This is a genomic window from Bifidobacterium oedipodis (assembly GCF_012932425.1).
GTDB classification, from domain to species: domain Bacteria; phylum Actinomycetota; class Actinomycetes; order Actinomycetales; family Bifidobacteriaceae; genus Bifidobacterium; species Bifidobacterium oedipodis.
In genome coordinates this window covers 288357-346027 of the sequence record NZ_JAAIII010000001.1, presented here as the reverse complement: position 1 = coordinate 346027, position 57671 = coordinate 288357, and the positions used below count along the sequence as shown (strand labels likewise).

Below are 57671 nucleotides of genomic sequence, written 5' to 3'. Positions count from 1 at the left end.
GATGTGATGCGTGCATTGGCCGGGCAGGATCAGCTTGACTATCTCGGTTTTTCCTACGGCACCCTTATCGGATCGACCTATGCGGCATTGTTCCCCCAACAGGTTGGACGAATGGTGTTGGACGGCGTAATCGACCCCATGCAAAGTGCTGCGGATGCAGTAATCAGTCAAGCTGAAGGTTTCGAGCAGTCGCTGCACGCTTATCTGACCGATTGCATTGATAATGACGACGCCTGCCCGTTCACCGGCAGTGTTGACGAGGCAACAGCCGAAATCCAAGGTTGGCTCGCGAAAGCAGATTCCCAGCCGTTGCCGACCGACGGGCGTGACGATGTCAACGGCATCATGATGATGTATGGCATTATCACACCGTTGTACTCGTCAGACAATTGGGCGTATCTGACGAAGGCCTTCGCTGAGATCAAGGATTCAGGCACCGCAAACGTCATGCTGCTGCTGGCGAATTCCTATCTGGAGCGTAACGACGACGGCGAATACGAAAGCAACTCCATGGAGGTAAACGTCGCCGTCAACTGTTTGGACGACCCGCAGCCCTCTGACATGGGCGAGCAGGAAAAGATCGCTCGTGAACTCAATGAGAAGTCGCCGACGTTCGGACGTTATATGGCCTACGGCAATGTGACCTGCGAAGCGTTAGCACAGGATCGCTCCGGAATCGAGCAATTGGATTATTCCGCACCCAGCGCAGCCCCGATTCTGGTGGTTGGCACCACCGGTGACCCGGCTACCCCGTATCAGAACGCCGTGAATCTGGCCGACCTGCTGGAATCAGGCATGCTGCTCACCGATGAAGGCGAGACCCACACCGCTTACACCTACACCAATTCCTGTGTGGCATCGATTGTGGACGACTATCTGATCTACGGCACCCCAATCGAAGACGGTGTGAGCTGCCAATAACATGCCACTGTTGAGCTTTAGCCATACATAACAAGCCAATGTGAGGACAACTCCTGATATTACACGATGAGACATGCGCATCTTTTGTCATATATGCCCATAAATGATCATCAAAGACAATATATGACAAAAGATGCACGTTTTTGTCTAAATATGCACATATGATGTCACATGTTTTCATCAGCGCCATGCCGGCACTGCGATGAATACTGCAATTCTTTGCTCAACTGAGGAGACATCATGCAACAACGCACGCCGCGCAAAGCGACATGGACCACCATCGTCGGCTATGGTGCAGGAGATTTGTTCATGAATGGTGCCATGGCGGTCGTCGCCACTTGGATGCTGTTCTTCTACGTCAACGTCGGAGGCTTGTCCGCAGTGGCGGCAGGTTCGATTCTTGCTATTGCCCGTGTCGCCGACTCCTTCATCAGCCCGCTGATGGGATACATCACCGACCACTTCGGGCAGACTCGTCTTGGCCGCCGCTTTGGTCGCCGCCGGTTCTTCATCCTCATCGGTATTCCGCTGATGGTGCTGTATGTCAGCCTATGGGTTGGCCATATGAACTACTGGTACTACCTATTGACCTACCTGTTGATTGAAGCGATCACAGCACTCATCGGCGTACCCTATGAAACACTTGCCGCTGAAATGAGCGACGACTATGAAATCAAATCGCGCTTGTCTAGCTCGCGCATGCTGTGGGCTGCTGTCGCCACCTTTCTCTCTTCGTGGCTGCCCGGCCGTGTGTTCGCCGCGATGGGCGAGGACAATCCGAACGCGTTCCTGACCATGGGCGTGCTGCTGGCGGTAATCTTCGCCGTGGCCATCGCCATCACCTACTTCACCACGTTCGAACGTCAGCCCGCGCAATCCGACGAACCTCAGTCGAGGGCAACAAAATCGCAGGATGCATCTGAATCCCGCAAGGCGAATAATCCGTTGCTTTCCACGTGGTATGTGATCAAAGAGATGGGTTCCGTATTCCGTATCAAGGCATACGCCCTGCATCTGGCCATTTATTTGACCTCCTTCACCGCCCGCGACATCATCGGCGCCACTTACGTATTCTTTGTGGTGTACGCGATGGAGCTTGACAAGGTCACCGCTTCGAACCTGCTAACGTTCGGTTCGATTATCGGCATTCCGATGAATCTGCTGTGGCCGCGCGTAATGGCCAAACTGGGGCCGAGCCGTTTGCTACAAATCATGTACGGTACGATGCTGTTCACCGTGGCCGTGTATGCGATCCTCTACGCTTCGCCGCTGATCGGCACCGGTCTCGCCCTGACCACGCTGTATGCGCTGCAGGTCACCTGGGGCATCTCCAACTCGGGCACCGGCTACGTCCCGTGGACCGTATACACATTCATTCCCGATGTGGATGAACTGATCACCAAGCAGCGCCGCGAAGGTTTGTTCGCCGGCATCATGACCTTCTGCCGCAAAACCACCTCTGCGCTTGCCCCATTCCTCACCGGCATTGTGCTAGAGGCTGTGGGCTTCGATGAGACGGCCAAATCGCAGACCGTCTCCGCGAATAACGGTCTGGTGATGTGGATGCTCATCGGGTCGGGAGTGCTGTTGGTGTGCGCGTTCACCTCGACGCTGTTCTTCCACCTCAACAAGCGCAATCACGCCATCATCCGTAGGGAAATCGACCGCCTGCACGCTGGCGGCGCATTGGCAGACGTTGATCCCGAAACCAAACGTGTTGCTGAGGATATCACCGGACTGCGTTATGAACAGCTGTGGGGCAATAACACCATCGGACGATAGAGCATTACGTGCGGGAAGAGACTCATAAATTCGATGTTCATTCCCGCATAATGCAATATTGCACATTGAGCGCATATGGGTGAGGGCGTACATGTCTGCTGCATGTACGCCCTCACCCATATGCCCATATATCTCATGGACGGTTGCGATAATCGGTGATAGCCGTTCGATCAGGTGTCGATTTTGGAGCGGTCGAAATCGTCGGCGTTGTCGACGATGAACTGTTTGCGCGGCGGCACATCGTCGCCCATCAGCAGACTGAAAATCTCACTGGCCTGGGCGGCATCCTCCATGCGGATGCGGCGCAGCATGCGCGTGCGCGGATCCATCGTGGTGTCGGCCAGCTGGTCGGCATCCATTTCGCCCAGACCCTTGTAGCGCTGAATATCATCGGCATAGCCAATATGCTGACGGTCGAGTTCGGCCAGCTTGCCAGCCAATTCATCATCGGAATACGTGTAGATGTATTCGCCCTTGCGCGAGCCAGTCAGGGCGATGCGGTGCAGGGGCGGCACAGCAGCATACACGTAGCCGTGTTCGATCAGCGGGCGCATGTAGCGGTAGAAGAGGGTGAGCAGCAGGATACGGATATGCGCACCATCCACATCAGCATCGGTCATCATAATGACCTTGTGGTAGCGCGACTGCTCGATGTCAAAGCTTTGACCGGAGCCTGCACCCACCACCTGGATGATGGCCGCACACTCCTTGTTGGAGAGCATCTGCGTGATCGAGGCCTTCTGCACGTTGAGGATTTTGCCTCGAATCGGCAGCAACGCCTGGAACCCGGCGTTGCGGGCGGCTTTAGCGGTGCCGAGTGCGGAATCACCTTCAACGATGAACAATTCGGCCACATCGTCATTGCCAGGCTGGCAGTCAGAAAGTTTGGCCGGCATTGAGGCAGATTCGAGCGCGTTCTTGCGCCGGGTCACTTCCTTGGCCTTGCGCGACTGAATGCGGGCGTGCATTTCACCGACGATTTTTTCGAGCACACGGGCGGACTGATCCTTGAAACCGCGCTTGGAACCGGTAATCATCTCACCGAATTGCTTATCGGTGATGCGCGTGACGATCGGCTTGACCTGCGCGGTGCCGAGCACGTCCTTGGTCTGGCCTTGGAACTGCGGTTCTGCCACGCGAGCGGTGACCACAGCCACAAGACCCGCCTGAATATCGTCGCGCTCCACCCTCATGGCATTGTCTTTGAGATTCACCTTGAGCTTGCGTGCATTGTCCTCGACGGCTTTGCGAATCTGCTTGGTGATCGAATTCATGAAGCCATCGACGTGGGTACCACCACCGGGGGTTTCCACGATGTTCACGAAACTCATAATCGTGGTGTCGTAGCCGTTGACCCAGCGAAGCGCGATGTCGATGCCGCAGGTGCGTTCGATCTCCTGAGCGTGCAGCTCACCGCCAGCGCCTACAGCTTGGGTTTCTTCCTTGTAGGTGCCTTCGCCTTGGATGCGCCAGATGTCAGAGATAGGTTCGCCTTTGGAGAGGAAGTCGACGAAGTCCTTTACGCCGCCGGTGTGGCGGAATTCGGCAACACGCGGATGGTTCGGCTGCTTGCCAAAAGCGCCGTCGTCGATAGTGACGGAGGTGTTGGAGATGGAGGCCGCTTCGGTTGAAGTCTCCGAGGAGGCTTGAGATTCCTCGACTTCGCTCGGAATGACGGTGGAAAAACCGTCCATAACGGTAGTTAAGTCATCCGAAGCGGTGGCGGGAGCAACCGGCACAGTGGCAGAAGACTCTTCGGGGACGTTTTCGTCGACGATGGTAATTTTCAGGCCGGGCACCAGGAAGCTGGTTTGGCGCACACGATCGACAAGTTGTTCGTAGGAAAACTTCGCGGTTTTGTTAAAGATTTCAGGGTCAGCCCAGTATCGGATGCGCGTGCCGGTGGTTTTTGGCGACACCTTGCCGATAATCTCCAGCTCGGTCGGGCGGTTCTTGCGCGTGCGCTTGAACGGCGCATCGGGCGACGGATTGGCCGGATCAGCGTCCGAATATACGCCGGGATGCCCCTGATGGAAAGCCATGTGATGTGTCTGTCCATCACGATCCACTTCGACGTCGAGTCGGGAGCTCAAAGCATTGACCACGGAGGAGCCGACACCATGCAGACCGCCAACTGCATTGTAGGAAGAATTGCCAAACTTGGCGCCGGCGTGCAGTTTGGTAAGTACGACCTCCACGCCGGACAGACCGGTTTTAGGCTCCTTGTCCACCGGGATGCCACGGCCATTATCAGCTACTTCCACCGAGCCGTCGGTGTGCAAGGTCACCACAATGTCATCGCAGAAGCCGGCCAAGGCCTCATCAACCGAATTGTCGATAATCTCCCACAGGCAATGCATCAGGCCTTGCGAATCGGTGGTGCCGATGTACATGCCCGGACGTTTGCGAACCGCGTCCAAACCTTCGAGGACGGCAAGATCCTTTGCGCCGTATTCTTCAGTTGCCATAGCTCTCTATCTTGTGGGATGGGGTTGTAGGTGATGCCACGAAGCTTATCCCGTAGGCTTGCGGACGCTCACGGCCGAACGAATCATGCTGCGGCTCAAAAACCAGCAGTCGGCAGAGCCGACATAGCAAGAAATCGAGGATTCGTGACGGATAAAGATTCCGTTTAGTGGGACTTGTCTTTTGTTATAAGGATGGCTCCGCCGGGAGGAAAGCCCACTGGGCTTTCCTCTTTTCCGGCTCGCGCGAAAGCCGCTTGTGTTTTCCGAAGGAAAACGGCGGCTTTCGCAGCGGCTTTCACTGATCAAGGAAGTCGCGCAGCGTCTGAGAACGAGACGGGTGGCGCAACTTGGACATGGTCTTCGACTCGATCTGACGGATGCGTTCACGGGTCACGCCATACACGCGGCCAATGTCGTCCAAGGTCTTCGGCTGACCGTCTTCAAGACCGTAGCGCATCTTGATCACGCCAGCCTCACGAGGCGACAGTGTTTCCAGCACCTGCTTGAACTGCTCCTGCAGCAGCGAGAACGCAACCGCATCAGAAGGTGCGATAGCATCGGTGTCTTCGATCAGATCGCCGAACTCGGAATCGCCATCCTCACCCAGCGGGGTGTGCAGCGAAATCGGCTCGCGACCGTACTTCTGCACTTCCTGCACCTTCTCGACGGGCATGTCAAGCTCGCGTGCCAGCTCGTCAGGCGTAGGTTCACGGCCAAGATCCTGCAACATCTGACGCTGCACACGAGAAAGCTTGTTGATCACTTCGACCATATGCACGGGCACACGGATGGTACGCGCCTGATCAGCCATGGCTCGGGTGATGGCCTGACGAATCCACCACGTGGCGTAGGTGGAGAACTTGAAGCCCTTCTTCCAGTCGAACTTCTCCACGGCACGAATCAGGCCCAGATTGCCTTCCTGAATCAAATCAAGGAACAGCATGCCTCGACCGGTGTAGCGCTTGGCCAGCGACACCACGAGTCGCAGGTTGGCTTCCAGCAGATGATCCTTGGCCTTCTTACCGTCGGCCGCGGCCCACTTGAGTTCACGCTTGCGCTTGAACTCCATGCCTTCAGATTCGGTATCGAGCAGATGTTGGGCGTACAGGCCAGCCTCAATGCGCTCGGAGAGGTCAACCTCCTGCTCGGCGTTCAGCAGGCTCACGCGACCAATCTGCTTCAAGTAATCCTTAACCGGATCAGCAGTAGCACCGGCGGCGATGACGCGACGCTTCGGATTGCCCGAGGGGATGATGTTCTCTTCCTCATCATCCCTGTCAGACACCACATATGCGCCCTTTTCCTTGGGCTGCTCGGGAGCCTTGGACTTATCGTCCTCATCCTCGTCGTCTACATCCTCATCGGCATCAACGTCGTCGTCGAGGTCATCCTCATCGTCCTCGTCATCGACGTCATCAATGTCTTCGTCCAGATCGTCGACGTCAAGATCCTCGTCATCGACGGGAGCGTCATCGTCAAGCTCGTCGTCCTGATCAAGTTCGTCTTTGGCGAACTCCTCGTCCTTGGTTGGACGCTCGTTCTTCTTGGCAGCCGATCCGCGCGAGGTCTTCGCACCGGTTTTCTTGGCGGTGGACTTGGTGCTGGTCTTCTTCTTGGTATCGATCTGCTCGTCGGACTCGCTCGCCCGCTTGGTTGCCGTCGTTTCCTTGGTGGCCAAAACTGCTCCTTCTATCTCTCGCCGCGAAGCGTCTATACCACATGGGCCCACTTCTGGCAAGGGCAAATCGTCAACTATGTGAGTAAACCACTGTGTGCGGACGATTATTCCCATCGTGTTGCCTGAAAGCACACGGCATGACGGGCCTGCCACCGCCTTTAGCTAGCCGTCATACCGTGCGTTTTCGCGTATTCATTCGCTTTGCTCAATACACCATGCCGGAGCAAGCTGATGCTCACAGGCGCTGAAGATCATCGCTGCCAGCGAACATTCCCCATCCAGCACCAGACATTGCGCGGCGAACGCCTCCGATCTGGCATCGCCCATCCACCACAACGCATAGGCGATAATCGCCAACGGCTGCACACAATAGGGAACGGGAACCGCTTCGGCCAGATCGATCAAAATGTCGATGCCGGTCATGCAGCGTTCTCTGTCTGGGGCAAGGCCTTCGTCCCAGAAGGCCGCTGTCAGCAATTCGCCCATCCGCTGTTTGGCATGCACCAGATGAGGCCTCGCCGCAAACTCGATCAACTGACTTTTTGGGCAGCGTCTCTCATCGATGATCAGGGAAAGAATCAGGGCGTCGCGTATCGACAATGTTTCGGCCATGCCTACCGCGAAGGCCGCCATGTCTTCACCCTCAAGGTGCGATTCACCTGTATCGAGACAGGCCAACCACGAGTCCAAGGGGCCATCAACCCAATCGGCGTCGGCCAATGGGGCACCGCGCTCACGCCGATCCTGACGGAACGCACGGGCAAGCATTTCCAGATGTTCACGTTCGAAATAGCTCTCCTGATAGTTCTTCTGATGCTCATCCCGAGAATCCTTCTGATTGCATCGCCGTGGTCGTTCACGTCCAGATGGTTGGGCTCGCCCAGTTGGCATGCTATCCGCAACCTTGCGTTCGTGCCGCGCACGGGCATTTTCGGGATTACTCTTGCGCTCCCTGTTTTCAGGGCCTGCAGCCGCGCACGTTTTCTTTCGCTGTTCACCTGCCCGCGTCTTGCGCGTATTGTGCTGTTGTCCCATGGTGTCCTCCTTGACTTGAGTGTGCTGTTTGCAGTTGCCGCCAATGCCAACGTTGCCTTGCCTATGTGCGAAGCTCAGGCGATGCAAAAGCCTCCCACATGGGCATATGTTCACTATGCATGAAAGCCTTGTGATGCGAGGCCTGGAGCGACCTATGTGGAGAGAGCTTCACATCCCACTATTTCCAATGGTCTTGCGGTCATCACAACCTGTGGATAAGTTATAAGGCATGTGGATAACCTCGAATGACCGCGAAGCCATCGAACCGCGCATCCTGGAACTGGTGCGCGAACTGGCCTCCGCCCCTGACACCGACCCTGTATCGCAAGCGCTGCAACCTGTGCTTAATCAGGTCGTCGATCAAGCCGTCCAGTCCAGTCAGGGAGGTAAGCGTCTGCGCGCGTTGCTCGCGCTTGCTGCATTCGATGCGTTGCATGCCGGCAACCATGTTGAGCACGCCAATGAATACACCGATGTCGACGAGCGCAGCGCTATGGTCGATCTTGCCTGTGCCATCGAGGTATTCCAGACCGCGGCATTGGTACATGACGACATCATTGATGAATCGGATTTGCGCCGTGGCAAACCATCAGCCCACTGTGCCTTGGAAACGGCAGTGCACAGCCAGTCCATCGGTCGTGGTCTCGGCTTGATGCTTGGCGACGTTTTAGCTACGGCCAGTATCGAGATAGCTAGGCGTGCCGCCCACAACCTGACCAACTCGGATGCCATCGACGAGGCATTCCTGACCATGCAGCGTGAAGTTGAAATCGGTCAGGTGTTGGATTTGGCCGTGGAAATGACCTCGCTGGACGACTCACAAGCTTTGGTTGATGCGTCACTTAATGTGTTTCGTTGGAAAACCGCCAGTTACACCACCATTGCTCCGCTGCTGTTCGCCCTTCTTGCCTCAGGAATACCCGCAGCGCAAGCCAAGGCCCATGCGCTGGCCATCGGCAGGCCGCTCGGTCTTGCGTTCCAGTTGGCGGATGATCTGCTGGACGTCACCGGTTCGAGCCAAAACACCGGAAAACCCATCGGAGGAGATATCCGTGAGGGCAAACGCACCGTGCTGCTAGCCGACGCACTCGAATATGCCAATGCGCCCGAACGCCGCGAATTGGCCGGCATGTTCGAACAAGACGAGCGCAACGGCCAGAAGGTGGCACGCGCCATCGAATTGTTCTCGTCCACTGGTGCCATCGAACGCTCCCGCGAACGCATCCGCACACTATGGGCCGAATCGAATGCCGCCATCAGCCAATTAGGGCTCGAAGCCGACGCCGAACAGCATCTGCGTGAAGCTTGCGCCCGTTTTATCCCGGAAGCATTACGCTAGCGTTTGTTCGAGAAAAATGCTCCAACGATTGCGGCGGCCATCATCAATCGGCGGGCGCGCCGACGTGAAAACCTTGCGCCTTGCCGCAGCAAGAAACGAATGCCGTAGCCGGCGACATGTACACTTAGGCGTTGTTCAGCAGTGATTCCAAGGAACCGTATACACAGTCATGAGTGAGACCTCGAATGAGCCCCAGACCCACGCCCCGCAGATGATCGAGGGGCGGTATCGCATTGTGCGCAATATCGCCGAAGGCGGCATGGCCACCGTCTATGAGGCGGTGGACGAGCGGCTTGGCCGCACCGTGGCGATTAAGGTGATGCACACACAGCTGGCAAAAGGCCCTCACCGTGACCAGTTCGTCGAGCGATTCCGTCGCGAAGCCAATTCTGCAGCCGCTATCGCCAACCCTCATATCGTGCAGGTGTATGACACCGGCGAATATAACGGCCTTGACTTTCTGGTGATGGAATATGTGCATGGCGTCAATCTGCGCCATGAAATGAACGTGCAGGGCACTTTTTCCGTGCGCGAAACCCTGCGTGTGATTGCCGAAACGTTGGATGGCCTCTCCTCCGCGCATCGGGCCGGCGTGGTGCATCGCGACATCAAGCCGGAAAACATTCTGATCAACGACCGCGGCCATGTGCAGATCACCGACTTCGGCCTTGCCAAAGCCGCCAGCCAAGCCACGCTCAGCTCCACCGGTATGCTGCTAGGCACCGCCGCCTATCTGGCACCGGAAATGATCGAACACAATCAGGCCACCGCCCAGGGTGACCTGTATTCCGTCGGCATCATGGCGTGGGAAATGCTGGCTGGCAAGGTGCCGTTTGATTCGGATAATCCGGTTACTCTGGTGTTCAAGCATGTGCATGAGGACGTACCCTCACTGCAAACTGTCTGCCCCGGCATTGATCCGGTTGTTGCCGGATTCATCGCACATCTTACGGCACGTGCCGTCGACGCCCGACCTGCCGATGGCGCAGAAGCGGCCGACGAGTTACGTCGAGTCGCTGCGAAATTGTCTCAGGAAGCTTGGCAGTATCGCAAGCTCGAGATTGCCGAATCCTCCAAACCCGACGATCTGACCGTTCCGGCGTTGGTCGGCGTTATCGGAGCATCCAACGCGCCGCGAGTCGTTGGAGAACACCAGCCATCTGCGGAGCCGTCGCACTCAGATACCTCTTCGCAGCAGCCCACGCAGCCGCCTGTGCCACCAGTGGCACCCACTGCAGTGTTTGATGCCTCCAAGCTATCCAACGCGAATGGTGCGAACGCTGACTCAGACTTTACGCAAATGCTGCCGAACGTTCCCAACGACGCACAAACTCAGGCGCTGAATCAGAACCAGGATGCATTCACCCAAGCGTTGACACTCGACGGATCCCCCATCGAACCGGAAATTGTCGATGCCGGCAATGGCCCGAAGTCCAAGCGCCGCAAAAAGGTAACCATCATAGTGATCACTATTGTGATTACCGCGCTCATCGCCACCATCGGCGGCACCGGCTGGTGGTGGTATTACCGGGGTCCCGGCAGCTATTGGAACGTGCCCCAGCCTCAGGATATAACCTGCACGGAAGGTACCAACTGTTCTCTTGCCGGCGCGGATTGGGCAACCTATGAAAGCACGTTGAAAGTGGCAGGCATCCCCTACACGACGGTCGAAGACAATAGCGACATCATTGATGAGGGCAAGGTCATCTCCGCAACGGTTGATGACAAGGCCGTGTATGTGGACAGCCGCATCGGCAAGCGCAGCGGCCAACAGTTGACCATCACCATATCCAAGGGTGTGAAGTCTGCCACCATTCCCAGCAATATCCTTGACTCCGCCACTCCGCTGGACGATTTGAAGAACGCCGGCTTCGACAATATCAAGCACGACGACTCCACGGATCAGTATTCGATGGACAAGGCCGAGGGCACGCTGCTGAGCATCTCCCCCGACCCCGGCACCACACTCAAGCACAACGACGAGGTAACCGTGTCGCTGTCCAAAGGTCTGATGCCGGTGACCATGCCGAATATTGTGGGCAAAACGCAAGATGAGATGCAGGCATCGTTCGATGAGCTGAAGCTCACCGCCAACGTCACCGAGCAGTTCGACGATAAAATTCCCGCAGGTGAGGTTATTTCCGCATCCCAAGATGCCGGAGCGCAGCTCAAGTGGGGCGACAGCGTGGATGTAGTGGTCTCCAAGGGCCCTGAAACCACGGTGATGCCCAACGTGGTGGGCAAGCAATATGACGAGGCCGCCAAGCAGTTGGAGGCGCTCGGGTTCACAGTTAAGAAGTCCGCGCCGCTGGGCGATCTCACTCATCAGGTGCGCATCCAAAGCCCCAAGGCCGGCGAGACGGTGCGCCTGCGCGACGAAAACGGCACCCCCACCGTTATCACCCTCACCGTGGTGTGAGGCACAAGCACCTACGGAAGCTGAAATAGTAGCTATATCGCCTTCCGTAGGTGCTTGTCCTGTAATTGCGCGTCATCACCCAACATCTGATTTTCACATATTTGCTACATCATGTGGATAACTGACGAAGTACTCTCCACATTCCTTGTTCCACTTGACTCTATCGATAGTGATTCTCTAGCGTTGATTCATCTCACAGAACGCTGAGCAACGCAGCTCACCCTATAGAAAGCGAGAGCAAGTATGCTATCATCTGATGCAATACCGAAAGCGAGGTTCACATGGATAAAGCGCGCGGATGGATCAAGCGAATTCATGGACTTTCTGGAATCCATCGACGTAAAAGCACGAGCAAAGCTGCTCGCACGCATCGAGGCAATTGAAATCCACGGCATCGAAATCGCCACTCGCATGCAGTGGGTCAAAAAACTGGAGTACAACCTCTTCGAAATACGTGTGCAGCTGTCCGGCAACCAGTATCGTTCGCTGTATTTTCAATCCACCGGAAATCAGTACGTTATCACCCACGGTTTTTCTAAGAAAACTCAGAAAACACCCAAGCAAGAAATAATTCATGCGCGTCATATGCGTGACACATGGCAAGGAAACCCACAATGACAGAAATAGAACAACTCATCACACATTATTCCCACAGCAACCCCACATTCAAGCAGGAGTATGCACAAGAGAAGGAACGTCTTGCAGCAGCTGTCGCGCTTATGGAGCTACGAGAACAGGAGGGACTTTCCCAACGAGATTTGGCCGAGAAAGTCCATAAGCCACAATCAACCATCGCCCGCATCGAGTCGGGAAAGATGAATGCCACGATAGGATTACTGGAACAGATTGCCGCAGCACTCAACAAAAAACTGCGTATCAGTTTCGTCGATGCGTAATATTCTGCGGCAACAACTGGTCGATATGCATTTCAAACTGAAACATCAACCATGAGCTTAATGCAGAGACGCTCAACACCACAGACAACACCCAAATCACCAATACCTACGATATGGGGTGGGGCGAGACCTCATAATGGCCTCGCCCCACCCCACATCAATTTGAACCTATTGAAGCAGTGACGCTCTACGCTACTTATGCTTCCGACGCGGCTTCTTGCTGGGCTTTGATCTCGGCTTTGATCTTCTGCGCGTATTCGGGCACGTATTCCTGGCCGCTCATCTGCTGGATGGCAGCGGTCACGCGATCGGTGAGCTCGCGAAGATCATCATGGGTGATGTCTTCGGCGGCCTTCTTCGACACTTCGATTGGCTTACCGTACAGCACCTTCGTTTTGCCCTTCTTCGGGATGGAGGTGCCGATCGGCTGCAGCAGGTCGGAGCCAATCAACGCGGTGGGCACAATCGCGCAGCCAGTTTCAAGCGCCAGTCGCGCGGCACCGGTATGGCCCTTGTACAGGCGACCATCGGGGCTGCGAGTGCCTTCGATATGAATGCCGAACAGGTGGCCGTCCTCAATGATTTCGCGAGCGTGTTCAAGCGCCCCCAGCGACTTGTTGCCGCCGGAACGGTCCACGGGGAATACGCCCACAGAGGTGAACCACCATTTCTTGAACTTGCCTTTGAGCCCCTTGCCCTCAAAGTATTCGGCCTTGCCCATGAAATGCACCATGCGCGGGCAGGTGATCGGAATAAGCGCGTCGTCGATGACGGCCAAATGATTCGCGGCGATAATGGCACCGCCCTCACGCGGGATATTGTTCAGCCCAGTGACCGAGGGTCCAAGCCGATGACGGGCGATGGGGCCGAACACCTTCACGAAGAACCAGTAGAGCACCTTGCTCCCTCCCCTCAGGCGTGGCGTCGCCGGTTGGGCTGCCGCCTGATTACAGTTGAGTATTATGACCGAGAACCACAATAGCAACGCGAACGACGAGCAGCCAACCCCCACGCCGGATGACGGGCAGTCTCACGCTTCTGATTCCGCGACGCCATCCTCCCCCGCGCAGTCAATGCATGGTGATGTAAACGACCTTGATAAGGCCTGGGCTGCGTTCGAAGAGGCGCACAGGGATGATTTGAAGGATGTGGCTTCATCCAAACAGGCCCGAAAGTTCGAGAAGCAAGCGCAGCGCCGAGAAAAAGAGGCGCTGTTGCACGTCGAGGATCTTGATCTTGGCACGTTCACCGATGATGCGGTGCCCCTGCGCGAACGTATTCGCCGTCGCGGCAAGGCATCTTCCACCTCCAACTCTTCCAACGCCGGCACATCCCAAGCCAGCAGCGCAAGCGCGAACCAGTCCGGCCCCCGCGATTTCACCGGTTCCAGCTGGCTTGATGCCGACGATGTTATGGACCGCTACGGCGATGATTTCGTACCGCCGAATCCTCAAATCGGCCCGGTGAACACATCCAAGCTGGTGTTCTGGATTCTATTGCTTGTTGGTGTATTCGGATTGATCGCCTCGGTTTTTGTGCCGCCGTTGGCCGCTCTGCTCGGCACTATATTCGGCCTGTGCACCCTGCTGGGCGCCGCTGGCCTGATCATTCGGCATAAGGGACACAGCCAAACGCGACGCGACGAATTCGACGACGGTGCTCGCGTATAGTTGCTTCTCTTAAGCTATGGCCGTCTGTAGCAAATAACTACTAACACGGTGAGGCCCCGGAATTATGCATGGCAATTGCACTGCATAACTCCGGGGCCTCACTGTTACTGCACGTGGAAATGTGGATGGGAAACTCGATTTATTCGCCGAGATTGCCCTTCTCCCAACGACCTTCGTCCAGATCCTTGGCGATTTCACGGAATTTGTTGTCCGAGATGCCGTACAGCAGGAACAGGATCAGCATCGCCATGAAGAGCGCGACTGCCGGATACAAGGTCATTGCGCCCTTGATGCCCGCCAGCGTTGCTTCGGACTGTTCCTGATTGGCGACGTAGCCGGTGACCGCAAGGATGCCACCGGTGATGACGGCGGCCAGCGACTGAGCCAGCTTGCGTGAGAAGTTGAATGCGGCCACGGTCACGCCTTCCTTGCGGATGCCCGTGTGCCATTCGCCGTAATCGATCACGTCGTTGACGAATGCCCACGTGATGCCGTTGGGGATGGCCAGGCACACGTATCCGATGGTGACAAACACGATGAACGTGACCAGATTGGTCGGCAGCAGGAAGTTGATGAGGTTCGCCGCAGCGCCCACAACAAAGCAGACGATGGCGACCGGCTTCTTGCCGAAATGCTTGACCAGCCACGGAATGGACAGCACGGCGACCACCGAGCAGCCCATCTGGATGAAGTTGATCACCGGCTGAAGCCCCTGGTTGCCCAGATTGTATTGCGCGAAGTACAGCATCATCGCGTTGTTCGTGTTCATCGCGGAGATTGTGAACAGCGTCATCAGGATGATCGCCAGCAGTGGCTTGTTGGTGAACACCACCTTGAGATATGCGCCAACGCCTTCCTTCTTGCGGCTGCCGGTCTTCTGGCGGTTGATCTTGATATGTTCCTTGCAGTTGAAGTATGTGACGGCGAAGCAGCCCACACCCAACGCGGCCATAATGCAGGCCGCGACGGCGTAACCATGGAAGGTGGTGACGTTGCCATCCGAGTCGGAGAACAGCATGACGATCGGGATGAACGCCACGCCGGTGATCCACTGGGCACCCAGCGAGCCAGCCTGGCGCGTGGTGGCCAACTGCGCACGCTCATCCACGTCGCGGGTCATTACGTTGGCCAAACCCACATAAGGCAGGTTGGTGAAGGAATACACTGTGCCCCAAGCCATATATGTAACGAAGGCGTAGACGATGCGCAGCCACATCGGAAAGTCCGGCATGGTGAAGGTGACGATGGTCAATATCGACAACACGATGGCGCCGACCATCATCACCGGGCGGAATTTGCCCTTCGGGCCGACTTTGCGAGCATCAACAAACACACCCGCAATCGGATCCATGAACGCGTCGTAGATTTTGGTTACTGCGAAAATCACACTGACGATGCCAGGGGCGATCAGCGCCACGTCAGTGTAGAACTTCGTCAAATAAGCCTGCCCCAGATCGAACATGAAGCCGTTGCCCAAATCGCCGAAGCCGTAGGAGATTTTCTCCCTCCAGCTGAGCTTGTCATTTTTGGGTGCTGTACCGGCCCCTGTTTGCCCGTTCGTTTCAGCCATGGATGAAACATGACTCTTCACTGCGGTCATGATTGTTCCCTTCTGTTGTTGCCGAAGCGTTTCCGCCATTCGCCATTGAAATGGTGACGTGTGTCTCAACCCCGCGTCTTACGGCAACTCACCTCAGGCGCGGAACGACGAAGACTTCTCGCTGTCTGTACCACAATCGGTCTCAGCGAACCGCATAACTGCCAAAACCGGTTTTAGTATGGTACTGTTGCCAAATTCACATAATCTTGTTGCCAGAAGTTGTCGTGGGACGGCGGCGTTCTATATGCGGACAATCTATGGCGGCAATCATGAGCAGAAAGGCGAGTCGATGACGATTAATTTTGGTGCGCGAGGGCATGACGTGACGAGCGGCCGAACCCCTGAACTGTTGGCCCAAGGATTGGCCGACTACGGGGCGCATAATGTGCAACTCGCCTTGGCCAAGTCTTTCCCCGATATGCCTTCTGGTGCCCGTGACATTAATCCTGGCATGGGTTCGTATATCCGCCGCGCGCTGTCGGCGAAAGACGTGGATATCGCGGTAATGGGCTGTTATTTCAATATGACGCACCCGGATGAAAACGTGCGCGAAGCCGGCCTGTGTAAGTTCGAGGCGTATCTGGCCAACGCACGCTTCTTTGGCGCGCCTGTGGTCGCCTCTGAAACAGGTTCCATTGATGCGGTGCCGGGTGGATTTACCGAGCGTAACTTCACTGAGGCAATGTATGGCAAAGCCCTTGCCTCAATTCGCCGTCTCGTGGCGTTTGGTGAACGTGTCGGCACCATTGTGGGCATTGAGCCGGGGGCGAATCATCCCATTTATGACATAGCCACAACTGAGCGACTGATTGCTGACGTGGATTCGCCGTTTCTGGGCATTGTGTTCGATGCGACCGCATACACCAGCCCGAATGGTTTAACCGTGAATGACGGCGACCAAGTGGATGTGACGCGTAAGGCTTTCGAACGCTTCGGCGATCGGATTGTGGCCGTGCATATTGATGATTTCACGTTGGCGCCGTCTGATGAGTACGCGTGCGGCACATCCATCCGTCGCTGCAATGTGGATGAGGGACAGATGGATGTGCAATCCATATTGCGCATTGTCGCGGCCAAACGTCCGCTGGCGCCTGTCATCCTTGAGCACACCGTTGATGAGGCCATTGGCCGCACCGTCGAACGCTACGGCAGCCTTGCTGCATGATGCGTACGACCCTGGTGCGGCCTTAATACAAATTATTGTTTACTCGCCTTGTGCTTTGAGGCGACAGGGCGTTGTTTAGTACGGCTGGTTAGCGTGGATGATGATGCCACGCTCGTGCTTCAAAAACTGGCGGGCGGATTCGCGGTCGATGTCGTGGCCGCGCTCAAGGCTGTCGTAGACCACGGCGGTTTGCGCGCCACGGCTGAGCGTGAGGAACGCGGCATGTGAGTCCCATCCGTCCTGGGCCACGCCCATGGTCGGCTCCCACACGTAGCCGTAGCCGGCTGCGTTGCAGTATCCGTTGAAGGGCAGCCCCCAGGCGTGGTGAGCTTCGAGTTCTTCGGCGAAGGCTTCGGCTTCGGCGAGTTCGGCGTCGGTGACGCCGGCGGCTTTGGCCAGTTCGACGGCATGGGCGTGATCGTAGCCGGAATCCTCCGGCGCAATGGGCAGCGGCATGTTATGCGTCCTTTCAATACAACCATTGAAAAAGTTTCCAGATGACAACCTACTCGCCATCCGCAAACTTCACATCACGTTGCCCACATTTACATTCCACCTTTGCCGGCACGCGTTATGCAATAACGTTTGCAAACGCGTGTGTCCTCGCACGTCTCGAAACGAAGGCGTATTGACATACGTCGAGCTGAGAGAAAGTGCGAGGACGCTCCGTTTGTGAACGTTATTCGGCTTGCCGAATAAGCCGTACGGCTGCGCGCGGTATCGGAGCGTGCCGAAACGAAGGCGTATATGTATACGTCGAGCTTCGGCTAAGCCCGATAACGCGCCATCCGTGCGGATTATTCGGTGGGACCGTCTTTGAAGATGACCGTCTCCTGCATCGCATTCTTCTCGTTATTGGTCCGTCGCCCGTTGACAACCTCCAGCACCAGCTTGCGGAAATCTTCGTCGACCACGGAGGCGGGCTCGTCGAGCAGACGGCCGGCGTTGAAGTCGATCCAGCGCTTCTTCTTTTCGGCGAGGGGCGTGTTGGTGGCGACTTTGATGGTGGGTACGAAGCAGCCGAACGGGGTGCCGCGGCCGGTGGTGAAGAGGATGAGGTTGCAGCCGGCGGAGCCCTTGGCGGTGGTGGAAACCATGTCGTTGCCCGGCGTCTGCATAAGGGACAGGCCGTTGCGCTTGATGCGGTGGCCGTAGAGGATCACGTCTTCGACTTCACACTTGCCACCCTTGCGGATGCAACCAAGCGACTTGTCTTCGAGAGTGGTGATGCCGCCAGCCTTGTTGCCCGGCGAGGGATTGTCGGAGATGATTTCGCCGTATTTGCGGAAGTGGCCTTTGAAGTTGTTGATCAGGTCGACGATGTCGTGGAACACGCCTTCGTCGCGTGCTTGGCTCATGAGCACGGTTTCGGCACCGAACATTTCGGGCACTTCGGAGAGCACGACGGAGCCGCCTTGGCTGACAAGCCATTCGGCGAAGCGTCCGACCATGGGGTTGGCGGTGATGCCGCTCATGCCGTCGGAACCGCCGCATTCGACGCCGACTTTGAGCTCGTTCATGGGGATGGGCTCGCGGTGGTCGTTTTTGGCGGCTTCGTTGAGTTCTTCGAGCAGGTCTGCAGCGCGGTCGAATTCGTCCGGCTCATCCTGGCAGATCATGGTTTTGACGCGGGTTTCGTCAATGCCTTCGAGTCCGGCTTTGAACAGTGCCATCTGGTTGTTTTCGCAGCCGAGGCCGACGACGAGCACGCCGCCTGCGTTCGGATGCTCGACGATGCCGCGCAGTGTGTTCTGGGTCCATTCGAGGTCGCCTCCGAGCTGCGAGCAGCCGTAGGGGTGGCGGGCCACAATTACGGAGTCGAAGTTGCCGTTGCCATTGTGGCGGGCGGTGAACATGCGCGCCATGGTGGCAACAAGGCCGGAGATGCAGCCGACGGTGGGCACGATGTACAGGTCGTTGCGGATGCCGACTTTGCCGTTGGAGCGACGATAGCCTTGGAAGGTCATGGTGGGCTGACCTGGCTTGACCGTGTCGTCGGTAGGCTCGTAGGTATATTCGAGGTTTGCGCCGAGGTTGGTGGCGATGTTGTGGGTGTGCACCCATTCGCCGCGTTTGATGGGCTGCTTGGCACGGCCGATGGCGAAACCGTATTTGATGACGTTCTCGCCTTCGGGCACGTCAACAAGTGCAATCTTGTGGCCTCGCGGCACGTCTTCGAGCACGGTGACGGGGTCATTGCCGTCCACCTCAACCGTTTCACCTGCCTTGATGGCACGGGCTGCGACGCACACCATATCGCCTTTGGCGAGGAAGATGGTGTCGCGACCGGACTTTTCGGGCAATTCGGCGATATAGTCATGGTCCTTGCCGAAGCCGTCACCACAGGTGCGGATGAAACCGCCGTTGTCGGCGGGCAGGTCGGCACGCACGTCGGCGCAGGCGTCCTTAGGAGCCGAGGTTGAGGAATATTCAGAAGTAAGCTGCTCTGCGTTCATAACTCATATGTTAGAAAAAGTCAATACCTAAAAATCCTTTTGTTGCCACACGTTGTTTTTGCAAACAACCTATGGCAACAAAATCGTGCAACAACAGTGACTATTCAGCGGACGTAAAGGAATGATCCACGTCGGTAACCGGACTGCTGCCTGCGCACAAACCTTCGAAACGTACGTCAGCGCAATCACACAACTCGATACGAGCGCTGCCGTGTTCAACGCCGCCGAGCCGGCAATCTTTGATCGTAATGTTGTGTGCTTCATGCCCCGGCTTGTCAAAGCCTTTGACCATTATCGCAACGCTGGGGCATACGTCACCGTTCTCACCCCATCGCCAGCCCATCACACGCAGTCGTTCGAAACGGAAGTCTTCGAAATACGGCTGATCCGGACCGGCGATGCCATCGTCGTTGTAGCCGACGGCGTGAATAGTGATGGCGGATACCGCGCAGTCCATTACGCGCACGTCGCGCACGTAACCACCGCGTTTGGGCGTGCCCTTGATGTGGATGCCATAACGGGATCGGGAGATGTCCGTGTCCCACACGCGTACGTCTTCGACACCGCCGCTCATCTCCGATCCGATGGCGATGCCGTGGCCTCCCGTAGCTGTGCAGGAGAAAATGCGCACGTGGCGAGTCGGACGGTTGATGGCGTTACCTTCCGGATTCTTGCCGGATTTGATGGCTACCATATCGTCGCCAGTGTCAAAAAGGGTGTCGAAGAGCACACAATCCTCGCTGGAGTCCGGATCCCATCCGTCGCCGTTCCACACGCCGCGGGAGCGGATGGTTGCCCCATGCGTAATGATGCGCCGTGAGTAAATGGCATGGATGTTCCAACTGGGGCCCTGCGAAAAGGTCAATCCGGACAGTTCGACATTCTCGGCGTTCGAAATATTGACCAGCCGGCCTCGCACCCGGCCGGGAATCGTATCCGAATTCTCGCATGTGGCGATGTAATCGGCCATGGTCTCCAGCCTGTCGGCCATCAGCTTGCGTTCACGCTCAATGGTGGCACGCATCAGTGCCACTCCCCCGCCGCGGATTTCACCGTCACCGGACAAACGCACATTACGGGTGGTGGGGGCGGATTCATGGTCGAGATAGCCGATATTGATCAGGCTTGCGTAGCATTCGCATTCCGTGCCTTCGAAACGGCTCCAAATGCGCGGCTCATAATCCTGTGGTCGTGCGGATCCTTGCAGCACGCCGCCGGCAAGCACATGTAGTTCGCTGTCTGAATGCATGCGCAATGCTCCGGTAAGGAACACACCTGCGGGAATGACGACGCGCGAGGTGGCATCGCAGTCGTCCAATGCCTGCTGAATGGCAGCGGTGTTCATGGTGTGGCCGTCGCCCACGGCGTTGTACGGCGGCAGGGACACATCAATATCTCGCTTGGTGCATTCCGTAACGAACCGACGTTCGCCCACGATTCGCGTTTCGCCCGACGTATTTTCCCTCACGCATACGGTTACCCGATACTCGTGTTCCGGCAGCAATCCCGTGATGGTGGCAAAGGTATGGCGAACGTGCGCGGCATCGGCTCCGTCCACCATCACCGTGTATTCGGTGTCCGCTCCAAGATGCTCAGGTCTATCCCAATACACGGTAAGCGTCGTGTCGGTGACGCACGCATCGAACATGTTTATAGATTCGGACGTCGGTTCAACCATGTCTGTCTCTCCGTTGTATCTATTGCGTATGGATGCGACGCCATCGGTTATGCATATGATCGGCGTGTGAATCAGACCGCCGGTGCGTTGGCGCCGCGGAAATCGACGGTGGTGTCTCGCGTGGTGACGTGGTCGGATCGCACGGCGACGACCTGTTGCGGTCGGTTCGGGTGCTCGATGCGATCGATCAGCATGTGTACGGCCTGCATCGAAATCTCCCGAGGACGCTGCGAGAGGTTCGACGGATGAACGTCGAACGAATCGATTTTGGAATCAGGGCAGATACTGATCAATGTCAGATCACGGCCGGGCTTCAGATTCCGCCTGGCCAAGGCATCCATGCAATCCTTGGTCGCACGCGGCTGACGGGTGATCACCGCCAGCCGGTCGGGAATATGCTCGCAGACCGCATCCATCGCGGACTGCACATGGTCACGATCAAACGCCATGACATCGAACGACATGCCGTGGCCGGCGCAACGCTCCCGCAATGTCGCGTACATACTCGGAAACAGGATGTACTCGCTGGTCTCCGACGGTTCCTCATCCAAGAACAGCACGGCACCATGACCGAATCCGGCCAGATAATCCGCGATGACAACACCAGCACTTTCATAATCGAAGTAGATGACGTCTAGCCCGTGATCATCATCAGTCTTACCGAACACCACCGTAGGCAAACCGATCTGGGCCGCCACGGGGATACGTTCATCATGCTGCTTGATATCCATCAGGATGAATCCGTCGCAGATGTTGCGCCCGTCCATGCGGCGCAGACTGTCGGGATCGGCTTTGGTGGTGTTGAGGATCACGTCGTAGCCTTGCCGGTAGGCCTCTTCGATGATGGAGGTCAGATATGGTGCCACGTCTGAAGCATCCGAAGAATAATCCAACCGTTCGATAAGGGTGATGAGATTCGTACGTTGTGTGCGCAACGTACGCGCACTGGAATTCGGATGGTAGTCCAGCGTGGCCATCGCCCGTTCGATACGCGCACGGGCGTCATTCGACACCGGCCTGCTGCCGTTCATGTAGTACGACACCGTGCTTTGCGCGACACCGGCCAGCTTGGCGACATCCCTACTGGTCGCTTTGCCGCGAGTTCCCGTCGACATATCGTGTTCACCCCACCTTTTGGTCGATACGTATCAGCCACATTCTAGTCAACGCGTCTGTACATGGCCTCGGTTCCGGCATCCTCCCATTTGACGAGCATGGCGTCAAACAGCTCGTCATCGGTCAGATGATTCTCCAGATTGAGCAGTGTGGTGACCTTCGCCTCCTCACGACTATAGATGAAGTCGCGCTGCCACTGGTAGAAATGCGGCCCGTCGCCCATGGTGCGCAGGAACGCCATCAAACCAGACACGACCCATGCGCTTTGCGCCACGTCGGTCAGGCACTCGTTGGCGTAGAAGCCATGCCACCTGCCATGCTCGCGCGACAGCATCGCCTTGCGTGCCCGTTGGAATTCCCTGCGGGCCAATCCGGCATGCCAGAACGCCTGCTGCCATTCGGATTGCAAACCGTCGCGCAACGCCTCGCACACCAGATGGGTGGCTTTGCAGCAATGGGCGTAGATACGCGTATGCAGTGCAATGGAATCGTCAAACAATCGCGCCGCGTGATCCGTCATGCCGTCTGCGGTGGCGATATTGCGTTTCCCCAACGTGTCGTAGCGTTCCATGCCTGAAACGGCTGCCTTGTCGACGATGCCGATCTGTTCGATCAATGGCCTTTCTCCGGTCGCCCAGATGAGGTCGGAGCATGGAGCCGTGCGGTCGCGCATGAACTGGGTGATCAGTTCACGCGGCCCATGATTGAAATACTGTTCCGCCGCATGCTCGTCCCAATGCTCGCCGAAGGGTACAGCCGCATCGAAATACGCCTGATAGGCCCCGGCCACCATGCACGCATCGGATTCGCCGTAATAGGTGGCCGCAAAATCCCATGTCTGTTGATCGGCAATGGATTGGCACGCGGGGTCGATGGCGTTCCGCGCGCAATCGGTATCGGCAGCCGCCGCCTGTGCGGGCGCTCCCCCACGCCATAGTCGTGCGATCAGGTCGAGGTAATACGCATGCGGTTTGACGTTCGACGAATTGACGACCCAGAACGCATCTCCGCCACGAGCCAACACGGCACCCAACTCGCGGATGATATGCGCCGGCTGGTTGGGCAGCGTGGTGATATGGTTGGCGGCCTGCAGATCGTAGAACGAAGCGTGATAGTAGATGCCCTGCGCGCCATGGTCGTTTGGGTTGGGCATGGCGTCGACGCGCGGATTGTGATTGCCTTGACGACGGGTGACCATGCGTCCGAAGCCGTTGTCGGACCAGATTTTGATCACGTCATCCGGCAGATTGAGCATGCCTTGGCGATACAGTTCCAAGGTCTCGCCATACAAGTAGACGCAGCAGCGTGCGGCAGGATCGGATTCCAACACCATCGCACGCTGGAGACGGATGATCTCGCTCATCAGTGCGCCGCGCTTCTCGTCGGTGTCATAGGAGGGGTCCGCGCACCAGAACGGGGAATCGCCTTGACCGCGGAATCCCACGTTCCAAATCACATGCTGCCCGGCATGCGCCGCCAATGATTCCCTCCATAATCCGATGAACAGATCCTTATGCTCGTCCCAGGAAGGGTTGAAGTCGGGATAGGCGGATGAGAACAGGCGCGCGCCCAACGGTTCCGCGTGATGCTGCGCGATTTTGAGGCCTCGGGCTACAGCGGCGACGGCATGTCTGGCGGAGTTGTTGCCGGTTCCGGGGATGACCATATTGCCGCCGCAACGCAGCAACGCCTCAAACACCATCTGCCATGGCAGGTCGGGATCATTGTCCAAAGACCATCCCATCAGCAACACTTCATCGTTGACGAACCATCCACGCTCGGCAACCGCGAAGGGTTGCGATTCGAAGCGGTAATCGTCCGGAACTTCGACCGCACCAGCATGGGGCGGCCGCCAATCCATCCAGAACCATAGATCGGGCACGCCCAGCAGCTCGCGGCTGATGTGGTACAGGCCGTAGATGAATCCGAAATCGTCGCCTGCCGAAATAGCCAACGTTCGGTTCTCGGCATCGGCAGTGATGCGGAACATGCCTTCACAGGGGAACGAATCATCCTTCAATGCGATGCGTACGACATCCGCCGTCGCGCTGTTTTCGCGCGTATCATCGGCGAATCCACATACCGCGGCCAGATCGCGACGCACATCGGCGGCAGCGACGCACACCGACGGGGAACGTCCATCCGTTTCAATGATGGCGCTGGCATCAATCAACATGGTTTTATCCTCATAACTTGAAAGAACATACAAATCAAAACAACGTCGGCTATCTCAGCACCAACGCAGCCATACCTTCTTTGGACATCACCGTGCCCGCAAGTCCAATCAGGCTCAATCCGAACAAAGGAAGAACAGCAATCGTCCACGGCAGCAGCACGACACCCACCGCCAGTACGACCACATCGAACACCACAACCAGCAGACTGGACTGGAATCTCGCCATCACCAGCAGTGCCGCGTTACGCCATACCTGTGAGGCCCGCAATGCAGTGCCCGAAACCATGGCGAACACATACGCGCCTGCCACGAATCCCCATACCGTGAATATCGCGCAGATTCCCGCGAAAGCGACGCCCATCGATGAATCGAGGCCAAGATAAAAGCGCACACCGATCACTGCAACCAGCATCGTCACGCAGTATGGCGCTCCGACGACGTATGCGCGCTTCCACAGCTTCCTCCATGCGGACCGATAGTCGCGCCAGACGAACACCATGCGACGCTCGGCCACCATGCCCAGCACATCGGTCATCGCCGCCAACGCAACCGGAATGGTGACGATGGGAATGCAGGAGATGACGAACAGCACATTGAGTTTGACCAGCACCCATGGATACGCGCATACCAGATGGCCGAACAGACGAATCCCAGTCAAGGGCCTGGCAGCACTCTCCTGTTGGGAGAGGCTCGGTTCAGGTGGATTCACGATGCGATCGGTGAAATTCATGCTATCGTCTCCTTCGCCGTTTCGGGCTCCGCTGGCCGGATAGATTCACAGGTGGATGTTTGATGGCACTGGGGCGGGACCATGGTTGCCGTGATCCCACCCCAGGAGTTCATGCATCAGGCGGATGCGATTGCCGTGTTGAGCTCGCTGATCATGGCCTTGGCAGCATCGGCGGCCGACTGCTCGCCGAACATCACCTTCTGGTTGTAGCGAGCGATGATCTTATCGAGATCGGAGGCACCATTGGGGGTGATGGACGGGGCATCGCCGAGGGTGTCCTCAATCTGGGCGGGGAAGTCCAGAGCCTGCTTGTCGGTACCGGTGGAGGTCTCGGCGAGGATCTCGCGAATCGAGTTGTTGGAGGGAATGCCGCGGTCGGTGCCAAGGGTCTTGCCGACCTCTTCGTTGTTCAGCAGATAGTCGACCAGCATGGCAGCCTCGGCCGGATGCTTGGACTGCGAGGACACCGCCCAATACATACCGGGCTTGAGATAGCCGTACTTGTTGGAGGGATCGTCGTTCGGCATGGGCACCAGGGTCATGTTGTCTGTGCCGGCAGCCTTGGCATAGGTGCTGATCTGGGTGGACTGCGTGAAGATCATCGCCTGCTTGTTGGTGGCGAAGTCGGACTGGTCCAGGGTTCCGGAGGCCTGTTCGGCCTGATGGTCCGGCGTGCCGGCGATCGGATCATCGCCATGGGTCCAGTCATAGGCCATTTGCAGGTACGATGCCAGCGCATCCTCCGAAATGGAGACCTTGCCGTCCGTGAAGAGATTCTCACCTTGCTGGCGCGCCCACAGCTGCAGGGTCATGCCGTTGTTCAGCGGCGCGATGCCCACGGTCTCGCCGTTCGAAGCCTGCACGACCTGCTTGGCGAAGGCGATGAGGTCATCCCATGTCCATGCGGAGGTGTCCGGAACGGTCAATCCCAGCTTTTCCACGACGTCATTGTTGATCACCACGCCGAAGGCGGTGGACGAGATCGGGGCGGCGTACTGCGTGCCGTCCACTTTGCCCATGTCCTTCAATGATTCGTCCATGCCGTCGAGCTTCAGATACTCGCTGGTCTTGTCCAAATCGAGCAGCGAACCCTGCGAGGCGTACGAGGCGAGGTAGAGCTCGTCCATCTGCATCACGTCGGGCGCGTTCTTGCCGGCGTTCTCGGTGGCGAGCTTGTCCCAATAGCCGGACCAGTCGTTGTAGGTGGTCTCGACATTGATGTTGGAGTGCTCCTTCTCGAACGCCTTGATGGCATCCTCGGTGATCTGGACGCGGGTGTCGGATCCCCACCAGCTGATGCGGATGGTGACGTCTTCGTCCGAGGCCTTCACTTCGGCTCCGCCAGTTACGGACGTGCCTCCCGCGCATCCGGCCAGCGCCATCGAGGCGGCTGCGACGGCAGCGGCTGCGGTGATCCACTTCTTCATGGACTTCATGGTTGACTCCTTATTATTGATTTGGGTTATCGGCTTTCGCCGGCTGGTTGTCGAACGCTCAGCGCGTTCCGTTGCTTGATGACGCCGCACGGATGCGAAACACCACTTCGTCGTTCCGTTCCACCGCTCGCGTCGGATCCTTCCCTACCTCACTTTCCTCCAGTGGTGGCAATGCCTTCCACCAGATATTTCTGGCCGAAGCAGAACACGATGAACAGCGGGATGATGGACAGCACGCTCATGGCGAACATCGGGCCGTAGCTCGACTGGCTGGTCGCATCGATGAAGTTCCTCAACGCGATCGGCACCGTGTATTTGGCCGGATCGGTCAGATAGATCAGCTGGCTGAAGAAGTCGTTGAATGTCCACATGAAGGTGAACACGGCGGTGGTGCCGATGGCGGGCTTCATCAACGGAAGCAGCCCCTGGAAGAAGATGCGGATGTGGCCGGCGCCGTCGATTTTGGCGGCTTCGTCGAGGTCTCGCGGAAGACCGCGGATGAACTGGTAGAACAGGAAGGTGAAGAAGCCGTCCATCGCCAGGAACTTCGGCAGGATCAGCGGCACATAGGTGTTGATCAGGCTCAGATTGTTCCAGATGATGTACTGCGGAATGATCACCACGTGCACCGGGATCATCAGCATCAGCAGCATGAATCCGAACATCAGGCCGCGGAACTTGAAGTTGAGGCGGGCGAAGGCGTAGGCCGCCATCGAGCAGGTAAGGATGTTGCCCACGATGGCGAAGGCGACGATGATGAACGAGTTGAGGAAGTACTTGCCGAAGCTGTAGCTCAGCGCGTTCCAGCCGTCCACGTAATTGTGCCATTGCGGGTCGGAAACCCACAGACCCATGTTGGTGAAGATCTCGGAGGGCTTCCTCAGGCTGGAGGCGACCATCCACAGGATGGGATAGAGCATCAGCAGCGCGAAGGCGAGCACCACGATCTGCTTGATGGCCTGCAGGACGATCCTGCGAACCTTATGGTCCTCATGGACGGGAATGGACTGGGCCGAGACTGCGTCGGCGGCGATTGTTGCATTAGTCATCGTAGTGCACCCAATACTTCGAGAGAGCGAAATTGATTACGGTCAGCACGGCGACGATGATCACGAGAATCCATGCCATGGCGGCGGCATAGCCCATCTTCATCGATCCGAAGCCCTGCATGTACAGATACAGTGTGTAGAACAGCGTCGCGTCATTGGGGCCGCCGGTGCCGCCGGAGACGACGAACGCCTGGGTGAAGGTCTGGAAGCTGTTGATGATGCTCATCACCAGATTGAAGAAGATGATCGGGCTGAGCATCGGCAATGTGATCGACAGGAACTGACGCCACTTTCCGGCACCGTCCACACTGGCAGCCTCGTACAGCTCACGCGGAATCTGGCGAAGACCGGCCAGGAAGATCACCATCGGCGAACCGAACTGCCAGATATGCAGCACCATCAGGGTGCCGTTCGCAGTGGCGGTGTTCGCGATCCACGACTGGGTGACATCCAAACCGAACAGTCCCAATGCCTGGTTGAACAGACCATCGGAACCGAAGACCATCTTCCACAGCACCGCGATGGCCACGGAGCCACCCAGCATGGAAGGCAGGTAGAAGGCCGAGCGGTAGAAGGTCAATCCCCTCATGCCCCGGTCAAGCACCACAGCCAGCGCGAGTGCGGCGATCAGCTGTAGCGGCACCGAGATGATCACGTAGCTGAAGGTGACTTTCAGGGATTGCAGATAACGCGTGTCCTGCAGAAGAGTCGCATAATTCTGCAGTCCGACGAACTTCGGGCTGGTGAGCATGTTGTATTTGGTCAGCGACAGATACAGCGAGATCACCATGGGAACGAAGGTCAGGCACACCGCACCGATGAGCCAAGGGGCGAGAAAGCCCAGAGCCGGCTTGGTATCCGTGGCCTTGTCCTTTGCCTTGCCGCGATTCTTGAGCAGCACGGCGAATTCACTTGCAGCGCTCACGATTCGCCTCCTTCATACCAGACGCTGCGGCTGTTAGAGCCGCAACCGGCGCGATTGCCGAAGCTCCGCGCACATTGTTGCTTTGTCATCGATTTCCTTTCCCTGAGCGACATCTTCGCCGCCTCCAGAAAACAACCATGCACTCCGTTAGGCATGATGATCATTCTTTTATCGATACGCATTTACTCGATACGTATTTACTAGAATGTCAACGAATCGAATCCACGCAACTTTAGCGTGTCGCATTCCACGCCAAACGCAACCAAAACGGGATAGAAACGGCGGAATACCGCCGTTTAGAGAATCAGCGGCCTACATGCATCATCGAGGTCAATACCCTTGCCACCACCGGAGTGTAGAACCTGTCGATAGCGGGGAAATTCGGATGGGTTCCGCTCGGCTGCCTATCGGGATGATCATAGGTGATGGTTTCGGGAGTGCCCGGTAGACCGTCGTTACCCAACGCGTCGAAGGAATACTTCACGCGGTCTTCATCCCGTCGAGTGTCGAGATCGGAGTCCGCCCATACATCCGCCACAACAACACCCCATTTTTCACAGGCGCCCAACGCCAAACGGCGGGCATGCATCTGATCGTCGAAGCTTTGGGCGCCATTCTTATGCACGGCAAGATAGACAATCGCCGCATTCGGCCAGCAGCGACGAAATTCGGCAATGGTCGATTCGAAGCAACCGGCGTAGGTGTCGGGGGCGAATCGGGAGGGGTCAAATTCGCCTGGCGCGGTCAGTTCACCCGGATGGTCACGCAGAAATCCTTGATGCACATCATTGGTCAGACCATCGAATACGATGACGTCGGGCGCAGGCGAGTCTGCAGGAACCTCTTCGGTCTGTTTCAGGATCTGCCCGCCCAGATCCGCGCTATGCAATGGCGTAGAGCAGATGGTGGCACCGTTGCGTGCCATCTTGATTACACGACAGCCGCCAATCGCCGCAGCGACGCGTTCCACACTCCCCTGTTGCGGATACACATGGCCGTTGACGATGCTATCGCCGAACGCGTAGATGATCGTCTCAAACATATCAGTCCCTCCTTCGGAACGCTTATAGACAAACGGCTCGATGCAGCCGCGAACATCACAGTCGGTCAGTGTACCACCGAACTCTTCATCATCTTCTTCGCAATCCATCATCACGCCACACCGCCGCACGCGATTCACGCATTCTTTTCCCGCCGGCCAACTTCCTTATCTCACCGCCCGCCCTACGCACGACGGCAAATCTCGCCAACACCGATGGCGTCTCCAACATGCAGTTTGCATACCTGCATACAACGGCAAATTGTGACGCGGCATCCTCACGAAAGCCACAGTAACGGTAGTGTTGACAGTGGCGCCGGCACACCGCCGACCACCGTACGGCAATGGGAGCGACAATGGAACGTGTATTCGATCTGATGATGTGCATGGGGCAGTCCAATATGGCGGGGCGCGGCATTACTTCCGAACGCTGGCCTGAACCGGCCGCAGAACCACTGCCGGGTATCGGCTATGAATACCGCGCGATTACCGATCCTGATCATCTGCATGATATTCGCGAACCGTTCGGCGTGAATGAGAATGATCCGAATGGCATCTATGAACCGGGCAAGAAAACCGGTTCCATGGTCACCGCCTTCGCCAACGCCTATGTACCGGCTGCGGGCATGCCAATTATCGCCGTTTCCGCAAGCAAGGGTGGATCGTCCATCACACAATGGCATGGCGACAAGGGTGATCTGCTGGATGACGCAATCCGCCGGTGCGATCGGGTGCAGCAGTATGCCGCGAAGCACGACATTGTTTTCCGGCACCGGTATACGCTTTGGTGCCAGGGCGAGACCGATGGGGACAGGGGCATGTCTTCTGAGGAATACAAGATTCGCTTCCGGCATTTGATGGATCGTATGCGCGAGCATGGCATTGAGGCGTGTTTCCTTGTCGCCATTGGTGAATACAACGGTCCGGATGCACGTGATTATGCTTCTATCCGTCAAGCGCAGCTAGAGTTGGCCGACGAACTGCCGGATGTACATCTGGTGTGCGATGAACTGCATACCATGCGGGCACGTGGGTTGATGAAGGATCGCTATCACTACTTTCAGCAGGCATACAACGAAGTCGGCACTATCGCTGGCCGTAATGCAGGCATGATTGCGGCGGTTCGTGGGTAGCGCAGCCCGATATCACGCAGAGCCTCGCACAACATATATCGGTAATGTAAAGGCCGCGCGGACTCCTCACGGAATCTGCGCGGCCTTTACCACACACAACAAAAAAGCAGAACGCGATTAGTCGATCAGGGACAGTACGTAGTCCTTGATTTCACCGTCGGCGGCGTGGGCTTCGAACAGTTCCTTGAAATGTTCGCCGGCGAACGCACCCTTGACCAGCTCGGGGTCGAGATCCTTGTAGATGTCGACGAGCGGGCGGTAGGCGGCGGCACGCACGCCGTCGAGAATCTTCTTGTTGCGCTGTTCGGGAACGACGCGCTCCTTGGGGTAGCCGGAGCCCGGCTCCTCAAGCCACATCTGCTCGAAGATGTACTTGAGCTGCAGTTCCTGGCCCCAGCCGTTCTTCAGGGCGAAGGGAATGGCCATGGCGTTGCCGTCGTTGATCTGGGCGAAGGTGTAGGCGTCGAGCGGATCTTCGACGTGACCGCAGATCACGCCTGGGAAGGAGTTGAGGGCCAGCATGGCGCCTTCGCCGGTGCCGCAGCCGGTGACCACGAAGTCGGCCGCACCGGTGTTGAGCAGGGCTGCGGCGAGGATGCCGTTCTGCACGTAGGTGAGTGGAGCGGAGCCTTCGGCGGAGTACATGCCGTAGTTGTCGACTTCAAAACCCTTGGGTTCGACGACCTTCTTCAGTGCGTCGAAAATCAGGTCGTTCTTCGCATTCTGCGAATTCTCATTGATCAGTGCAATACGCATTAATCCATTTCCTTTACTGCTAACAGTGAAATCATTAATAATCATTGATTACGCAGTAAATCACGTGATGATGCGTGCGACTTCAAGGCGCGGAAGGCGAAGGCGTACGAAGGTACGTCGAGCCTTCCGCAACGCAGAAGGCGCTCCATCATCGCGTGATTTACTTACTGGGGTTGCTTGCCGATGTACGCCAGAATGCCGCCATCAACGTACAGCACGAGGCCGTTGACGAAGTCGGAGGCGTCGGAGGCGAGGAACACGGCCGGGCCTTGCAGATCCTCGGGGGTGCCCCAACGGGCGGCCGGGGTCTTGGCGACGATGAAGGCGTCGAAGGGGTGACGGGAGCCGTCGGGCTGGCGTTCGCGCAACGGAGCGGTTTGCGGGGTGGCGATGTAGCCGGGGCCGATGGCGTTGCACTGGATGTTGTGCTCGCCGTATTCGGAGCAGATGTTGCGGGTGAGCATCTTGAGACCGCCCTTGGCTGCCGCGTAGGCGGAGACGGTTTCGCGGCCGAGTTCGCTCATCATGGAGCAGATGTTGATGATCTTGCCGTGGCCCTTCTTGATCATGCCGGGGATGACGGCCTTGGAGACGATGAAGGGGCCGGTCAGGTCGATGTCGATGACCTTGCGCCAGTCGTCGGCGGACATTTCAAGCATGGGGATGCGCTTGATGATGCCGGCGTTGTTGACGAGGATGTCCGGGCTGGTACCGAAGTCCTGTTCGATGTCGGCGATGAGCTGGTTGACGGCGGCTTCGTCGGTGACGTCGGCCACGTAGCCCTTGGCATCGATGCCGGCTTCCTTGTAGGCGGCCATGCCGCGTTCGACAGCGGCTTCGTTGATGTCGTTGAAGGCGATTTTTGCGCCGGCGGCTGCGAAGGCGGAGGCGATGCCGAAACCGATACCATAGGAGGCACCGGTAACAAGTGCCACTTTGCCTTCCAGTGAGAACTTGCTCATATCGAATGTCATGGTGATGACTTCCTTTCGCTGTTCACTTGCCATCGTTCGATGGCTGATGACTCTATTCAACCGCGAGTTTCATGGAGTGCATAGTTTGTTGCCAGCAGTCAGCATTTTGACGTTATGAAATCGGTTTTATAGCATCGCCCCATTATTCGATCAGAACCGGTAGTAGCGTCGCGCATTGTTGACGAATAGTGCGTCGCGTTCCGAACGTGACAGATCTTCGACGCAGCGTTCGTAGGCGTGCACGAGATCCGCTAGCGAACAGTGCAGCTTGTCTACGGGGAAGTTCGATGCGAACATGGTTCGCTCTGCACCGAAGACATCAAGCACGGTGTAGATGGCCGGTTTGATTGATTCGACGGTCCAATAGTGGTCCATCGAAGGCAAGCCGGAGATTTTGATCACGCAGTTGTCACGCTTGCCCAGTTCAATCAGACCGTTCTTCCACAGTCGCCAGCCTTCGAGGTTGCGATCGGCCCACATACCAGCATGGTTGATGATGAACAGCGTATCGGGATGCTCGTCGATGACTTCGGCCGCCCGCATGAATTGGGTGGGGTACAGCTGCATGTCGAAGCTCATCTCGTGGCGTTTGAGCAGACCGAGACCTCGCAGCCAGTTGGGGTCATCCATATAGGGTTTGTCAACGTATTGGTAGAGCGGATGGGTGTGCATGTTGAGGTTCTGGCGGAAGCCTCGCACGTTCGCGTATTCGGCTTCGGCTTCCAGTGTCGCTTCGATGTTCGGCGCGCTCAGGTCGCCTCCGGCTACGATCATCACTGGCAGGCCGGAACGCTCGCTCATGTGCTGCACTTCGGCGACTTCGGCCACCGGATCGTCGGCGTTGGCTTGAATGTGTACCGCACCGACCACTGATGCTTTAGATCCGGCCAGCTCCTCCGTCAGCGATTCGGCGGTGTAGTCGCCTGCAAGGAACAGTGGATCCCATGGCCCTTCGAAGGTGGGTGCTTTGCTGGGGTTGAACCATGAGTAGAGCGCCACGGTCATCAGGTGCACATGCGTGTCGATGAATGCGCGTGGTGCCGCCGCCCGATCGGGCGTCTCCGGAACGATGGTGTAGAGGCGCCCCGGCACCGTCTCCTGATAATCCTCACCTAATGTCATACGGACTCCTTTGTCTGTGTACTTGCACCTATGTCAACCAACACACGCCCCGAATCGGCGCAGGACGCGCGCGTCTTGAACGCCGCGTAACCCGAAGTCGTACAAAAGTACGTCGAGCGGTTGTGCGGTGCCTGAGACGCGCCGCCTCTCATTGTCGAATCGGCGCAGGACGCGCGCGGCTTGAACGCCGCGTAACCCGAAGTCGTACGAAGGTACGTCGAGTGGTTACGCGGTGTTCAAGACGCGCCGCCTCCGCCGATTCACAAGACTGAACGGGTGTCGTTTTCGTAACTATTGCGCCCCTGCCCGGTGGCCGCAGTGGTGCCGCCATCGACGGGCACCACGAGGCCGGTCAAGTATTTCGCGCCGTCGGAGGCGAGGAAGAGTGCGAGGTCGGCGCAGTCTTCGGGTTTGCCGGTGCGGCCGAGGGCCACGCGTTCGACGTAGGGCTTGAGGCGCTCGGGGTCGCTCCAGACTTCTTTGTTGATGTCGGTTTCGATGAAGGCGGGGGCGAAGGCGTTGACACGTACGCCGTAGGCGCCGTAGTCGAGGGCCACGCAGCGCACGAAGCCGTTCATGGCGTGCTTGGTGGAGTTGTAGGCGGTCTGGCCCCAGTCGCCGAAGAGGCCGGAAACCGAGGTGTCGACGACGATGTTGCCCTTGGATTGCTTGAGGTAGGGCAGGGTTTCCTTGGTGAGGTAGAACAGGCCGTCCATATTCACGGAGAAGAGCTTGTGCCATACCTCGTCGGAGACGTGTTCGATTTCACCGCCTTCGAAGATGCCGGCGTTGGAGACCACGACGTCGATGTGGCCGAATTCGTCGGCTACGGATTTGACGAGTTCGGCGACCTGGTCGTGCTTGGACACATCGGTGATGTGCGTATGACCGCGCTCGTAACCTGCGACGGTTTCCTCCAACGGCCCAGGCCTCATGCCCACCGCCACGACGGTGGCGCCGTTGTCGAGAAAGCCGCGGGTGATGGCGCGGCCGATGCCGGTGCCGCCACCTGTGACGATAACGACTTTGCCGTTGAAGTTGTATTGGTTTGCGGTCATGGTGTTGTTCCCTCCGACTGCCTTGTGCGGACACTGATTCATCCAGTAAGTGTACTCGCCGCCACAGCATATCCCTATATTTGGGATGGTATTTCAACTATGGATACACTGGTGATTGTTCCATCCATACGCACTCAAAGAGGATTGATATGGCATTAGCACCATCGCTGAAACTGCCAACCATCACCCACATCCGTGCCTACTCCATGGGCGGCGCCGCCGCCAAGGTGCACGGTCAGGGCGGTGGCGACTACCACGATCAGGGCAAGGACCACTGGATCGACGACCACATCGCCACCCCGATGTCGAAGTACGAGGAATACAAGCAGTCCCGCCAATCCTTCGGCATCAACGTGCTCGGCACGCTGGTAGTCGAAGTCGAGGCCTCCGACGGAACCACCGGCTTCGCCATCTCGACCGCCGGCAACCCCGGCTGCTTCATCGTCGAGCATCACCTGTCCCGCTTCGTCGAGGGCAAGCGCGTCGACCAGATCAAGCTCATCCATGACCAGATGCTCAACTCCACCCTGTTCTATTCCGGTGGCGGTGGCGTGGTGATCAACACCATCTCCTGCGTGGATCTGGCGCTGTGGGACCTCTACGGCAAGGTACTGAATCTGCCCGTCTACAAGCTGCTCGGCGGTGCCGTGCGCGATACCATTCATTTCTACGCCACCGGCGCCCGACCCGATCTTGCCCAGAAGATGGGCTTCATCGGCGGCAAGATGCCGACCCACTGGGGCCCGGCAGACGACGACGAAGGCATCGAAAAGGATATCGCCATGCTCGCCGATATGCGCGAGAAGGTCGGCGACAAGTTCTGGCTGATGTTCGACTGCTGGATGAGCCAGACCGTCAACTACGCCACCAAGCTGGCGCATGCGGCGGCCCCCTACAAGCTCAAATGGATCGAGGAGTGCTTCCCTCCGAACCAGATCGAGTCCTACCGTCAGCTCAAGAAGAACATGCCCGCCGGCATGCTGATGACCACCGGCGAGCACACCGGCACCATCGAAGGCTTCAAGGAGCTCTCCGACGCGGGCGTGGACATTCTGCAGCCCGATGTCGGCTGGTGCGGCGGCGTGACCTCCCTGTGCGAGATCGCGGCCATCGCCAAGTCGCGCGGCCAGCTCGTGGTGCCCCACGGCTCGTCGGTGTACTCGCACCATGCGGTTATCACGTTCACGAACACCCCGTTCAGCGAATTCCTGATGACCTCCCCGCACGCGGACTCCCTGCGCCCGCAGTTCGACCCGGTGCTCGTGGGCGAACCCGTGCCCGAAGGCGGCATTATGACCGCCGAACAGCTCGACAAGCCCGGCTTCGGCGTGGAACTCAACCGCGATTGCCCGCTCGAGCGCCCGTTCCAGCACTAAAACGGAAGTGAATTATGGTTGCATTGCCCCATAACGCGTTCAAAGAGGCGATCAAGAATCCCGACAGCCAGCTCAAGGGCCTATGGATCGCCATGGGTTCGGCCACTTCGATCGAGATTGCAGCTGAGATCGGCTACGATTGGCTGCTTATCGACGGTGAGCACGGACCGAATGATCTGAACACTCTGCTTAGCCAGCTGCGTGCCACGCACGGCTACCCCACCACCCCGGTGGTGCGCCCGGCCGCCGCCGATCCGGTGCTGATCAAGCAGGTTCTTGATTTGGGCGCGCAGACGCTGCTGATTCCCATGGTCAACACCGCCGAAGAGGCCGAGCTCATGGTCAAGGCCGTGAACTATGCCCCCGAAGGCATTCGAGGCGTGGGCGGCGTTATCGCCCGCTCCGGCCGTTGGGGTCTGATTCCCGACTACATGCGCGACGCCAAGAACGAGATCTGCCTGATCCTGCAGGTCGAGTCGAAGGAGGCTCTCGATAATATCGAGGAAATCGCGGCCGTGCCCGGTTATGACGCGATTTTCATCGGCCCGGCAGACCTGTCCGCCTCGCTGGGGCATCCGGATGATGCCGCCGCCATCGAGGACCAGGTGCACCATGCCTTCGAGGTGATTCGCAAGCATGGCAAGGCCATCGGCTCGCTTGCCTTCGACCCCGAAACCGCCAAGCGATACTTCTCGTGGGGCGCGAACTTCGTGGCCGTTGCGGGAGATACATTCTCCTATGTGCGTGCACTGCAAGAGGATCTGGCCCATTTCCAGTAAGCCGCATTGAATCCCCTCCCCTTTGGGCGGAGGGGATTTTTCCGTATTACGCACAATGCAATCGCACCTGCTGCACCATGGCCTATACGCCACGGTCTAACTGTGTCTCAGCACAACTGCGCCGCAGCACAATCGCAAGCTCAAAGGTGAGTTACCATGAAACCCATGAATAACGACACGGCAGTCATTCCCGGCACACAGACACTGGTCAACGGTCTTGCCGTGCTGCAAGCCGTCGCCCACGGTGCCACGAACCTCTCCGACGTGGTCGCAGCCACGGACCTATCACGCTCCACCGCACACCGGCTGATCCAGGCTCTGCGTGGCGAACGGTTCCTGCGCGACACCGCCGAAGGCACCATAGCACTCGGGCCGGCATTAATCGAACTGGGGTTCCAGGCACGTGACGCCGTATCGTTGCAGTCCGTCGCTCGCCCGATTCTGCTCGATCTCGCCGAAGAGGTCAAGGACACCATTCACCTCGCCGTGGAAGACAACGGCGAATGCCTGTATCTTGACAAGGTGCGCGGCAGCCGCAATGTCGAAATCCGCTCTTGGCCCGGCTTGCGCATGCCATTGACCTACACCGGCATCGGCAAGGCGCTGCTGCTTGACTCCCCCGACCGCTGGCAGGAACAGTATGAGAGCGACCGCGAGCGTATGGAGCGCCAGCCGCTGCACGACTTCGCATCAATCCGCGCCTTTCTGAAAGCCATGAGCGTATACGCCGAACAGGGATTCTCCTACGATTTAGAAGAGAACGAACCCGGCATCCGCTGTGTGGCCTCCCCCATCCATGACGCCTCTGGCAAGGTGGCCGGTGCGATATCCGTCTCCGGTATGGTGCAGGTAATGCCGCCGCGCCGTATGAAGCAAATCGGCCCCATCGTGCGCGCCGCCGCCGATCGTATTAGTGCCGAACTCGGCTGGAGCTCGGACGCTGAATCATAAGGCAGACCGCAAGGCGTGCAGTCGTTTCCATCGGCCGGAAATGACTGCAACTGCATGCAACGGCCCAGCTGCACGCGGTACCCTGAATACATCTGGCACGGCATCCGCCGCGCCGCCCGCTCAAAGGAGAATGGCAAGCTATGGTTCATCTAACCGATGATCTGACGGCGTTCAAGTCCTTCGACGCCGCCCTTCCCGCATTCGATGTCACTGCAATGCGCGCGCACACCGCCGAACACCCCTATTGGGTGCATTTCGGTGCTGGCAACCTGTTCCGCGCCGTACATGCACCGATCGCCCAGACACTGCTGAATGAAGGTGAAGTGGCCTCCGGTGTGATCGTGGCCGAGACCTTCGACGCCGACATTATCGACGAGGCCTACAAGCCGTACGACAACAAGTCGCTGAATGTGGTGCTGAAGTCCGACGGTTCCATCGAGAATACGCTGGTAGCTTCCGTTGCCGAAGCCTTCGGCGTGCGTGCGCATGACGCCGAATGGGACGGTCTTGCCGCCGTGTTCCGCAACCCTGAACTGCAGTTCGTCACCGTGACCATCACCGAAAAGGGCTACGCTGTCACCCGCGACGGCGCTCCCCTGCCGTGGATCGCCCCGGAGGTCGAGGGCGGCCCGGATACCGCGGTATCCGCCATGGGTGCCATCACGGCCCTGCTACTTGAGCGTTTCAAGGCCGGCGCCTATCCGATCGCCATGGTTTCCACCGATAACTTCTCCCAGAATGGCGACCGTTTCGGTGCTGCCATCCGCGAGTTCGCTGCCCTGTGGGCCGCGAAGGGCTTTGTGGGCCAAGACTTCCTCGACTATCTTGCCGACGATACCAAGGTGAGCTTCCCGCTGTCGATGATCGACCGCATCACCCCGAACCCCGCCCAGTCCGTGGCCGATATGCTCGGTGAGGCCGGTTTCGAAGACAACCAGATTATTCACACCGCCAAGCGCACGAATATCGCGCCGTTCTCTAACACTGAGGAAACCTGGTATCTCGTCATCGAGGACAAGTTCCCCAACGGCCGCCCCGCACTGGAGAAGGCCGGCGTGTATGTGGCCGATCGCGACACCGTCAATGATGCCGACGAGATGAAGGTCACCACCTGCCTGAACCCGCTGCACACCGCACTGGCCACCTATGGCATGCTGCTCGGCTACCTGTCGATGAGCGAAACCATCGCCGACCCCGACCTGACCAAGCTGGTCGAACGTCTCGGCTATGTCGAAGGCCTGCCCGTGGTCACCGACCCGAAGATCTTCTCCCCGAAGGAGTTCCTGCGCCAGGTGATCGAGGTGCGTGTGCCGAACCCGAATATTCCGGATACCCCGGCTCGTATCTCCACCGATACTTCGCAGAAGATTCCGGTGCGTTACGGCGTGACTCTGTCCAAGTACTTCGCTGCTGGAGACGCCGGTGTAGCCGGCCCTGAAGGCCAGCAGACGCTCGACGATCTGGTCGCCATCCCGCTGGTTATCGCCGGCTGGCTGCGCCTGCTTATCGGCACTGACTGCAAGGGTACGCGCGACGACGGCACTGAAGTGACGCTGAGCCCCGATCCTCGTATCAGCGAAATGCAGGAGCACCTGAAGGGTTTGTCCGTGGGCTCTCACTGCTCGAATGCCGCAGTGAAGGCCGCCATCGCACCGATTCTGTCCGATACCACGCTGTTCGGCAACGATCTGACCAACACGCCGCTGTCCACCAAGATTGCCGACTATCTGACCCGCCTGGCCGACAGCACCAACACCGCCCACGCAGTCCTCAAAGACGCTCTCAAGTAACCCACTCCCCCAGCTGTTAGCAACGAAAGGAAACACACCCATGCATATGTCATTCCGCTGGTACGGCGAAGGCAACGACACCATCTCCCTCGACGATATCCGCCAGATTCCGGGCGTCGAAACCATCGTCTGGTCCCTGCACCACAAGCAGGCCGGCGAACTGTGGGAGCCGGAGGAGATCGAGCACGAGATGAAGCTCATCACCGGCTTGTCCGAGGATGATCGCAAGCGTGGCGTCACCAAGACGTTTAACGCCGACGTGGTTGAGTCCGTCAACGTGCACGAGTCCATCAAAACCGGCAAGACCATGCTGGGTATGAGCCGTGACGAGGCCCTTGACAACTACCGCAAGACCATCGAGAACCTGGGCAAGGCCGGCGTGAAGGTCGTCACCTACAACTTCATGCCTGTGTTCGACTGGCTTCGCACCGACATGTTCCACCCGAGCCCGGACGGCTCCACCGCCCTGTACTATGATGCGCACAAGGTCGCCCAGCTCACCGACCCGCAGGCCCTGATCGATGAGACCCTCAACGGTGCCGGCAACTTGACCATGCCGGGCTGGGAGCCGGAGCGGCTCGCCCACTTGCCCGAGTTCATCGAGGCCTATCAGGGCATCGACCACGACAAGTACTACGAGAACTACAAGACCTTCCTCGATGCGGTGATCCCCACCTGTGAGAAGTACGATGTCAAGCTCGCCGTGCACCCCGACGACCCGGCCTTCGATCTGTTCGGCTGGCCGCGTGTGGTCTCCTCTAAGGAAGGCATCCAGCGCGTGCTCGATCTGAACCCGAGCCCCTACAACGGCCTGTGCCTGTGCCTGGGCTCCTTCTCCTCGCGCCGCGGCAACGATCCGGTCGACGCCGTCAAGACCTTCATGGATCGCATTCACTTCTCGCATGTGCGCAACATCAAGTTCCTCGACGAGGCCGGCTCTTTCTCCGAGGTCGGCCACCGCGCCTCCGAAGGCGATGTGGACACCGTCGGCATCATGAAGGCTTACGCCGAAGCCGGCTACGAAGGCTACATCCGCCCCGATCACGGCCGTCATTTGTGGAGCGAGAACACTGAGGCCGGCAAGCCGCGCCCCGGCTATGGCCTCTACGACCGTGCCCTGGGTATCCAGTACCTGCTCGGCGTGTGGGATTCCTTCACCTATACCAAGTAAGGTGCGTCCTTACCATATGCGCGTGAGCGCGCAACCGCTACCATAACGAAAGGGCTGTGACCATCCAGACAGTTGGATGATCACAGCCCTTTCTTCGATTTGCTGACGATGCGTAAACCCATCTTCCGTGGCACTTCTTGCATACTTTCCCACAAAAAGTGCCACGAAGCACAGGAAAACGATCCGTCAACGGCACATATTGCGGATTCTCCCACGATAAGTGCCGCTAGCATCACAGATACGGGCTGCTCGCGGCACTTATTGTCCAATTACTGCTTACGCTTCGGCCTTCTCTCGTCGCAGCACTTCGATATAGGCAAGCACCAGCGGGGCCACGCCCTTGGCGTCGTTACGCACCTTGGGCTCACGCATGTAGTAGTCGAAGGTGCCTTCGCGATGCTCGGTGTTGCCAAGCCCGGCTACCAGACAAATATTGTCGAGAGTGAGCTTGCCATCCTCCTCGTTCAGGCAGGTGTCGCAGATGCCCTTGAACGCCTTGTACCCGTAGTCCCAATAGCGTTCGTCGAGCACGCCGAGACGGGCACCCTTCATAATCGCGTTGGCGAAAATGGCCGAGCCAGATGTTTCCAGATAGTTCGGAGCAATGCGCCCCAAATTGATGACCTGGTGCCACATGCCGGTTTCTGCGTCCTGATACGGCAGCATCGCATCGATGAGTTCGCTGAACATGCGACGCATGATGTCTTTCTCCGCGCTCATATTGGCCGGCAGCAGTTCCCAAGTGTCAATCAATGCCATAGCGAACCAGCCTTCGGCCCTGAGCCAGAAGTTGGATGACAGTCCCGTCACCGGATCGCACCAAAAATCCTTGCGCGACGAATCGTAGGCGTGATAGTACAGTCCGTTACGCTCGTTGCGCATCAGGTCGTGCACCACTTGGAATTGGTGGAAGGAGTCGGAGCAGGCACGCCCGTCGCGATAGCTCAGTTCATATTGCACATAGAACGGCTGAGCCATGTACAGGCCATCAAGCCACACCTGATTCGGGTAGATGAGCTTATGCCAGAAGTTGCCTTCCTTGGTGCGCGGCTGATGTTCCAGCTGGCCGTAGATTACGTCCATGGCTTTGCGGTATTTGGTCTTGCCGGTGATATTGAACAGGCCATATAGGGTTTTGCCGGCGTTGATGTTGTCGAGGTTGTACTCCTCGGGATCATAGCTTCGAATCGAACCGTCGTCGGCCACGAAATAATCGATGAAGCGGTCGGCGAAGTCGAGGTAAATGTCTTTGCCGGTGATTTCGTTCAGTTCGATCAACGCTTTGATCATGCAGCCGTCGATGTAGTTCCACGTATTCGGCTTGCCGGCACGGATCTTTTCGATGTTCCATGCGGGCGCTTCGGGTGTGGAGGTTTCGATGAGCTGCTGGATGTAGGTGTTAAGAATACGCGAGCTTCCCATGATGTTCCCTTGCGTTTGAATATCGGACATTATGATACAAGTCATCCTGAGTGGAGGCGAAGTATCTCCACTCAGGATGATGGTGCTTGACAGTGCCGGTTACTTGCCGAAGTTCATCTTCAGGCGTTCGGGCATTTCGGCCTTGATGCGGGCCAACTCGTCGGGAGTGTGGTAGCCGATGGTGTTGTGGCCGAAGCAGATTTCATACTTCACACCGGTGAGCTCCTCGCAGATCTTCTTGACCTCAGGGTCCACGTCTTCCATGCGGCCGCCGTTCTTGATGCGTTCGCATTCGGCGATGGCGATCTCGTCGTTCTTCTTGTCCATCTTCATCAGGTGGGCGGAGAGCATACCAAGCAGGGACAGGCCACCCACGCCGACAATGAGCACGAGCAGGATGGTGGTGCGCACGGCAGCAGGCTGATCAGCGGCGGAGACCTGAGTATCGGCGGTGGATTCGATGAAGCCGGCAGCGGCCAAAGCAGTACCGAGGATGGCGACCACGGCGGAGTTCATCAGCTTGCCGCACAGGTGCATGGCAGCGGAGAAGGTGCCCTCGCGGCGGCGGCCGGTAACGATTTCGTCAGCGTCGGCCACGAACAGGTAGGTCTGCCACGGGATGTAGTAGACAGCACCGGTGCCCAGACCAAACACGACCACGATGGAGGTGATGGCCACCATGCCGGCGGCGGAAGCGGCGTCGAGGTGGAAGAAGCCGCAGGCGGCGTAGGCGACGGCGCAGGTGATAATCACGCATTCGGCGATCATGTAGGGCTTGCGGAAGCCAATCTTGGCGATGAGGAACATCACACCCAAGGTGGAGACGACCTGCAGGATGGGGCTGAGCGACTGCCACCAGGAAGCATTGGACTTCTGAAGCATCAGTACGTAGACCACGTAGTAGCTAAAGGTGGAGTTGAACAGCCATTCAGCGCCGAAGCCGAAGAGGTACATGCCCAGCAGGTGGCGGAAGGTGCGGATGCGCAGGGTGGAGAAGATATCGACGAACAGCTTCTTCAGGCCTTCGACGGGGTTCTCGATTTTCTCCATGGTGCTGGCGTCGACCGGGCGCTCCCAGGTGGTGAGGTAGACGAACAGCATGGCACCGGCCATGATGACGCCGAAGGCGAGGCCCATGTAGAAGAAGGCCATCGGGTTCTTCTCGCCGAAGGTCACGAAGAACACGCCGGGCAGGGCGGCGGTCAGGAAGTTGGCACCCTTGCCGAAGATGGAGCGCAGGCCCGACAAGTAGGTGCGTTCCTTGAAGTTGCCGGTCATTTCGGCGGGCAATGCATCGTAAGGAATCATCACCGTGGTGTAGACGAGGTTGTACGCCAGGTAGATCACGAAGTAGTACCAGAAGCCGCCGGGCACCACAATCCACATCAGCGGGTTCAAGATGCCGAGCACCGGAACCGCCATAAGGATGAAGAAGCGGCGGCGGCCGAACTTGCGACCGAGCTTGGTGTTGTTGAAGGCGTCGGAGATGAAGCCGGCGATCGGGTTCATGGCCACGTCCGCAATCAGGGCGAACGAGTAGATGAACGTGGCTTGGGCCATGGAAAGGCCGCAGTAGGTGGTGTAAAAGATGGTCAGCCACGAGGCCGAAATGGCAAGGGCACCGGATCCGACAAGGTTGCCGGAACCGTAGCCGAGGCGGGTGATGAATTTGACTTTGCGCTGGGGCGGTGTTGCCACGGCGGCTTTCGTTTCTTCCATGGTTGTCTCCTTGACTTCCTTGTGCAAGTGGCGCAACCCAGCGCCAACATGTGAATCAGTATAGAAGTCATGCAACAACGACACGCCGTTTTGTTGCCATTATTTAATCATTTTGTTGCACACTTGCGCATGCAACAACCGCAACAGCAATCACTGTTGCACCGACGGATCCATCGGCGCAATGATTCTTAGCGTGTGGTGCCGCGCAGGACGATGCGCGATTCGCGTTGGAAGCGCATGGCAGGGGCCGGTGTGCCGGTTTCGTGCATGCGGCGTGCTAGCAGATCCACGGCGGAGGCTGCGATCCAATCGAGATTGGAATCCACGGTGGTCAGCGGCGGACGGGTGTAGGCGGATTCATAGAAGTTGTCGAAGCCGATGACCTGCACATCTTTGGGCACAGCAAAACCGGCTTTGTCAAGTGCGAACAGTGCACCGATGGCCAACTGGTCGCTCAAGGCCACCACGCCATCAAAAGGTGCTCCCCCTTCAATCAGCTGGGTCATGACACGGTTGCCGTTGCCGATGGTCCATTCGTTGCCGGTTACACCGATCAGGCGTTCATTCAGGGTCATGTCATGGGCGGCGAGCGCCGCAAGCATACCGCCGACGCGTTCCCAGCCACGGGTTTCGCCGCGCACGGCATCAAGATTGTCGGGTGAGAACGCTTCCTGCGCGCCGAGCAGGGCGAGGCGGCTTGAGCCCTTGCCGATTAAGAGTTCGGTGGCGTTGCGTGCGTCGGATTCATTGTCGGCAAGCACCTGATCGCAGGAGTTGAGTTGTCTGCGAGGCCCCATGCATACGATGGGGAATGGTTGGGTGAGCGCCTCTTCGCTGACCGTTCCCTCCCCCACTAGATACAGCAGAAGACCATCGCACACACCGTGGCGGGTATCCATGTATTCTTCGGGGGTCAGCCCTAGCTCCTCGCCGTAGTTCACTACATCCACGCGGTAGCCGTGCAGGCGCGCTTTGGCGATCACGGTGGAGGCGAGCTGGGCGCGGTATGGGCGTGACAGGCTGGGCATGGCCAGTTCAATGACGCCTTCGCTTTCGGCGAGCGGATCGCCTCCGTTTGCGGCCAGTCGTTGGATGTGGTTCATTGCCTCTCCTTAACTTCAGGATTGGTTCGCAGCTGACGAGCCAGCTCCACGGATTGCATTTGTTGCCTTGCCCACGCTGCCGCGCAGCACCAGCGATGAAGTCACAGCGGCATAGGATGCCGCCTCACCGTTTTCTTGAGGCCGTTCGAGCCGGTGCAGCAGCAACCTGGCCAGGCCAGCGCCCAGTTCGTCGGCGGACATGCGCACGCTGGTCAGTGGCGGCATGCTGGTGCGCGCCGCCAGGTCGTCGTTGAATCCGATCACCGAACAGTCATCGGGGATCGTAAAACCCCGCTCTCGCAGTGCGGCCATGAATCCCAATGCCATTTGATCGTTGTAGGCGATAACCGCACCGGTGGGATCCTCTAGGTATTTGTCCACGTAGTCCCGTCCGCCCTCAAATGTGGGCTCTCCGGGCCATAGACGACGCAGTTCAAGCCCCTGCTCCTCACAGGAGGATTCCAGTTGCCGCCATCGTGCGGCGTCATCACCCAGCTGGCTGGGACCGGCCAGATAGGTGATACGCTCGTAGCCGCGCACAGCGAACAGGTTCACCGCTTGCCCTACTCCGCCGGAGAGATCCACGACGATATTGGATACGCCCTTGACGTTGCGATTCGCCAATACGAGCGGATGGTCTCCGGCTGCTTCGCGCAGTTCTGGGCCACCCATGCGTGGGGCAAGCATCATCACGCCATCGCATTGGCGCAGCAGGGTGTCAAGCGCCATACGCTCCCAGGCGAGCGAGTCGCGTGATTCTGAAACAACCAATGAGAAACCGTGGCCGAAGCATTCATGTTCGACGGCGTGTGTCACGGCCGCACAGTAGGGATCGGTCAGGTCGGTTACCACAATGCCTACCAGCCGGCGCAGGCTGGCGACGGGACGATCCTGAGCCGAATCGGCATCGGCGTTGGGCAATACGTAACCCATGCGTTCGGCGATCTCGTAGATGCGTCGTGTGGTGTCTGAGCTCAAACGCTCAGTGGAGTTGAAGGCGCGCGACACTGTGGATGGTGCCACACCCGCCGCTTTGGCGATGTCTCGAATCGTGACTTTCTTCAACCCCGTCGACCTCCTCGCAACCGTCTCAATATGGTTCGCACGATGTGACTGGCTGTTGCGCCGTTCCTTCAGCGCAACGCGGCCCATCGCGCATCTCCATCATACGGTTGCTACTCCCGAATCTTTCGCCCCTGTCCAATCGGTGCCATTCGACTGGTGCTGTTCGGCCAGCATTCAGGCAGCATCCGCCGGTCAGCGTTCGATAATGTCGATGTCGATGGCATTGAGCTCGTCGCCGTCCTGGCCTTCGATGGTTACGTTGTCGAGTACCAGCTTGTGCACATGTTGCGCGATGATGCCCCGACGGCTCATCTCCTCCACGCCACAGGCCATGGCCGGCACGCTCGGGCGGGCATCCGGCCGGAAGGTGATGTGCACATTGTGGAAGGCGAGACGGCCCACTTTGCTTTCCGGTAGACCGGTGATGTATGCGGCGGCGGCATGGCAGTTCTTGGCTTCGATATTGCGGAACGACAGCGAGGCCACGTTGGGCGTGCGATCGTCCACCGGCTTGGCCTCACGGCTTTGCACATAATCGGAGGTGCCGTCCGGGTCACAGAAGTAGAAGGAGTTGACTACGAACGGGGTGAGCACGTCGTCCATGATGATGTGGTCGAATTGGATGGCTCCGTACACGCTGTCTTTGCCGCGACCACGACGGGTTTTGATCCTCAGGCCTCGGTCGGTGCGCTCGAACAGGCAGTTGCGGGCAATCAACCCTTGGATGCCGCCGGCGGCCTCGGAACCGAGCACGATGGATCCGTGCCCGTCATGCATATGGCATTGTTCGATCACCAGGTTGCGGCAGGCGGGGCGCAGCTCACGTGGCATGTCGATTTTGCCGGACTTGACGGCGATGCAGTCATCCCCCACCGAGAAGTGGCAGCCCTTGATCAGCACATTGTTGCAGGACTCGGGGTTCAAGCCATCGGTGTTGGGCGATACCTTCGGGCTTTCGATGGTGAGGTTGAGGAACCGCAGATCGCGGCTCAACACCGGGTGAATATTCCAGCTGGGGCTGTTGCGCACGGTGATGCCGGCGAAATCCATCCGCTCGCAGTCGGACAGGAAAATCATGCGCGGGCGCGAGGCGATGCGGATGGTTTTCGGCTCATGCCACCAATTGTCCTCGTCCGCGTTGGCACCGCCATCAATGACGCCACGACCATAGACGGTGACGTCATGCACGTTCATGGCACTGATCACACCGCAGAACATCGGCATGCTCTCGCCTTCCCAGCGGCCCATCGGCAACAGATCGGTGCCTGCATATCCGGCACCGCTGCGCCCTTCGATATTACCCGGCAGATAGGCGAGATTGTCGCGGTCGTGGCGAGCATGCAGAGTTGCGCCCTCGGCCAGCTCCAACGCCATATCGCTGGTAAGGAACAGGTTCTTGATGCGATAGTCGCCGGCGGGAATCAGCACGCGCCCATCTTTCGGGCAGCTCATAATGGCCGCCTGGATGCTGATGGTGTCATCACGCTCACCGTCGCCGGCCGCACCGAAGTCCCGCACGTTCAGGGTGAAGCTTTCGGTTTCAGTGACGAATACGACATTGGCGGATTCAGTGATTCCATCATCGGTTTCGCGCTCGTAGCGCACACGATAGGTGGTGTCGGGCTCCAGGCCGTCGATATATGTTTCGACAAGGTCGGTAACACCCCACGGCTGTTCGTTGATGATGATGCGCCAAGGCGTGTCAGTGTGATAGATGTTGCCGTCCGCCACTTCGACGACGACGGCGCGTGCGCATTTCCAGGTGGCATTAAGTTGCATGATCGTAACCTTCCTTGGGGCTTTCGGGCATCGTTGCTCAGACCTTGCCAGACGATGTATTGCTAGTAGTTTAGCGTGCTTCGACACCTGATGCAACACAGTGTTGCCAGTATTTGTATATTCTGTTGCACTGCCGCCGTTGCACTGCCACACAACGCCAGTGGCCTGGCACGCTCGCATATGGAGCATGCCAGGCCACTGACGGATTGGAAGGAAAGGAGAGGCAAAGACTTGAATCAGGCGAACAGCGCCTTGGCGTTGTTGAAGGAGATATCCTCAACAATCGGGGCCAGATAGTCCACGTCGTTCGGGATTTCACCGCGGGAAGCCCACTCGCCGAGCTGCTCGCACAGAATGCGACGGAAGAACTCATGGCGTGTGTAGCTCAGGAACGAACGGGAATCGGTGGTCATACCCACGGCGTTGCCGAGCAGCGAGGTCTCAGCCTGCACTTCGAGCTGACGGCGGATGCCGGTGCGGGTATCGTTGAACCACCAAGCGTTGCCCAGGGAGAGCTTCTGGCGAATACCACCCTGGAAGGCACCCATCACCGTGGCGATGGCCATGTAATCGTTCGGGTTCAGGGAGTACACGAGCAGCTTGGGAATGTTGTCGCCCTGCGCGGCCTTATCGAGCAGCTTCATCAGCGCTTCGGTCACGGCATGATCAGCGATGGCGTCACCGCCCGTGTCGGCGCCGATGGAGGTGAACAGCTTGGTGTTGATGTTGCGCACGCAGTTGATATGCAGCTGCATGGTCCAGCCCTTGGCGGCATAGATGCGCATGAGGTTCAAGATGAAGGCGGTCTGATACTGGGCGACTTCCAGCGTGCTCAGTTCCTTGCCGGCACGGGCCTTGTCCACAATGGCGTTGAGCTCGGCTTCGGTGGCCTCGACATAGGTCAGATGGTCGGCACCCTGATCGGCCAGGCGACCGCCGCGCTCGTGGAAGTAGGCAACGCGCTCTTCAATGCCATCCATCAGCGAGGCGAAGGACGTAACCTTGTTGCCGGTGACTTCTTCAAGCTTCTCAACCCACGGTTCGAAGGAGGGCTGGTTGATGTTGTAGGCCTTGTCCGGGCGCATGGCCGGCAGCATCTTGAAGGTCTCGCCTTCCTTGGCGAACTGCTCGTGGAAGTGCAGATCGTCCACCGGATCGTCGGTGGTGCACACGGTATCCACGCGCATGCGACGCAGCAGGGCGCGACGGGAGTATTCGGGGCCCTTGAGCTTCTCGTTGCACTCCTCGTAGATGGCCTTGGCGCTCTTGCGGGTCAGAGTTTCGGTGATGCCGAAGTAGCGGCGCAGCTCCAGATGGGTCCACAGCTGCACAGGGCTGCCGACGGCCTTCTCCATGGTTTCGGCGTAGGCGTAGAACTTATCCCACGGATCGCCGTTGCCGGTGATGAGCTCCTCAGGCACGCCGTTGGCACGCTCCAGACGCCACTTGTAGTGGTCGCCGTAGTTGTTGCCGTCGGTAAGCCATGCGGCGACGATGTCCGGGAAGTTCGGATCCTCGCAGATCTCCTGCGGGTAGAGGTGGCAGTGGTAGTCAACCACCGGCATGCCTTCGGCATGGCCATGGAACAGTTCCTGGGCCAGATCGGTGGTCAGCAGGAAATCATCATCAAGGAAATTCACTGGGCACTCCTTCATGCGTCTTGATAGGTGATTCAAGACTAAGGTGCGACGCTTCGTTCGAGCTGTTTGTTGCCACTCGTTACATGCTATGAAACTCGCCGCAACATTCGCTTCCACACCCAAACCTCTCCCCTACGCACAGCCGCCCTTCCTATGGGGTACCACAGGAAGGGCGGCTGGTGTTGGAGACGGTCAGCGCCGATACCCTACCTCTTGTCAAGGTAGGATTCGGGCACCTGGTCGACACTGTGGTAGGTGGCGATGGCATCGTCCACGCTCATGCCGGAGGCGATGGCATCCTTGCGACAGGCGTTCACCGCTTGGATCTGCTTCATACGATCCCCTGTCAGGGTGTAGCCCTTCATGGCGGCGAGTGTGGCCACCCAGGCGAGCATCGGGATGATGCAGAACAGGATGATGGTCAGCACCTGCATGCCGTCCATATACGGGGTTGAGGAGTCGGGCAGGGTTTTCAGCCCAACGATTGCCACGGCGGCACCGACCACGGTGGTCGACAGCGACGACACCAGCTTGTCGGCGAAGGAGAACAGCGTGCCGATAACGCCGGGCACGTAGCTGCCGGTGCGGTAGGTTTCGTAGTCGGAGCAGTCGGCCACCATCGGAATCGACATGTCGGCGGTGGAATAGTAGGCGCCGTAGCCCACGCCGTATAGCAGGATGAAGGCGATGGTGTAGGCGTTGAGCGTCAGGTGGAATCCGCCTTCGGTGCTGAACAGCGACAGTCCGAAGGCCGGGTTGCCGGGGTTCCATAGGGCCAGCAGACCCGTGACGCCCACGTAGCACACCAGTGCCACCAAGGTGAAGGTCACCAGGGTTTTCTTCTGCCCGTATTTCTGGCTCATCATCAGTCCGCCGATGAAGAACGGGGCGGAGAAGACGTAACCCATCACATACATGGGCATGAAGAACTGGCTGTAGTCGCCCATCATCGAGGCATAGAGCAGGCAGCCGACGGCCGTGTTGGTGGCCACGGCGAAGGCGAACTTGGTGCCCGAGGCGGCGATGATCAGACGCTGCAGTTCCTTGTTGTCCCTCAGAATCGGCAGATAGTCCCTCAGCCGCATCTTGCCTTCGGATTCGGTGTTGCCAAGGCCGTAGAACTCGGGTCGGTCCTTGCCGGCGATGCCGATTACCGCGAGTACGGTCAGTGCCGCGGACAGGATGATGCACATCGGGATGAGCACGTTGAAGAATGCTTCGGTGCCGTATCCGTAGATGCCGCCGAACACGATGGCCACCACTTGGGTGACGCCCATGCCGATTAGCGAGGCGACGGTGTTGACCAGCGTGAAGGTGGGGCGCTGCTTGGGATCGTTGGTCAGGCAGGTCTGCCCGGAGCGCGTGCAGGAGGTCTGGATGGAGTATCCGACCATGAACAGCACATAGATCGCGGTGTAGGCGAGGTACCGGGCCCACATCATGGATTCGGGAATGGCGCGGGTTCCGAAGAACATGATGAGCGCCGAGACGACCATCGTCAGGTTGCCGATCACCATGAAAGGGCGGAATTTGCCGAAGCGCGTCGATGTGCGGTCGATGAGCATGCCCACCACCGGGTCGATGAATGCGTCGAAGGCTCGGGTGATGGTGACCATGGACGTGGCGAACGCGACGGCCAGGCCGAGTACACCGTTGGCGTGGTACATGGTGTAGTTCATCAACAGCACGAAGTAGACGTTGGTCGCACCGTTGTTGAAGGGGAAGAGGATGAGCTGATACAGTTTGGCCTGGTTCAGCGAGGAGTTCGGTTTCGGCGCAGTTGTTGCGCCGACTGTGGTTACGGTCATGAAACTGTCTCCTATTCGATGAAGTCGGCCTTGCGCGGCTTGGGGTTGGCACGGCGGAATCGCACGTTGCGGACGATTCCCAGTACGGTGCAAGCCACGAAGGCGACGGCAAGCACGCCGACTGCGATCTTGGTGGCGAGCAGATAGGGCGGATCGTGAGCGTCGACTGTGGATTCGGCGGTCATGCCGTTGACACCAAGCGAGTTGACGATGGCGTAGATCACACGGTGCGAGGCGTCGCGCATGGCGGTGACCACCACCGGGTCGTCGGTGTACTGCAGCAGGTGATCGTATTCGATTTCGGTCATCGAATCGAACAGATCCGCACCAGCCAGCACGCCGTCGGGACCGTCCATGTAGTGGTTGTCCATCGCCGAGTTGTCGGTGATGATCGCGCCCTTGACGCCCCACTCATCGCGCAGGATGCCTTGGATCATGCCTTCGTCACCGCCGTTCCAGTGGCAGCCGACACGGCTGTACGAGCTCATGACGCCGTTGCCGCCGGCTTCGGTGAACGCGTATTCGAAGGCGCGCAGATAGACTTCGCGGATGGCCTGCTCGTTGGACCAGGTGCAGATGCCCGAGCGATCCAGTTCCTGGTCGTTTAGGGCGAAATGCTTGACCATCACGCGAGCGCCCTTGGACTCGATGCCGGCGACTTCACGGGCCAAAAGCTTGCCGGACAGGAAGCCGTCTTCCGAGAAGTATTCGAAGTTGCGGCCCGAATAGCTGGTGCGGTGGATGTTGGCGCCGGGACCGTAGAGGAATGTCACGTGGGCGGCGATGCAGTCGTTGCCGATCACGCGGCCGACGTCCTCCATGAGTTCGGTGTTGTAGGTGGCGCCCATCACGTCCTCGGAGGGCAGGCCCATGGTTTTGACGTCGCTTTTCGCACCGAACAGCGTGGTGGTCAGGCCGGTGGGGCCGTTCTCATCGCGGGTGCCGGGCAGGTCGATGGATTCGATGGGCTGCGTGTAATGGAATGCGGAGCCCAGCAGATATGCCATATCCTTGGCCGTCAGCTGGTCGAGCAGATCATCCCACTTCGGGTCGTCGAAGTCCACGCCCTTGAGATCCATGGCTTTCAGACCGTTCTTCGCGCCGGTGGTCGGCATTTCGGATCCGGCGAACACGCCGTCGTAGTCGCCTTGTGCATACCGAGAGATGGCGAGTTCCTTGACCATGTCGTCGGTGGCGTCGAGCTTCACCGGCTCCGTGGGGAAGCTGCCTTGCCAGTCGGAACGGGTGAGGTAGTCGATCTTCTGGTCGCCGACGAAATCGGCGCGGTTGAGGTCGGCGTCATCGAACTGGTTTTCGATGGCGACGCCGGTGGCGTAGGACTTGGCATAGGTGGTGGTGTCGAGTTTGTCCTCGTTCCACTGGTAGGTCAGCGTGGTATCGCCTGCGGCGTCCATGCGTCCGTCCGTGTTGGCCGGCGTATGGTTCTTGGCGGCCAACACGTTGTTCACGGCGTCGTGCGCGTTGCGTCCGACGGTCAGGTAGTAGTCGCCGGCGTCCATGATGTAGGTGCCGGCACCGTCAGCGTCGTAGGAGGCGATATCACGCTTGTCAACGGTGACCGTCACCTTCTCGGATTTGCCCGGATCGATGATGCCGGTTTTGGCGAAGCCGACAAGCCCAACGGCGGGTTTTTCCACGCCGTGTTCACGGTCGTAGTCGGTGTATGGGCTTTGCGCATACACCTGCACGGTGTGCTTGCCCGCCACGTCGCCGGTGTTGGTCACGGTCAGGCTGACTTTGTACTGATCGTTGGCTTCGTCATAGACGGTTGCCATATCCGAATAGTCGAAGTTGGTGTAGCTCAGGCCGTATCCGAACGGGTAGGCCACGTCATCGGCGTAGTTCCAGTCGCCCGAGTTGCCTGATTCGGTCACCATATCCTCGTAGCGGGTTTCGTAGTAGCGGTAGCCCACATAGATACCCTCTTGGTAGACCACATAGTTGCCGTTGTATTTGGTCAGCCCGGCCTGCTCGTAGTTGCCGTACTGCCAGGAGCCGAAGTTGACCATGGCTGGCGATGAGGTGTTGTCGTTGAGGAAGGTGTCGGCCAAGCGACCGGAGGGGTTCACTTCGCCGGCGATAATATCGGCCACGGCCTGCACGCCTTGGCCGCCCACGCCGCCGATCCACAGCACGGAGTCGACCGCGTCTCCAGCAAGGAAATCAAGTTGGATGCCGTTCGAGGAGTTGAGCAGCACAATGATCTTATCGATTTCACCGTTCTGCTTCATTTCGGTGAGCTTGTCGAGCAATGCGCGCTCGTTATCATCCAATCCCAGATAGCCAGCGGACTGTGCGTCGTCGGTGTCGCTTGGCAGGTCGGCACCTTCGCCGCCCACACGGGAGACAACCATAATGGCCGCGTCACGGTAGTCGGCCACGGAATTCCATTCTGTATCACTGTAGGCGCTCATCGGCACTTCGTTGGCCGAATAGGTGGAGTTCTCGTCGGCGATCATGCCGGCGGCGATGCGCTGGTACTTGCTGCCTTCACCCTCGGCATAGAACTTCCACATCGTGTCGTTGACGTTGAATCCGGCATCCTCCATGGCCGTTTTGAGGGTTTTGACCTCGGAGGTGTCGAGCCCGGCCGAGCCGGTGCCGCCATAGACCAGGTTGGTTGATGCTTGCGAGAACAACGTCACGTTGGCACCCTTGGCAAGCGGCAGCGCATCATTGTTGTTGCGCAGCAGCGTGGCACCCTCTTCCTCAACGCTTTGGCTGAGTTTCTTGCCGTATTCCACACGTTCCTCGTCGGAGGCGAAATCGGAGGTGAAGTACTGCGCGGAGGCGTCGCCGTTTTTAATGGTGTATCGCTTCGAGCCGGTGATCAGATCGAAGGTCATCGGGAACCAGTTGAAGACGTACAACGCGATCAGCGCAACGACAAGCAGCGGCGCGAAGAGGAACGGCAGTCCCTTGAACGGTCGCACCGCCTTGCGCCTGGCTTTGTTCCAAGCCTTTTTCTGGGCTTTATATGCTGCGGATTTCATGGTGTTTCTCCTTTCCCTATGCGGATGCCGGCCTCATTGCCGTGGCATCCGTCACCATGACGGTAACAATCGTTGGCGCGCAACGTTGCGCGTTGACGTGCGGCCTGGTTGCGCGCCTCATTCGAATGATGCGGTGCGCAACCGGCCAGAATCAGGCCGATTCAGGCCCAGTTGTTCTTCTGCTTCTTTTTGCCGAGCTTGTAGGCCGGGTTTGGTCGGGCCACGCGAGTGATCGCGATGCGATCCGACAAATCGCCGGAGTGCGCTTCGACCACGGTCGTCTCGCCGGGAGCGCCGAGCGGCACATAGAAGCTGAACACCTTGTCTCCTTTCTTGGCGGCCACGGGTTTGCCGTCCACCAGCAGTTCGACCGTGGGCTGGTTGGAGTACACCTTGACCAAGGTGATTTTCTCGGCGCGCTGGTTGTATCGCGAACCGCACACATGCACGAACGGATCCTTGCTCCAGAAGGCCTTGTAGGCGTAGAAGGCGTCCTTGCGCGTCTTACGGTCGAAAGTGACCAGGCCCTTGTGGTTCATGCCGGGCTCGCCGCCCTGATCGCGCGCATCGGCGGCGAAATCGAACATATTCCACACGTGCGTGGCCCAGAAATACGGACGCGCAGCAAAGAATCGCAGCATGTATTCGTGGTAGATGCACTGGTATTCCTCGCTGTGATCCTCACGGCGGGGATGCGAACTGTGCAGGTTGGGCATGGCTTCGCACCCGTATTCGCTCATGCCGATCGCGCGCTTCGGGTGTACAAACCGCCAGAAGCCGAACCACAGTTTGTTGAGGAACAAGCCCGGCACATACCAGCCAAGATACAGATTCCACGCCACCACATCGGAAACGAACGCGGACTTGTTGAATGGTCCGCACATCGCATAGCAGGCCAGCGTGGTGGGTCGGCTGGGATCCAGTTTATGCACCAGATCGTTGAGCTCACGGTGGTTGTCCAACATATCGGCCTTGTTCTTGGTGGAAATGGTGATTTCGTTGGACAGACCCCACATGCAGATCGAGGGATGGTTGATGTTCTGCGTGATCAGCTCCGTCATCTGGCTGATGGTGTTCTCGCGGCCGGCCGGCATATGCTCGGAGATATAAGGGATTTCGGCCCAGACCACCATGCCGGCTTCGTCGCACAGATCATAGAAGGTTTGGCTGTGCTGATAGTGCGCCAAGCGGATGGTATTTGCGCCGAGTTCTCGGATAATCGCCATATCCTCGCGGTGCATATCATCGGTGAGGGCGTTGCCGACGCCCTTGCGATCCTGATGGCGTGAGACGCCGCGCAACGGATAGGGTCGACCGTTCAGGAAGAAGCCCTTGTCCGGGTCAATGGAGAAGCTGCGCACGCCGAATCGTCCATTCACCTCGTCGACCACGGTGCCGTCGGCGGTTTGAATCTGCAGGATGACGGTGTACAGGTATGGATCATTTACGCCATCCCACAGATGTGGGTGGTCAAGCACAGTCTGGCCAAAGAATGTGACGACGGAACGTGTGCCGTCGAGCTTGTAGATCTTGCAGTCGAACAGTGCGACCTGTGCACCGTCTGCGGCGTTAATCGCCGCCTTCACTGTGATGCCTTTGAACACGTGGTCGACCCCACAGCTCACCGATACTTCGGCGCTCTCGCCAGAGACATCCGTCGTGACGCTGAAACCGGGAGATCCGAAATGATCGAGATCGAAGTGACTGGCGTTGACGATCAGCAGCGAGACCGGCCGATAGATGCCACCGTAGAACGTGAAGTCGGCTTTCTGCGGATAGACATGGTCGTTGACGGAATTGTCGACATGCACCGTCAGGGTGTTGGTCTCCCCCGAGCCTTTGGCCAGTTGATCGGTCACGTCCACGCGGAAGGTGGAATAGCCACCATCGTGATGCGCGACAGTTTGCTCGTTGACTTCCACGTCGGCGGTGGCGTTGACGCCTTGAAATTCCAGATATACGCGCTGATCGTCGTCGAAGTGTGGGGTGACGAAGGTGCGCTGGTAGGTGCAGGTGCCTCGCCAATAGTCATTGCCGCCATCCTGGCCGTCCTCAGCGTTCCAAGTATGCGGCACATTTACGGTTATTGTGTCTCCTTGCGGTCCGGTGAATGCCCATCCGTCATTTAAATTGATTGTCGTGCGCATGCGTCTCCTCGTTTCTTCTCATCCGATCATCATTGACCGGGGCGTATGCCGCAGCACTGCAGGCCGGTTTATCCAGTCTAATGCAAACTCTGGTCAAGTACCTTAACAAATAATCATGCCGTGTTGAACCGCACACATTCCTTGCAATAATCTATGCAACCCCGCATATCGGTACTGCCACGGAAACCCATGCGTAATTGAACTAACAAAAATCCCTCCCCCGCCTATTCATGGCATGGAGAGGGAAAGGAATCAATCGAGCGTGAATCTAGTCCATCGAGGCGACACGGCAGCTGGATTCGCGCACCACCAGCGAAGTGGCCACATGAGCCAGATTCTCGGTGCTGGTGACATGCTGGAGCTTAGCCAGCAGCAGTCGTGCGGCGCGCTGCCCCAGTAGCGCAGGCGACATGCGCACGCTGGTCAAGGTGGGCGAATAAATCTGTCCAACAGCGTCATTATCGAATCCGGCGACACCGAAATCCTTGGGGCAATCGTAGCCGAGCCGACGCATGGCAGCAATAAAGCCCAATGCCATCAGATCATTGTGTGTGACCACCATGCCGGTGGGATCTTCGAGGTATTTCTGCGCTTGGGCGAAGCCGCCTTCAAAGGTGGGTGAGCCCGGCCAGATGCGGCGGGCGGTGACGCCTCGGGACGCCAGTCCACGTGACATGGCATTCCACCGCACGCCGGCGGACCAGGAAGAGGCCGGTCCGTCAAGATAGGTGACACGCGAATAGCCTTGTTTGACAATATGATCCACCAGTTGCGCAATACCCTGGGTCAAATCGCAGGTGACGTTGTCGACGCCGCGCACCTCACGATTGGCCACCACCACCGGGCGTGTTTGCGCGCATTTGCGAATCATTGCGTCGGGCATGCGCGAGGAGGCGAGAATCACGCCGTCCACGTACGGCACGATACGGTCGAAGGAGGTACGCTCCCACGAAGCGCTTTCACGTGATTCGGATACGACGAGGGCCACGCCGTGAGAAGCCGCCTCGTGCTGCACGGCACGAATCATATCGGACATGAACTGGTTGGCGATATCCGGCACGATGATGGCGATCATGCCTTTGAGACCTCGCGAGGGCATGGTCTCCACCGGGTCGGAATGATAGCCGAGCTGGTCGGCCACGGAGAAAATACGCTTGGCAGTGGCCGCAGACACGCGGTCGGGACGCGCGAACGCCCTTGACACAGTGGACGGGGAAACGCCGGCGGCTTTCGCCACATCGCGAATCGTCACCTTGCCTTCGTCGTCATGCTGATTGTCCGTCATC

General features: G+C 58.3%; 43 protein-coding genes (1 of these 43 only partly in view). 14 read left to right on the top strand and 29 right to left on the bottom strand.

What is annotated here, in order from left to right:
* Both G1C95_RS01420 and G1C95_RS01415 read left to right on the top strand, forming a co-directional pair.
* A protein-coding gene (locus G1C95_RS01420) for an alpha/beta hydrolase (RefSeq protein ID WP_169171150.1) crosses the window boundary here: on the top strand, positions 1 to 921 show its 3' portion. It extends 657 nt beyond the left edge of the window; only the last 921 of its 1578 coding nucleotides appear in the window; the start codon falls outside the window, past its left edge; its stop codon occupies positions 919 to 921.
* 240 nt (positions 922 to 1161) lie between these two features.
* The gene (locus G1C95_RS01415) at positions 1162 to 2703 is read left to right on the top strand and encodes an MFS transporter (RefSeq protein WP_169171149.1); all 1542 of its coding nucleotides are present in this window, start codon (positions 1162 to 1164) and stop codon (positions 2701 to 2703) included.
* A gap of 170 nt (positions 2704 to 2873) precedes the next feature.
* On the opposite strand, the gene G1C95_RS01410 is transcribed toward G1C95_RS01415, so the two are convergent.
* The 3 genes from G1C95_RS01410 to G1C95_RS01400 all read right to left on the bottom strand — a co-directional run bounded on the left by G1C95_RS01410 (position 2874) and on the right by G1C95_RS01400 (position 7884).
* Positions 2874 to 5171, bottom strand: coding sequence for a DNA gyrase/topoisomerase IV subunit B (locus G1C95_RS01410; protein WP_169171148.1), 2298 nt, complete (start codon positions 5169 to 5171; stop codon positions 2874 to 2876).
* 295 nt (positions 5172 to 5466) lie between these two features.
* Entirely contained in the window at positions 5467 to 6849 is a 1383-nt protein-coding gene (locus G1C95_RS01405; RefSeq protein ID WP_169171147.1) for an RNA polymerase sigma factor, read from the bottom strand.
* 192 nt (positions 6850 to 7041) lie between these two features.
* The gene (locus G1C95_RS01400; RefSeq protein ID WP_240947364.1) at positions 7042 to 7884 is read right to left on the bottom strand and encodes a DUF4192 domain-containing protein; all 843 of its coding nucleotides are present in this window, start codon (positions 7882 to 7884) and stop codon (positions 7042 to 7044) included.
* A gap of 229 nt (positions 7885 to 8113) precedes the next feature.
* Here G1C95_RS01400 and G1C95_RS01395 point away from each other — a divergent pair, with 229 nt between their 5' ends.
* The 4 genes from G1C95_RS01395 (at position 8114) to G1C95_RS01380 (ending at position 12538) form a co-directional block, all read left to right on the top strand.
* Positions 8114 to 9223, top strand: a complete 1110-nt coding sequence (locus G1C95_RS01395; RefSeq protein ID WP_169171146.1) for a polyprenyl synthetase family protein — start codon at positions 8114 to 8116, stop codon at positions 9221 to 9223.
* 169 nt (positions 9224 to 9392) lie between these two features.
* Positions 9393 to 11642, top strand: a complete 2250-nt coding sequence (locus tag G1C95_RS01390; RefSeq protein WP_169171145.1) for a Stk1 family PASTA domain-containing Ser/Thr kinase — start codon at positions 9393 to 9395, stop codon at positions 11640 to 11642.
* Positions 11643 to 11957: 315 nt separating this feature from the next.
* The gene (locus tag G1C95_RS01385; RefSeq protein ID WP_240947363.1) at positions 11958 to 12260 is read left to right on the top strand and encodes a type II toxin-antitoxin system RelE/ParE family toxin; all 303 of its coding nucleotides are present in this window, start codon (positions 11958 to 11960) and stop codon (positions 12258 to 12260) included.
* On the top strand, positions 12257 to 12538 hold the full coding sequence (locus G1C95_RS01380) for a helix-turn-helix domain-containing protein (protein WP_169171143.1): 282 nt from the start codon (positions 12257 to 12259) through the stop codon (positions 12536 to 12538). The genes G1C95_RS01385 and G1C95_RS01380 overlap by 4 nt, the downstream gene beginning before the upstream one ends.
* Positions 12539 to 12734: 196 nt before the next feature.
* Here the strand turns inward: G1C95_RS01380 and G1C95_RS01375 are convergent, their stop codons facing one another.
* Positions 12735 to 13436 carry a lysophospholipid acyltransferase family protein gene (locus G1C95_RS01375; protein WP_169171142.1) on the bottom strand — a complete coding sequence of 234 codons (702 nt, stop codon included), beginning with the start codon at positions 13434 to 13436 and terminating at the stop codon, positions 12735 to 12737.
* 64 nt (positions 13437 to 13500) lie between these two features.
* Here G1C95_RS01375 and G1C95_RS01370 point away from each other — a divergent pair, with 64 nt between their 5' ends.
* Positions 13501 to 14208, top strand: coding sequence for a hypothetical protein (locus G1C95_RS01370; protein WP_169171141.1), 708 nt, complete (start codon positions 13501 to 13503; stop codon positions 14206 to 14208).
* Positions 14209 to 14347: 139 nt separating this feature from the next.
* Here the strand turns inward: G1C95_RS01370 and G1C95_RS01365 are convergent, their stop codons facing one another.
* The gene (locus G1C95_RS01365) at positions 14348 to 15808 is read right to left on the bottom strand and encodes a glycoside-pentoside-hexuronide (GPH):cation symporter (RefSeq protein WP_205832654.1); all 1461 of its coding nucleotides are present in this window, start codon (positions 15806 to 15808) and stop codon (positions 14348 to 14350) included.
* Positions 15809 to 16097: 289 nt separating this feature from the next.
* Here G1C95_RS01365 and G1C95_RS01360 point away from each other — a divergent pair, with 289 nt between their 5' ends.
* On the top strand, positions 16098 to 16973 hold the full coding sequence (locus G1C95_RS01360; protein ID WP_169171140.1) for a sugar phosphate isomerase/epimerase family protein: 876 nt from the start codon (positions 16098 to 16100) through the stop codon (positions 16971 to 16973).
* 75 nt (positions 16974 to 17048) lie between these two features.
* Here G1C95_RS01360 and G1C95_RS01355 read toward each other — a convergent pair whose 3' ends face one another.
* From G1C95_RS01355 to G1C95_RS01310, 10 genes are all read right to left on the bottom strand, one after another.
* Entirely contained in the window at positions 17049 to 17429 is a 381-nt protein-coding gene (locus tag G1C95_RS01355) for a glycerophosphodiester phosphodiesterase (RefSeq protein WP_169171139.1), read from the bottom strand.
* A gap of 341 nt (positions 17430 to 17770) precedes the next feature.
* Positions 17771 to 19429: a UxaA family hydrolase gene (locus G1C95_RS01350; RefSeq protein WP_169171138.1), complete on the bottom strand. Its 1659-nt coding sequence runs from the start codon at positions 19427 to 19429 to the stop codon at positions 17771 to 17773.
* A gap of 100 nt (positions 19430 to 19529) precedes the next feature.
* Positions 19530 to 21107, bottom strand: a complete 1578-nt coding sequence (locus G1C95_RS01345) for a glycosyl hydrolase family 28 protein (protein ID WP_169171137.1) — start codon at positions 21105 to 21107, stop codon at positions 19530 to 19532.
* Between the two features lie 71 nt (positions 21108 to 21178).
* Positions 21179 to 22222, bottom strand: coding sequence for a LacI family DNA-binding transcriptional regulator (locus G1C95_RS01340; RefSeq protein ID WP_169171136.1), 1044 nt, complete (start codon positions 22220 to 22222; stop codon positions 21179 to 21181).
* 44 nt (positions 22223 to 22266) lie between these two features.
* Complete coding sequence (locus tag G1C95_RS01335) at positions 22267 to 24399, bottom strand: glycosyl hydrolase 115 family protein (protein WP_169171135.1); 2133 nt, start codon at positions 24397 to 24399, stop codon at positions 22267 to 22269.
* 49 nt (positions 24400 to 24448) lie between these two features.
* Positions 24449 to 25129: a DUF624 domain-containing protein gene (locus G1C95_RS01330; RefSeq protein WP_169171134.1), complete on the bottom strand. Its 681-nt coding sequence runs from the start codon at positions 25127 to 25129 to the stop codon at positions 24449 to 24451.
* A gap of 116 nt (positions 25130 to 25245) precedes the next feature.
* Positions 25246 to 26565, bottom strand: coding sequence for an ABC transporter substrate-binding protein (locus tag G1C95_RS01325; RefSeq protein WP_169171133.1), 1320 nt, complete (start codon positions 26563 to 26565; stop codon positions 25246 to 25248).
* A 149-nt stretch (positions 26566 to 26714) separates the two neighbouring features.
* Positions 26715 to 27614: a carbohydrate ABC transporter permease gene (locus G1C95_RS01320; RefSeq protein WP_169171132.1), complete on the bottom strand. Its 900-nt coding sequence runs from the start codon at positions 27612 to 27614 to the stop codon at positions 26715 to 26717.
* A complete protein-coding gene (locus G1C95_RS01315) occupies positions 27607 to 28539 on the bottom strand; it encodes a carbohydrate ABC transporter permease (RefSeq protein WP_169171131.1) in 933 nt (310 codons plus the stop codon). Before G1C95_RS01315 ends, G1C95_RS01320 begins: the two co-directional genes overlap by 8 nt.
* Positions 28540 to 28843: 304 nt before the next feature.
* Positions 28844 to 29581 (bottom strand): SGNH/GDSL hydrolase family protein, encoded by a 738-nt coding sequence (locus tag G1C95_RS01310; RefSeq protein WP_169171130.1) that lies wholly within the window; start codon positions 29579 to 29581, stop codon positions 28844 to 28846.
* A gap of 353 nt (positions 29582 to 29934) precedes the next feature.
* Here G1C95_RS01310 and G1C95_RS01305 point away from each other — a divergent pair, with 353 nt between their 5' ends.
* The gene (locus tag G1C95_RS01305; RefSeq protein WP_205832653.1) at positions 29935 to 30711 is read left to right on the top strand and encodes a sialate O-acetylesterase; all 777 of its coding nucleotides are present in this window, start codon (positions 29935 to 29937) and stop codon (positions 30709 to 30711) included.
* A 117-nt stretch (positions 30712 to 30828) separates the two neighbouring features.
* Here G1C95_RS01305 and G1C95_RS01300 read toward each other — a convergent pair whose 3' ends face one another.
* The 4 genes from G1C95_RS01300 to G1C95_RS01285 form a co-directional block, all read right to left on the bottom strand.
* Positions 30829 to 31467 (bottom strand): RpiB/LacA/LacB family sugar-phosphate isomerase, encoded by a 639-nt coding sequence (locus G1C95_RS01300; RefSeq protein ID WP_169171128.1) that lies wholly within the window; start codon positions 31465 to 31467, stop codon positions 30829 to 30831.
* Positions 31468 to 31631: 164 nt separating this feature from the next.
* Positions 31632 to 32441, bottom strand: coding sequence for a gluconate 5-dehydrogenase (locus G1C95_RS01295; RefSeq protein ID WP_277348152.1), 810 nt, complete (start codon positions 32439 to 32441; stop codon positions 31632 to 31634).
* Between the two features lie 150 nt (positions 32442 to 32591).
* On the bottom strand, positions 32592 to 33563 hold the full coding sequence (locus G1C95_RS01290; protein WP_169171127.1) for an amidohydrolase family protein: 972 nt from the start codon (positions 33561 to 33563) through the stop codon (positions 32592 to 32594).
* A gap of 260 nt (positions 33564 to 33823) precedes the next feature.
* Complete coding sequence (locus tag G1C95_RS01285) at positions 33824 to 34621, bottom strand: SDR family NAD(P)-dependent oxidoreductase (RefSeq protein WP_169171126.1); 798 nt, start codon at positions 34619 to 34621, stop codon at positions 33824 to 33826.
* Between the two features lie 149 nt (positions 34622 to 34770).
* Between G1C95_RS01285 and rhmD the strand changes: the two genes are divergently transcribed.
* The 5 genes from rhmD (at position 34771) to uxuA (ending at position 40688) form a co-directional block, all read left to right on the top strand.
* Entirely contained in the window at positions 34771 to 35997 is a 1227-nt protein-coding gene (gene rhmD / locus G1C95_RS01280) for an L-rhamnonate dehydratase (protein WP_205832652.1), read from the top strand.
* 14 nt (positions 35998 to 36011) lie between these two features.
* On the top strand, positions 36012 to 36776 hold the full coding sequence (locus G1C95_RS01275; RefSeq protein WP_169171125.1) for an HpcH/HpaI aldolase family protein: 765 nt from the start codon (positions 36012 to 36014) through the stop codon (positions 36774 to 36776).
* A gap of 156 nt (positions 36777 to 36932) precedes the next feature.
* Positions 36933 to 37727 (top strand): IclR family transcriptional regulator, encoded by a 795-nt coding sequence (locus G1C95_RS01270; protein WP_205832651.1) that lies wholly within the window; start codon positions 36933 to 36935, stop codon positions 37725 to 37727.
* A 140-nt stretch (positions 37728 to 37867) separates the two neighbouring features.
* The gene (locus G1C95_RS01265; protein ID WP_169171124.1) at positions 37868 to 39517 is read left to right on the top strand and encodes a mannitol dehydrogenase family protein; all 1650 of its coding nucleotides are present in this window, start codon (positions 37868 to 37870) and stop codon (positions 39515 to 39517) included.
* 40 nt (positions 39518 to 39557) lie between these two features.
* The gene (gene uxuA, locus G1C95_RS01260; protein ID WP_169171123.1) at positions 39558 to 40688 is read left to right on the top strand and encodes a mannonate dehydratase; all 1131 of its coding nucleotides are present in this window, start codon (positions 39558 to 39560) and stop codon (positions 40686 to 40688) included.
* Positions 40689 to 40964: 276 nt separating this feature from the next.
* Here uxuA and G1C95_RS01255 read toward each other — a convergent pair whose 3' ends face one another.
* The 10 genes from G1C95_RS01255 to G1C95_RS01210 all read right to left on the bottom strand — a co-directional run bounded on the left by G1C95_RS01255 (position 40965) and on the right by G1C95_RS01210 (position 57670).
* Positions 40965 to 42110 carry a glycoside hydrolase family 88/105 protein gene (locus tag G1C95_RS01255; RefSeq protein ID WP_169171122.1) on the bottom strand — a complete coding sequence of 382 codons (1146 nt, stop codon included), beginning with the start codon at positions 42108 to 42110 and terminating at the stop codon, positions 40965 to 40967.
* Between the two features lie 99 nt (positions 42111 to 42209).
* Positions 42210 to 43829 carry an MFS transporter gene (locus G1C95_RS01250; RefSeq protein WP_169171121.1) on the bottom strand — a complete coding sequence of 540 codons (1620 nt, stop codon included), beginning with the start codon at positions 43827 to 43829 and terminating at the stop codon, positions 42210 to 42212.
* A 188-nt stretch (positions 43830 to 44017) separates the two neighbouring features.
* Positions 44018 to 44932 carry a substrate-binding domain-containing protein gene (locus tag G1C95_RS01245; RefSeq protein WP_169171120.1) on the bottom strand — a complete coding sequence of 305 codons (915 nt, stop codon included), beginning with the start codon at positions 44930 to 44932 and terminating at the stop codon, positions 44018 to 44020.
* Between the two features lie 15 nt (positions 44933 to 44947).
* Positions 44948 to 46084: a LacI family DNA-binding transcriptional regulator gene (locus G1C95_RS01240; protein ID WP_169171119.1), complete on the bottom strand. Its 1137-nt coding sequence runs from the start codon at positions 46082 to 46084 to the stop codon at positions 44948 to 44950.
* Between the two features lie 105 nt (positions 46085 to 46189).
* The gene (locus tag G1C95_RS01235; protein ID WP_169171118.1) at positions 46190 to 47776 is read right to left on the bottom strand and encodes a glycoside hydrolase family 28 protein; all 1587 of its coding nucleotides are present in this window, start codon (positions 47774 to 47776) and stop codon (positions 46190 to 46192) included.
* Between the two features lie 236 nt (positions 47777 to 48012).
* Positions 48013 to 49416 (bottom strand): glucuronate isomerase, encoded by a 1404-nt coding sequence (uxaC, locus tag G1C95_RS01230; protein WP_335341385.1) that lies wholly within the window; start codon positions 49414 to 49416, stop codon positions 48013 to 48015.
* Positions 49417 to 49622: 206 nt separating this feature from the next.
* Positions 49623 to 51224 carry an MFS transporter gene (locus tag G1C95_RS01225; protein ID WP_169171116.1) on the bottom strand — a complete coding sequence of 534 codons (1602 nt, stop codon included), beginning with the start codon at positions 51222 to 51224 and terminating at the stop codon, positions 49623 to 49625.
* Between the two features lie 11 nt (positions 51225 to 51235).
* Positions 51236 to 54238, bottom strand: a complete 3003-nt coding sequence (locus G1C95_RS01220) for a glycoside hydrolase family 3 C-terminal domain-containing protein (protein WP_169171115.1) — start codon at positions 54236 to 54238, stop codon at positions 51236 to 51238.
* A gap of 161 nt (positions 54239 to 54399) precedes the next feature.
* On the bottom strand, positions 54400 to 56385 hold the full coding sequence (locus G1C95_RS01215; RefSeq protein ID WP_169171114.1) for a glycoside hydrolase family 2 protein: 1986 nt from the start codon (positions 56383 to 56385) through the stop codon (positions 54400 to 54402).
* Positions 56386 to 56653: 268 nt separating this feature from the next.
* Positions 56654 to 57670: a LacI family DNA-binding transcriptional regulator gene (locus G1C95_RS01210; RefSeq protein ID WP_169171113.1), complete on the bottom strand. Its 1017-nt coding sequence runs from the start codon at positions 57668 to 57670 to the stop codon at positions 56654 to 56656.
* Position 57671: the final 1 nt, after the last annotated feature.

Bases quoted from the DNA above. Each gene is read 5' to 3' on its own strand.
- G1C95_RS01330 (WP_169171134.1), bottom strand. From the start codon at position 25,129: ATGAATTTCACCGATCGCATCGTGAATCCACCTGAACCGAGCCTCTCC.
- G1C95_RS01365 (WP_205832654.1), bottom strand. From the start codon at position 15,808: ATGACCGCAGTGAAGAGTCATGTTTCATCCATGGCTGAAACGAACGGG.
- G1C95_RS01320 (WP_169171132.1), bottom strand. From the start codon at position 27,614: ATGACTAATGCAACAATCGCCGCCGACGCAGTCTCGGCCCAGTCCATT.
- G1C95_RS01395 (WP_169171146.1), top strand. From the start codon at position 8,114: ATGTGGATAACCTCGAATGACCGCGAAGCCATCGAACCGCGCATCCTG.
- G1C95_RS01370 (WP_169171141.1), top strand. From the start codon at position 13,501: ATGACCGAGAACCACAATAGCAACGCGAACGACGAGCAGCCAACCCCC.
- rhmD (WP_205832652.1), top strand. From the start codon at position 34,771: ATGGCATTAGCACCATCGCTGAAACTGCCAACCATCACCCACATCCGT.
- G1C95_RS01255 (WP_169171122.1), bottom strand. From the start codon at position 42,110: ATGGGAAGCTCGCGTATTCTTAACACCTACATCCAGCAGCTCATCGAA.
- G1C95_RS01215 (WP_169171114.1), bottom strand. From the start codon at position 56,385: ATGCGCACGACAATCAATTTAAATGACGGATGGGCATTCACCGGACCG.
- G1C95_RS01355 (WP_169171139.1), bottom strand. From the start codon at position 17,429: ATGCCGCTGCCCATTGCGCCGGAGGATTCCGGCTACGATCACGCCCAT.
- G1C95_RS01385 (WP_240947363.1), top strand. From the start codon at position 11,958: ATGGACTTTCTGGAATCCATCGACGTAAAAGCACGAGCAAAGCTGCTC.
- G1C95_RS01300 (WP_169171128.1), bottom strand. From the start codon at position 31,467: ATGCGTATTGCACTGATCAATGAGAATTCGCAGAATGCGAAGAACGAC.
- uxuA (WP_169171123.1), top strand. From the start codon at position 39,558: ATGCATATGTCATTCCGCTGGTACGGCGAAGGCAACGACACCATCTCC.
- G1C95_RS01270 (WP_205832651.1), top strand. From the start codon at position 36,933: ATGAAACCCATGAATAACGACACGGCAGTCATTCCCGGCACACAGACA.
- G1C95_RS01345 (WP_169171137.1), bottom strand. From the start codon at position 21,107: ATGGTTGAACCGACGTCCGAATCTATAAACATGTTCGATGCGTGCGTC.
- G1C95_RS01290 (WP_169171127.1), bottom strand. From the start codon at position 33,563: ATGACATTAGGTGAGGATTATCAGGAGACGGTGCCGGGGCGCCTCTAC.
- G1C95_RS01235 (WP_169171118.1), bottom strand. From the start codon at position 47,776: ATGCAACTTAATGCCACCTGGAAATGCGCACGCGCCGTCGTCGTCGAA.
- G1C95_RS01410 (WP_169171148.1), bottom strand. From the start codon at position 5,171: ATGGCAACTGAAGAATACGGCGCAAAGGATCTTGCCGTCCTCGAAGGT.
- G1C95_RS01350 (WP_169171138.1), bottom strand. From the start codon at position 19,429: ATGAACGCAGAGCAGCTTACTTCTGAATATTCCTCAACCTCGGCTCCT.
- G1C95_RS01360 (WP_169171140.1), top strand. From the start codon at position 16,098: ATGACGATTAATTTTGGTGCGCGAGGGCATGACGTGACGAGCGGCCGA.
- G1C95_RS01335 (WP_169171135.1), bottom strand. From the start codon at position 24,399: ATGTTGATTGATGCCAGCGCCATCATTGAAACGGATGGACGTTCCCCG.
- G1C95_RS01245 (WP_169171120.1), bottom strand. From the start codon at position 44,932: ATGAACCACATCCAACGACTGGCCGCAAACGGAGGCGATCCGCTCGCC.
- G1C95_RS01250 (WP_169171121.1), bottom strand. From the start codon at position 43,829: ATGGAAGAAACGAAAGCCGCCGTGGCAACACCGCCCCAGCGCAAAGTC.
- G1C95_RS01285 (WP_169171126.1), bottom strand. From the start codon at position 34,621: ATGACCGCAAACCAATACAACTTCAACGGCAAAGTCGTTATCGTCACA.
- G1C95_RS01295 (WP_277348152.1), bottom strand. From the start codon at position 32,441: ATGACATTCGATATGAGCAAGTTCTCACTGGAAGGCAAAGTGGCACTT.
- G1C95_RS01310 (WP_169171130.1), bottom strand. From the start codon at position 29,581: ATGTTTGAGACGATCATCTACGCGTTCGGCGATAGCATCGTCAACGGC.
- G1C95_RS01220 (WP_169171115.1), bottom strand. From the start codon at position 54,238: ATGAAATCCGCAGCATATAAAGCCCAGAAAAAGGCTTGGAACAAAGCC.
- G1C95_RS01240 (WP_169171119.1), bottom strand. From the start codon at position 46,084: ATGGGCCGCGTTGCGCTGAAGGAACGGCGCAACAGCCAGTCACATCGT.
- G1C95_RS01400 (WP_240947364.1), bottom strand. From the start codon at position 7,884: ATGGGACAACAGCACAATACGCGCAAGACGCGGGCAGGTGAACAGCGA.
- G1C95_RS01305 (WP_205832653.1), top strand. From the start codon at position 29,935: ATGGAACGTGTATTCGATCTGATGATGTGCATGGGGCAGTCCAATATG.
- G1C95_RS01275 (WP_169171125.1), top strand. From the start codon at position 36,012: ATGGTTGCATTGCCCCATAACGCGTTCAAAGAGGCGATCAAGAATCCC.
- G1C95_RS01415 (WP_169171149.1), top strand. From the start codon at position 1,162: ATGCAACAACGCACGCCGCGCAAAGCGACATGGACCACCATCGTCGGC.
- G1C95_RS01380 (WP_169171143.1), top strand. From the start codon at position 12,257: ATGACAGAAATAGAACAACTCATCACACATTATTCCCACAGCAACCCC.
- G1C95_RS01390 (WP_169171145.1), top strand. From the start codon at position 9,393: ATGAGTGAGACCTCGAATGAGCCCCAGACCCACGCCCCGCAGATGATC.
- G1C95_RS01265 (WP_169171124.1), top strand. From the start codon at position 37,868: ATGGTTCATCTAACCGATGATCTGACGGCGTTCAAGTCCTTCGACGCC.
- G1C95_RS01325 (WP_169171133.1), bottom strand. From the start codon at position 26,565: ATGAAGTCCATGAAGAAGTGGATCACCGCAGCCGCTGCCGTCGCAGCC.
- G1C95_RS01225 (WP_169171116.1), bottom strand. From the start codon at position 51,224: ATGACCGTAACCACAGTCGGCGCAACAACTGCGCCGAAACCGAACTCC.
- G1C95_RS01340 (WP_169171136.1), bottom strand. From the start codon at position 22,222: ATGTCGACGGGAACTCGCGGCAAAGCGACCAGTAGGGATGTCGCCAAG.
- G1C95_RS01210 (WP_169171113.1), bottom strand. From the start codon at position 57,670: ATGACGGACAATCAGCATGACGACGAAGGCAAGGTGACGATTCGCGAT.